Annotated in this window: 48 protein-coding genes, 4 tRNA genes, 3 rRNA genes and 1 riboswitch (2 of these 56 only partly in view); of the genes, 17 read left to right on the forward strand and 38 right to left on the reverse strand. The window is 55.5% G+C overall.

Going from position 1 to position 57671, the window contains the following annotated elements:
• The 3 genes from AC6I8T_RS19820 to AC6I8T_RS19830 form a co-directional block, all read left to right on the forward strand.
• On the forward strand, positions 1-803 hold the 3' portion of the coding sequence (locus tag AC6I8T_RS19820; protein WP_021184956.1) for an ABC transporter ATP-binding protein. 25 nt of this gene lie to the left of the window's left edge; 803 of the gene's 828 nt are visible here — the last part of the coding sequence; the start codon falls outside the window, past its left edge; it ends in the stop codon at positions 801-803.
• Between the two features lie 133 nt (positions 804-936).
• Entirely contained in the window at positions 937-1677 is a 741-nt protein-coding gene (locus AC6I8T_RS19825; protein ID WP_021184957.1) for an ABC transporter ATP-binding protein, read from the forward strand.
• The gene (locus AC6I8T_RS19830) at positions 1674-3185 is read left to right on the forward strand and encodes a serine hydrolase domain-containing protein (protein ID WP_497834253.1); all 1512 of its coding nucleotides are present in this window, start codon (positions 1674-1676) and stop codon (positions 3183-3185) included. Before AC6I8T_RS19825 ends, AC6I8T_RS19830 begins: the two co-directional genes overlap by 4 nt.
• Positions 3186-3253: 68 nt before the next feature.
• Here the strand turns inward: AC6I8T_RS19830 and AC6I8T_RS19835 are convergent, their stop codons facing one another.
• Both AC6I8T_RS19835 and AC6I8T_RS19840 read right to left on the reverse strand, forming a co-directional pair.
• Entirely contained in the window at positions 3254-4090 is an 837-nt protein-coding gene (locus AC6I8T_RS19835; RefSeq protein ID WP_497834254.1) for a fumarylacetoacetate hydrolase family protein, read from the reverse strand.
• An 83-nt stretch (positions 4091-4173) separates the two neighbouring features.
• The gene (locus tag AC6I8T_RS19840) at positions 4174-4995 is read right to left on the reverse strand and encodes a M55 family metallopeptidase (RefSeq protein WP_021184960.1); all 822 of its coding nucleotides are present in this window, start codon (positions 4993-4995) and stop codon (positions 4174-4176) included.
• Between the two features lie 148 nt (positions 4996-5143).
• Here AC6I8T_RS19840 and AC6I8T_RS19845 point away from each other — a divergent pair, with 148 nt between their 5' ends.
• Complete coding sequence (locus tag AC6I8T_RS19845; RefSeq protein ID WP_303465395.1) at positions 5144-6451, forward strand: IS4 family transposase; 1308 nt, start codon at positions 5144-5146, stop codon at positions 6449-6451.
• Positions 6452-6541: 90 nt separating this feature from the next.
• Here AC6I8T_RS19845 and AC6I8T_RS19850 read toward each other — a convergent pair whose 3' ends face one another.
• The 9 genes from AC6I8T_RS19850 to mntP all read right to left on the reverse strand — a co-directional run bounded on the left by AC6I8T_RS19850 (position 6542) and on the right by mntP (position 16016).
• A complete protein-coding gene (locus AC6I8T_RS19850; protein WP_208724373.1) occupies positions 6542-7588 on the reverse strand; it encodes a DmpA family aminopeptidase in 1047 nt (348 codons plus the stop codon).
• A gap of 2 nt (positions 7589-7590) precedes the next feature.
• Complete coding sequence (locus AC6I8T_RS19855; RefSeq protein ID WP_208724374.1) at positions 7591-8475, reverse strand: ABC transporter permease subunit; 885 nt, start codon at positions 8473-8475, stop codon at positions 7591-7593.
• Complete coding sequence (locus AC6I8T_RS19860) at positions 8475-9404, reverse strand: ABC transporter permease (RefSeq protein WP_021184963.1); 930 nt, start codon at positions 9402-9404, stop codon at positions 8475-8477. Before AC6I8T_RS19860 ends, AC6I8T_RS19855 begins: the two co-directional genes overlap by 1 nt.
• Before the next feature lie 145 nt (positions 9405-9549).
• On the reverse strand, positions 9550-11091 hold the full coding sequence (locus tag AC6I8T_RS19865; protein ID WP_021184964.1) for a glutathione ABC transporter substrate-binding protein: 1542 nt from the start codon (positions 11089-11091) through the stop codon (positions 9550-9552).
• Between the two features lie 20 nt (positions 11092-11111).
• On the reverse strand, positions 11112-12983 hold the full coding sequence (locus AC6I8T_RS19870) for an ABC transporter ATP-binding protein (RefSeq protein ID WP_497834255.1): 1872 nt from the start codon (positions 12981-12983) through the stop codon (positions 11112-11114).
• Between the two features lie 18 nt (positions 12984-13001).
• Entirely contained in the window at positions 13002-13967 is a 966-nt protein-coding gene (gene dgcA / locus AC6I8T_RS19875) for an N-acetyl-D-Glu racemase DgcA (RefSeq protein ID WP_021184966.1), read from the reverse strand.
• 1 nt (position 13968) lies between these two features.
• Complete coding sequence (gene dgcN, locus AC6I8T_RS19880; protein ID WP_021184967.1) at positions 13969-14976, reverse strand: N-acetyltransferase DgcN; 1008 nt, start codon at positions 14974-14976, stop codon at positions 13969-13971.
• Between the two features lie 252 nt (positions 14977-15228).
• The gene (locus AC6I8T_RS19885; RefSeq protein WP_497829719.1) at positions 15229-15525 is read right to left on the reverse strand and encodes a hypothetical protein; all 297 of its coding nucleotides are present in this window, start codon (positions 15523-15525) and stop codon (positions 15229-15231) included.
• Positions 15444-16016, reverse strand: a complete 573-nt coding sequence (gene mntP / locus AC6I8T_RS19890; RefSeq protein WP_208724378.1) for a manganese efflux pump MntP — start codon at positions 16014-16016, stop codon at positions 15444-15446. Before mntP ends, AC6I8T_RS19885 begins: the two co-directional genes overlap by 82 nt.
• 388 nt (positions 16017-16404) lie before the next feature.
• Between mntP and AC6I8T_RS19895 the strand changes: the two genes are divergently transcribed.
• Positions 16405-16647, forward strand: a complete 243-nt coding sequence (locus AC6I8T_RS19895) for a DUF1158 domain-containing protein (RefSeq protein ID WP_084877774.1) — start codon at positions 16405-16407, stop codon at positions 16645-16647.
• On the opposite strand, the gene AC6I8T_RS19900 is transcribed toward AC6I8T_RS19895, so the two are convergent.
• Together AC6I8T_RS19900 and pdxR are read right to left on the reverse strand one after the other, a co-directional pair.
• A complete protein-coding gene (locus AC6I8T_RS19900) occupies positions 16637-17281 on the reverse strand; it encodes an FMN-dependent NADH-azoreductase (RefSeq protein ID WP_497834256.1) in 645 nt (214 codons plus the stop codon). The two genes, AC6I8T_RS19895 and AC6I8T_RS19900, sit on opposite strands and share 11 nt — an antisense overlap.
• An 81-nt stretch (positions 17282-17362) precedes the next feature.
• Positions 17363-18805 carry a MocR-like pyridoxine biosynthesis transcription factor PdxR gene (gene pdxR, locus AC6I8T_RS19905; RefSeq protein WP_208724380.1) on the reverse strand — a complete coding sequence of 481 codons (1443 nt, stop codon included), beginning with the start codon at positions 18803-18805 and terminating at the stop codon, positions 17363-17365.
• A 64-nt stretch (positions 18806-18869) separates the two neighbouring features.
• Here pdxR and AC6I8T_RS19910 point away from each other — a divergent pair, with 64 nt between their 5' ends.
• Both AC6I8T_RS19910 and mqo read left to right on the forward strand, forming a co-directional pair.
• Positions 18870-19325 carry a carboxymuconolactone decarboxylase family protein gene (locus AC6I8T_RS19910; protein ID WP_021184972.1) on the forward strand — a complete coding sequence of 152 codons (456 nt, stop codon included), beginning with the start codon at positions 18870-18872 and terminating at the stop codon, positions 19323-19325.
• Positions 19326-19834: 509 nt separating this feature from the next.
• Positions 19835-21448 carry a malate dehydrogenase (quinone) gene (gene mqo / locus AC6I8T_RS19915; protein WP_021184973.1) on the forward strand — a complete coding sequence of 538 codons (1614 nt, stop codon included), beginning with the start codon at positions 19835-19837 and terminating at the stop codon, positions 21446-21448.
• A 40-nt stretch (positions 21449-21488) separates the two neighbouring features.
• On the opposite strand, the gene AC6I8T_RS19920 is transcribed toward mqo, so the two are convergent.
• Positions 21489-22076, reverse strand: a complete 588-nt coding sequence (locus AC6I8T_RS19920; protein WP_208724381.1) for a LysE family translocator — start codon at positions 22074-22076, stop codon at positions 21489-21491.
• Between the two features lie 135 nt (positions 22077-22211).
• Between AC6I8T_RS19920 and AC6I8T_RS19925 the strand changes: the two genes are divergently transcribed.
• The gene (locus AC6I8T_RS19925) at positions 22212-23702 is read left to right on the forward strand and encodes an aminotransferase-like domain-containing protein (RefSeq protein WP_021184974.1); all 1491 of its coding nucleotides are present in this window, start codon (positions 22212-22214) and stop codon (positions 23700-23702) included.
• Here AC6I8T_RS19925 and AC6I8T_RS19930 read toward each other — a convergent pair.
• Complete coding sequence (locus tag AC6I8T_RS19930) at positions 23669-24292, reverse strand: glutathione S-transferase family protein (RefSeq protein WP_497834257.1); 624 nt, start codon at positions 24290-24292, stop codon at positions 23669-23671. The two genes, AC6I8T_RS19925 and AC6I8T_RS19930, sit on opposite strands and share 34 nt — an antisense overlap.
• Before the next feature lie 113 nt (positions 24293-24405).
• Between AC6I8T_RS19930 and AC6I8T_RS19935 the strand changes: the two genes are divergently transcribed.
• A complete protein-coding gene (locus tag AC6I8T_RS19935) occupies positions 24406-25254 on the forward strand; it encodes a PhzF family phenazine biosynthesis protein (protein ID WP_208724382.1) in 849 nt (282 codons plus the stop codon).
• A gap of 83 nt (positions 25255-25337) precedes the next feature.
• On the opposite strand, the gene AC6I8T_RS19940 is transcribed toward AC6I8T_RS19935, so the two are convergent.
• Positions 25338-26096: an SDR family NAD(P)-dependent oxidoreductase gene (locus AC6I8T_RS19940; protein WP_208724383.1), complete on the reverse strand. Its 759-nt coding sequence runs from the start codon at positions 26094-26096 to the stop codon at positions 25338-25340.
• Between the two features lie 115 nt (positions 26097-26211).
• Between AC6I8T_RS19940 and AC6I8T_RS19945 the strand changes: the two genes are divergently transcribed.
• The 3 genes from AC6I8T_RS19945 (at position 26212) to AC6I8T_RS19955 (ending at position 29769) form a co-directional block, all read left to right on the forward strand.
• Entirely contained in the window at positions 26212-27111 is a 900-nt protein-coding gene (locus AC6I8T_RS19945) for a LysR family transcriptional regulator (protein WP_208724384.1), read from the forward strand.
• Positions 27112-27150: 39 nt separating this feature from the next.
• Positions 27151-28158 carry an inner membrane protein YhjD gene (gene yhjD / locus AC6I8T_RS19950; protein ID WP_021184978.1) on the forward strand — a complete coding sequence of 336 codons (1008 nt, stop codon included), beginning with the start codon at positions 27151-27153 and terminating at the stop codon, positions 28156-28158.
• A gap of 276 nt (positions 28159-28434) precedes the next feature.
• Entirely contained in the window at positions 28435-29769 is a 1335-nt protein-coding gene (locus tag AC6I8T_RS19955; protein WP_021184979.1) for an MFS transporter, read from the forward strand.
• Between the two features lie 294 nt (positions 29770-30063).
• Here AC6I8T_RS19955 and ilvC read toward each other — a convergent pair whose 3' ends face one another.
• Entirely contained in the window at positions 30064-31539 is a 1476-nt protein-coding gene (ilvC, locus tag AC6I8T_RS19960) for a ketol-acid reductoisomerase (RefSeq protein ID WP_021184980.1), read from the reverse strand.
• Positions 31540-31699: 160 nt separating this feature from the next.
• On the opposite strand from ilvC, the gene ilvY reads away from it, so the two are divergent.
• Positions 31700-32581 (forward strand): HTH-type transcriptional activator IlvY, encoded by an 882-nt coding sequence (gene ilvY / locus AC6I8T_RS19965; protein ID WP_013510959.1) that lies wholly within the window; start codon positions 31700-31702, stop codon positions 32579-32581.
• Here ilvY and ilvA read toward each other — a convergent pair whose 3' ends face one another.
• From ilvA to ilvL, 6 genes are all read right to left on the reverse strand, one after another.
• The gene (gene ilvA, locus AC6I8T_RS19970) at positions 32582-34129 is read right to left on the reverse strand and encodes a threonine ammonia-lyase, biosynthetic (protein WP_021184981.1); all 1548 of its coding nucleotides are present in this window, start codon (positions 34127-34129) and stop codon (positions 32582-32584) included.
• A 3-nt stretch (positions 34130-34132) separates the two neighbouring features.
• Positions 34133-35983, reverse strand: a complete 1851-nt coding sequence (gene ilvD / locus AC6I8T_RS19975; protein WP_021184982.1) for a dihydroxy-acid dehydratase — start codon at positions 35981-35983, stop codon at positions 34133-34135.
• Positions 35984-36043: 60 nt separating this feature from the next.
• Positions 36044-36973, reverse strand: coding sequence for a branched-chain-amino-acid transaminase (ilvE, locus tag AC6I8T_RS19980; protein ID WP_013510962.1), 930 nt, complete (start codon positions 36971-36973; stop codon positions 36044-36046).
• An 18-nt stretch (positions 36974-36991) separates the two neighbouring features.
• Positions 36992-37249 (reverse strand): acetolactate synthase 2 small subunit, encoded by a 258-nt coding sequence (ilvM, locus tag AC6I8T_RS19985; protein WP_013510963.1) that lies wholly within the window; start codon positions 37247-37249, stop codon positions 36992-36994.
• Entirely contained in the window at positions 37246-38892 is a 1647-nt protein-coding gene (ilvG, locus tag AC6I8T_RS19990) for an acetolactate synthase 2 catalytic subunit (RefSeq protein ID WP_208724385.1), read from the reverse strand. The genes ilvM and ilvG overlap by 4 nt, the downstream gene beginning before the upstream one ends.
• Positions 38893-39041: 149 nt before the next feature.
• Positions 39042-39140 carry an ilv operon leader peptide gene (gene ilvL / locus AC6I8T_RS19995; RefSeq protein WP_071783595.1) on the reverse strand — a complete coding sequence of 33 codons (99 nt, stop codon included), beginning with the start codon at positions 39138-39140 and terminating at the stop codon, positions 39042-39044.
• Between the two features lie 328 nt (positions 39141-39468).
• Between ilvL and AC6I8T_RS20000 the strand changes: the two genes are divergently transcribed.
• A complete protein-coding gene (locus AC6I8T_RS20000; RefSeq protein ID WP_497834258.1) occupies positions 39469-40989 on the forward strand; it encodes a YifB family Mg chelatase-like AAA ATPase in 1521 nt (506 codons plus the stop codon).
• A gap of 25 nt (positions 40990-41014) precedes the next feature.
• Here AC6I8T_RS20000 and AC6I8T_RS20005 read toward each other — a convergent pair whose 3' ends face one another.
• A complete protein-coding gene (locus AC6I8T_RS20005; protein ID WP_013510966.1) occupies positions 41015-41353 on the reverse strand; it encodes a MaoP family protein in 339 nt (112 codons plus the stop codon).
• A 121-nt stretch (positions 41354-41474) separates the two neighbouring features.
• Between AC6I8T_RS20005 and hdfR the strand changes: the two genes are divergently transcribed.
• Positions 41475-42296, forward strand: coding sequence for an HTH-type transcriptional regulator HdfR (gene hdfR, locus AC6I8T_RS20010; RefSeq protein WP_021184985.1), 822 nt, complete (start codon positions 41475-41477; stop codon positions 42294-42296).
• A 169-nt stretch (positions 42297-42465) separates the two neighbouring features.
• On the opposite strand, the gene AC6I8T_RS20015 is transcribed toward hdfR, so the two are convergent.
• The 9 genes from AC6I8T_RS20015 to btuB all read right to left on the reverse strand — a co-directional run bounded on the left by AC6I8T_RS20015 (position 42466) and on the right by btuB (position 50945).
• Positions 42466-42541 (reverse strand) — tRNA-Trp (locus AC6I8T_RS20015).
• A gap of 9 nt (positions 42542-42550) precedes the next feature.
• A tRNA-Asp gene (locus AC6I8T_RS20020) sits at positions 42551-42627 on the reverse strand.
• A 74-nt stretch (positions 42628-42701) separates the two neighbouring features.
• Positions 42702-42817 (reverse strand): 5S ribosomal RNA (gene rrf, locus AC6I8T_RS20025).
• A 105-nt stretch (positions 42818-42922) separates the two neighbouring features.
• Positions 42923-45824, reverse strand: a 23S ribosomal RNA gene (locus AC6I8T_RS20030).
• A gap of 202 nt (positions 45825-46026) precedes the next feature.
• Positions 46027-46102 (reverse strand) — tRNA-Ala (locus AC6I8T_RS20035).
• A gap of 108 nt (positions 46103-46210) precedes the next feature.
• Positions 46211-46287, reverse strand: a tRNA-Ile gene (locus AC6I8T_RS20040).
• A 74-nt stretch (positions 46288-46361) separates the two neighbouring features.
• Positions 46362-47903 (reverse strand): 16S ribosomal RNA (locus tag AC6I8T_RS20045).
• The 16S, 23S and 5S rRNA genes sit together here with 4 tRNA genes alongside, the layout of an rRNA operon.
• 368 nt (positions 47904-48271) lie before the next feature.
• Positions 48272-49126, reverse strand: coding sequence for a glutamate racemase (murI, locus tag AC6I8T_RS20050; protein ID WP_497834259.1), 855 nt, complete (start codon positions 49124-49126; stop codon positions 48272-48274).
• The gene (gene btuB, locus AC6I8T_RS20055) at positions 49071-50945 is read right to left on the reverse strand and encodes a TonB-dependent vitamin B12 receptor BtuB (RefSeq protein WP_208724388.1); all 1875 of its coding nucleotides are present in this window, start codon (positions 50943-50945) and stop codon (positions 49071-49073) included. Before btuB ends, murI begins: the two co-directional genes overlap by 56 nt.
• Positions 50946-51013: 68 nt before the next feature.
• A riboswitch (cobalamin riboswitch) is annotated at positions 51014-51191 on the reverse strand.
• A 115-nt stretch (positions 51192-51306) separates the two neighbouring features.
• On the opposite strand from btuB, the gene trmA reads away from it, so the two are divergent.
• Positions 51307-52410, forward strand: a complete 1104-nt coding sequence (trmA, locus tag AC6I8T_RS20060) for a tRNA (uridine(54)-C5)-methyltransferase TrmA (RefSeq protein ID WP_208724389.1) — start codon at positions 51307-51309, stop codon at positions 52408-52410.
• A 32-nt stretch (positions 52411-52442) separates the two neighbouring features.
• Here trmA and AC6I8T_RS20065 read toward each other — a convergent pair whose 3' ends face one another.
• Together AC6I8T_RS20065 and fabR are read right to left on the reverse strand one after the other, a co-directional pair.
• Positions 52443-52799: a YijD family membrane protein gene (locus tag AC6I8T_RS20065; protein WP_208716880.1), complete on the reverse strand. Its 357-nt coding sequence runs from the start codon at positions 52797-52799 to the stop codon at positions 52443-52445.
• Positions 52800-52817: 18 nt separating this feature from the next.
• Positions 52818-53462, reverse strand: coding sequence for an HTH-type transcriptional repressor FabR (fabR, locus tag AC6I8T_RS20070; RefSeq protein ID WP_208724390.1), 645 nt, complete (start codon positions 53460-53462; stop codon positions 52818-52820).
• A 193-nt stretch (positions 53463-53655) separates the two neighbouring features.
• Between fabR and sthA the strand changes: the two genes are divergently transcribed.
• On the forward strand, positions 53656-55056 hold the full coding sequence (gene sthA / locus AC6I8T_RS20075) for a Si-specific NAD(P)(+) transhydrogenase (RefSeq protein ID WP_013510973.1): 1401 nt from the start codon (positions 53656-53658) through the stop codon (positions 55054-55056).
• Here sthA and oxyR read toward each other — a convergent pair.
• The 3 genes from oxyR to AC6I8T_RS20090 all read right to left on the reverse strand — a co-directional run.
• On the reverse strand, positions 55039-55956 hold the full coding sequence (gene oxyR, locus AC6I8T_RS20080; protein ID WP_013510974.1) for a DNA-binding transcriptional regulator OxyR: 918 nt from the start codon (positions 55954-55956) through the stop codon (positions 55039-55041). The two genes, sthA and oxyR, sit on opposite strands and share 18 nt — an antisense overlap.
• Before the next feature lie 265 nt (positions 55957-56221).
• Positions 56222-57595, reverse strand: a complete 1374-nt coding sequence (gene argH / locus AC6I8T_RS20085; protein ID WP_208724391.1) for an argininosuccinate lyase — start codon at positions 57593-57595, stop codon at positions 56222-56224.
• A 73-nt stretch (positions 57596-57668) separates the two neighbouring features.
• Positions 57669-57671: the 3' portion of an argininosuccinate synthase gene (locus tag AC6I8T_RS20090; protein ID WP_415174985.1), read on the reverse strand. 1215 nt of this gene lie beyond the right edge of the window; only the last 3 of its 1218 coding nucleotides appear in the window; the start codon falls outside the window, past its right edge; the stop codon is at positions 57669-57671.

The raw sequence follows: 57671 nt of genomic DNA on the forward strand, positions 1-57671 counted from the left end.
GCATTGCCTTCCGCAATCGTGCTGAGACTTTTGAAGCAGTGCGTGGCGTCAGCTTTAGCGTTGGCCGCGAGAAGTTCGCCATTGTTGGCGAGAGCGGCTCCGGCAAATCGCTGACAGCGCGCAGCCTGATGCAATTGCTGCCGGGCAATGCCGAAGTCACGGCAGATGTGCTGCGTTTTGATGGTATCGATCTGCGCGGCGCCAGCGAAAAAGTGCTGCGCCAGATTCGCGGCAAACGCGTTGGTTTTATTTTGCAGGACCCGAAATATTCGCTGAATCCGGTGATGACCATCGGCCAGCAGATTGCCGAAGCCTGGCGCGAGCACAAAGGCGGCAGCAGAAAAGCGGCGATGCAGGCGGCGATTGAGTTGCTGGAACAGGTCAAAATCCGCGATCCCGAGACGGTGGCAAAACGCTATCCGCATGAAGTTTCTGGCGGCATGGGCCAGCGCGTGATGATCGCCATGATGCTGGCACCGGACCCGGAGCTGCTGATTGCTGACGAACCCACCAGCGCGCTGGATGCCACGGTGCAGGCCGAGATCCTGAAACTGATTGACGATCTGGTTTCTGCGCGCGGCATGGGGTTGATCCTGATCAGCCACGATCTGCCGCTGGTGTCGCATTTCTGCGATCGCGTGGCGGTGATGTACGCCGGACGGATCGTCGAATTGCTGGAAGCCGGGCAGCTACAACAGGCGCAGCATCCTTATACCCGCGGATTGCTGGCCTGCCTGCCATCGTTGCGCCATCCGCGCGAGCGGTTGCCGGTGTTGCAGCGCGATGCGGCGTGGCGGGATTAATAAGCGTTTCCGAAATTGCGCGATGAATCGCGCCGCCACGGTCTGGTGCGGCCTGTAGCGGCCTGTAGCGGCCTGTAGCGGCGCGATTTATCGCGCGAGTTGGATCGGATGATTAGCTAAACGAGCAAAACACATGATTCAAATCGATAATCTGCGCATCGCCTTTGGTGCGCACACCGTGGTGAAAGGCGTCAGCTTTGCCGTTGGTAACGGCGAAAGTTTTGGTCTGGTCGGCGAAAGCGGTTCCGGCAAATCCACCATCCTGCGGGCGCTGGCGGGCCTGAATGAACACTGGCAAGGCAGCATGACCTTCGGTGGTCAGGCGCTGAGTGCCAAACGCAGCCGGGCCTTTTTTCGTCAGGTGCAAATGGTGTTTCAGGACCCGTTCGGTTCGCTGCATCCACGCCAGACCATTGACCGTATCCTGCACGAACCGTTGCTGGTACATCAGCTCGATCGCGCCGAGCAACGCATCAGCCAGGCTCTGAGCGAAGTGGGCCTGCCTGCGGCGGTGCGGTTCCGTTATCCCCACCAGCTCTCCGGTGGGCAGCGTCAGCGTGTGGCGATTGCCCGCGCGTTGATTGCCGAGCCGGAAGTGCTGCTGCTGGATGAACCGACCTCCGCACTTGATGTGTCGGTGCAGGCGGAAATCCTTAATTTACTTAGTGATCTTCGCAGCGAACGCAAACTGACCTACATTATGGTGACACACAACCTCGCGGTGGTGACGCACCTGTGTCAGCGCATTGGCGTGATGCAACATGGCGAGATGGTGGAGCAACTAAGCGCCGATGACCTGCGCGCCCGCCGCATCCAGCATCCGCACACCGCGCAACTTTTTGATCTCAGCATGACGCTGGAGGAACCGGCATGACAGCCCACTGGCAACAGGCCGCAGATGTTGCAAACTCAATTGTGCAAAGCTGGCAACAACCCGGCGCACCCGGCGGGGCCATCGTGCTGTTCGATGCTCACCATATTCACTCTACCCACTGTGCCGGTTTGGCCGATCTGGCCCAACAAACGCCGTTCACCGCCGACAGCGTGGTGCGCTTTGCCTCCATCACCAAACATCTGTTTGCCGCACTGGTGACCGGGCCAGGCCGCCGCTATCTGCGACTGGAAGACACCCTGGCCCAGCATCTGCCGCAATTGACCGGCGCTAATGGTTCAGTAACCGTCGGCCAGGCGCTGGATATGAGCAGCGGTTTGCCGGATGTGCGTGAAACCCTGTCGCTGCTCGGTTTGTCGGTCTACAACGCCACCACCGCCGCCGACCTGTTGGCTTTCGTGGCGCGCGAAGGCGATCTCAGTTATCCGCCCGGTAGCGAGATTTCCTACACCAACACCGGTTATCGTCTGGTGGAAGAAGCGCTGAAAGCCAAAGGCGTGCTGTTCAACGACCTGTTGCAGCAATACGTCTGCGAACCGTTGGATATCAACCTGTTCGCCCCGGAAAGCTGGTTTGATATCGTCCCCGGCCTGGTGCCGGGTTACTGGAATAATGGGCAGCAGTGGCAGCTTTCAAGCGCCGGTCTGCATCTGTCGGCATCCGGCAGCGTGACCGGCAGCCTGCATGATTTGACGCGCTGGCTGCAAACACTGTTGGCAGACACCGGTCCCGGTGCAGGCGTGCTGCAACGGCTGAGTGCGCCGCGCAATCTCAACGATGGACGCACCAGCGGTTATGGCCTTGGCATCACCAGCTCGACGCTCGGTAGCCAGACGCTGTTTGGTCATGGCGGTTCCCATGCCGGTTATAAAAGTTACTTCCTGCTGCACCCGGAACTGAAGATTGGGGTAGCTCTGGTCGCCAACCGCGAAGATATCACCACCTCCGAAAGCGCACTGCGTATCCTGGCGGCGGCATTGGGCCGCACGTTGCCGGAGAAGGGGCACGATCTGACGCCCGGTTTGTATGTGGCACCGGATGCCGCCGACTGGCTGGAGATTAACGGCGTTACCGCCACCTGGCTCGGTGCCGGTGAAACCCTGTGGCGCGACGAGCGTCACGGCGACGCCGTCTCCCTTTCCAGTACCTTCCCCATGCAGTTACGCCACGACGGTGCGGCGATTGTTGGTGAAATCGGCCATGCCGCGCGCCGTTTTGTGCCGGTGCAGCCCGATAGCGCCAGCCTCGATAACCTGCAAGGACGCTGGTTTGCGCCGCAGTGGCGCAGTGAAATGGTGATTGAAGGGGATGCGCTGACGATGGGCATCGGCCCGGCGGCGATTCGTGCCACGCTGCAATCGCTGGGCGGCGATCGCGTGCTGGCTACCGCGCTGGATGGTCCGTGGGAAAAACGTTTTGTGTTGGCGCGCAGCGGCGATAGCGTGCGGCTGCTGCTGAACCGCAGCCGTGTGGTGACGTTTACGCGCTAAGCACCAAAACCCGCGCGATGAATCGCGCCGCTACAAATGATTGCACCCATCAGTAGCGGCGTGATTTATCACGCAATAGGGTGACGCAGGCGTCCGATTTTTTCGATCTCCACTTCAATCTCATCGCCGGGGAACATAAACAGCGGTGGCGTGCGCTTCTTACCCACGCCGCCCGGTGAACCGGTGATGATCACATCCCCTGCCGCCAGCGGGCTGAATGCCGAGATGTATTCGATGATCTTCGCTACCGGATGCACCATGCTGGCGGTGGTGTCGTTCTGTACTTCACGCTGATTCAGCCAGGTTTTAATCGCCAACTGCTGTGGATCGGGGATCTCATCCGCGGTGGTCATCCACGGGCCAAAACCCCCGGTTTGCGGCCAGTTTTTCCCGGCAGTGAACCAGGTGAACTGCATGTCACGCACGGTGGCATCCATAAAGCAGCTGTAACCGGCGACGTGGGCCAACGCTTCATCCGCTTTGACCTGATACGTCGGTTTGCCGATGATCACCGCCAGCTCGCCTTCATAGTCGAACTCCTGGGTAGTGACCGGTTTCAGCAGCGGCTGCTCATGAGCCGCCAACGAATCAGCAAAGCGCACAAATAAGGTCGGCGCTTCAAGCGTTTCAGCAAACTCTTTGCGTTTGTCGGCGTAATTCATCCCAACGCAAAACACCTTACCCGGATTCTCAATCACCGGCAGAAAACGGATAGCACTGAAGGGGTAATCGGCAGGCAGCGCGTGGAACGCTGCCAGGTCGCTCTGCGCACCACGTTGCAGCAGGGTTTTCAGGTCGGGACATTCGGCACCGAGGCGTTTGCCGATATCCACCACACCCTGTTCCTGCACGATTCCATAACTTTTTGTTGCCTGGTCAATAAGATAAAAACTGCAAAGCTGCATGACTGCCTCGTTGGAATAAAAAAATCGCGCGCAGGTTACCAAAAGCCGCACAGGAAAGCGGTACGACCTGCGCGCGATGTGGCTTAATTTTGCGTACTCGCCAGATATGAGAAGGCACTCAGCAGGCTGATCAGTGTCCCCATCTGCTCGGCACGATAGCCCACCGTTACCGCATCAATACGTGTTACACCGGGGATCAGGCTGAACAGATCGGCCAGCACCGGTTTGCTCGCCTGGAGCTGCATCTCATAAGGGGCGCTGAGGCGGGTGGTGCTGACCTGACTGGCACGCTGCACTGCCGCCGTCGCCGCCGCGCGAATGGCGTTTTGCGCCGCCTGCGGGCTGATGGATTCTGCGCAGGTATGGGAAATCGCGCGTTTTACGCAGACGTAGTCCACCGATGGATAATGCTCGCCCATCCAACCCTTGAGCTGATCGTCGCCGCTCACCAGCCACAGCGGTGTGCCCTGTTCGGCAGCCGCAGCGGCATAGATATCGCTCTCGCCCATCACTTTGCCGTTGATATGGATGCGCCAGAACGCGCGACCGTTAATGGTGTGCGCCAGCACGCCCGGCTCTCCTGCCGCGCTGTGATAACCGATAAAAAACAGGCCATCGAACGGTTGCTGCTCCAGCCCTTCGACCATCGACAAACCGCGAGGTTTGCCCTGCACCAGCCGGGCTCGCGCATCGATATTTTCTGCGCGCAGGTTGGTCATTTGCGCGTGGCTGTCAGCCACTACCACCTCGGTGGCACCACCGGCAAATGCCCCGTCAATGGCGGCGTTGACTTCCTGTTCCATCAATCCACGCGCCAGCTGATATTCCGCATGGCCGGGTGAACATTGTTCCGGGCGCATCACGCCCGCGATGCCTTCGATATCGGCGGAGATAAAGATTTTCATAGGGTGATGTTTGTTCCGTTAATCATGTTACAAGCCAAAACCGCGCGATAAATCGCGTAATGCCGATCAGTTAAGCATGAAATGATCGATTGAACGATCCTGTAGTTCTGCAAAAATCTGTAATCTCCCGGGGATTACGGATTTTTTTATGTTACTCAGCCAGGCTCTCGATACCGTCCTGAACTTTACGCCGAAAGAATTTTCTGCGCTTTCCGATCTGCTCTCACCCGAACTCATTGATGAATGTCTGGTTGATACCGGTGTCGTGACTCTGCGAAAACGCCGCCTCCCAATGGATATGATGGTCTGGGCTGTTACCGGCATGTCCCTGTTTCGTTCGCTTTCCATGAACCAGATTGTTTCTCATCTGGATATCGTGTTACCGGGTAAACGTCCTTTTGTCGCGCCCAGCGCCGTGGTGCAGGCGCGTCAGCGACTCGGTGAAGATGTTGTTCGTCTGGTTTTTGAGAAGTCCCGCCAGCTCTGGTTCGACAAAACACCCTTGTCGAACTGGAATGGTCTGACCCTGCTGGCCGTCGATGGCACGCTATGGCGTGCGCCCGATACGCCGGAAAACGATGCCGCTTTTGGACGAACGGCAAATATACACAGCCGCTCTGACTGGCCGCAGTTACGCATGGTCTGCCAGATGGAAGTGACCAGCCATCTGCTGTCAGGTGTGAGTTTTGGCAGTGTGACAGAAACCAGCGAAGTTGACCTTGCCGCCGGGCTGGTGAAACAGACTCCCGATAACTCACTGACTATACTGGATAAAGGCTTCTATGCGCTCGGCCTGCTGCACTACTGGCAGACATCCGGGACAGGGCGACACTGGATGCTTCCATTGCGTAAAGATGCAAAGTACCGGGTTCTGAAAAAGCTGGACAAAGGCCACGAGCTGGTAGAGTTCGACCTGTCGTGGCAGGCGCGCAAAAAATGGAAAGATGCGCCGGAGACACTGACGGCGCGGCTGATAAGCAAGCAGGTTAACGGGAAAACAGTACAAATCCTGACCTCGATGTGCGATGCGCGTCGTTATCCGAAGGCGGATATCGTTGAGCTTTACGGGTATCGCTGGGAAATCGAGCATGGCTTCCGGGAGATGAAACAGCATCTACTGAACAATGAACTGACGCTGAGAAGTAAAAAACCGGAGCTGGTGAGACAGGAGTTATGGGGCGTTGCACTGGCGTACAATCTCCTGCGCTTTATGATGGCGCAGATGGCTTACAGCCTGAAGAATGTGGAACCTTATCAGATGGGCTTTAAGCAGGCCGCGCTTTATCTGACGGGCCAGCTAAGCATCCTGCCCGCCGTAGCACCGGGAAAAATCCCGCGAATAATAAATGAAATAATGGAGATGGCAGGAAGCTTCGTGCTTCCGAAGCGAAGGCAGAGGCATTATCCACGGGCGGTAAAAAAGAGGCCGAAACGCTATGCGTTCCGGCATGACTGAGGCTTAACTGACAAGCATTACGCGATAAATCGCGACATTACGTGCGTTCATTCGTAGCGGCGCGATTTATCGCGCAAGAATACCGGGAAGTTATGGTTGCGCCAGTTTGTCTAAAACATCCGTCAATGCCGGGCGGTGGTGGCCGCGGAAGCCGGTAACGGCTTCGGCACTCAGCAACGCATCCAGCACCGCGTGTTCAGTGGCATCGGCGGCGGCAGCGAGCAAGGGTTCCAGCGCCGCATCATCCGGTGGCTGTGGTTGGCCCTGGGTGGAAAAGGCTACCGCGATATCGCCGGAACCATGACCCCAGTAGCTGCCAAGACGTCCCAGGCCGGCACCCGCGCGCTTTGCCACGCGCTTCAACTGACGAGCATCCAGCGGCGCATCGGTCGCCATAATGATGATGATGGAACCCGCATCGCGCTGTGGCGTCAGTTCCGGCAGCAACGGGGAGATCATCTCGCCGAGGCGCACGCCATCCAGCGTTAACGCCGTCAGTGCGCCAAAGTTCGCCAGCACCAGCACGCCCAGAGTGGCATTCAATGAAGGGATCAGACGCGAGGCGCTGCCAATGCCGCCTTTCAGGCTGAAGCAGCTCATACCGCGCCCGGCCCCCACGCTGCCACGGGGGAAATCGGGCTGCGCCTGGTGCAGGGCTTGCTGCGCCAGCGCTTCCGTCACCGCCAGCGCCTGGATGTCGTTCAGCCAGCCGTCGTTGCACTCCAGCGCCAGCGGATTAACCGTAGGCAAACTGCGGCCCAGCTCCGGGTTGCGGCTGATGGCATCACGCACCAGGGTGGTAAACAGCGTGCCGACTGCCAGGGTGTTGCTGAGCAGGATTGGTGTCTGCAATTCGCCCAGCTCCTCCACCTGTACCAGACCAACCGGCTTGGCAAAGCCGTTAAACACCGCTGCCGCGCAGGGCAGCGGTTGCTGGAACAGATTGTCGCCCGGCGGCACAATCGCGGTGACGCCGGTCTGGATCTCACCCTCGGCCAACGTGGCATGGCCGACGCGCACGCCGGGAACATCGCTGATCAGGTTGGTCGGCCCACAGGCGCTGCGCGGCTGACCGAGCTGGCGCGTTTCACGCCAGCGTTGCAGCAGCAGGTCGCGCTGCATCTGTTGAAAATCCATGTTTAACTCTTCAGTTTGGGATCAAGCGTATCGCGCAGGGCATCGCCCAGCAGGTTAAACGCCAGCACCGTGATAAAAATCGCCAGTCCAGGGAAGACGCTAACGTGCCACATGCCCGCCATCATCATGTTGCGGCTCATCGCGAGGATGTTGCCCCACTCCGGGACGTCCGGCTCCGGGCCAAGACCAATAAAACTCAGTCCGGCTGCGGTGAGAATACTGGTGCCGATGCGCATGGTGAAGTAGACAATCACGTTCGACAGCGTACCCGGCAGGATATGGCGCAGCAGGATCACCCGGTCCGGCGCACCGGCGCAGCGTACCGCTTCCACATAGGCGGCCTGCTTCAGCGATAAGGTCGACGCACGTACGATGCGGGCAAACACCGGTACGCTGAATACCGCCACCGCGATAATCACGTTATTCAGACCTGGCCCGAGAATGGCCACCACCGCAATCGCCAGCAGCATACCGGGGAAGGCGAACAGCACATCAGAACCACGCATGATCAGCATGTCGATCCAGCGACCATAGTAGCCCGCCAGCAAGCCAAGCATCACGCCCACCACCATGCCAAGCGTGACTGACACAACGCCAACATATAACGAGATACGTGCGCCAAAGATAATGCGACTGAACAGGTCACGACCGAGATCGTCGGTGCCCATCCAGTGCGCGGCAGACGGCGGTGACGACAGCGCCATCCAGTCTGGTGCCATCGGGTCCCACGGGGCCAGCCACGGGGCGAAAATCGCCACCAGTACCAGCAGCAACACAAAACCGCCCGATACCAGCGCCAGTGGATTGTGCACAAAGGCGTGGAGAAAATCGCGCCACGGCGAACGGATCGCCTCCTGCGTGTTGGCAGGCAGAGATTGCAGACTCATCACGGCTCCTGTCGCAGGCGAATTGCCGGGTTAACCACTGCGTACAGCAGATCCACCAGCAGGTTAATCACAATAAATTCAAAGACAAACAGCATAACCAGCGCCTGAATTACCGGCTGATCCTGCGCTTTGATCGATTCGATCAGCAGCCAGCCTAATCCCGGCCAGTTGAACACGCTTTCCACTACGATCGATCCACCCAGCAGAAAACCAAACTGCAAACCAAGCATGGTGATCACTGGGATCAGCGCATTGCGCATCACATGTTTCCAGGTGACCAGCCGATTACGTAACCCCTTCGCTTTGGCAGTACGCACGTAATCCTCCTGTGCCACTTCCAGGAACGCAGATCGGGTAAAGCGCGCCATCACCGCCGCCACCGAGGAGCCAAGGGTAATGGCGGGCAGGATGATATCGGTGGGCTTGTTGAAGCCGCTGACCGAGAACAAACCAAACGGCATGGCAACAAACTGAATCAGCAGCAGGCCCAGCCAGAAAGTCGGCATTGAGATACCGCCCACCGCGACGCTCATCAGCGTCCAGTCCTGCCATTTACCGCGTTTCAGTGCCGCCAGCACACCCAGAAACAGACCAAGAATCACCGACCAGGCAAAGCCCGCCAGTGCCAGCCACATGGTCGGCATAAAGCCTTTTTTGATCACTTCCAGCACCGGTTGTTGCGTGCGATAGGTGACGCCGAGATCGCCGCGAAACAGGCCGCCCAGCCAGTGCAGATATTGCTGCGGCAGCGGGTCATTCAGACCAAGATGCTGACGCGCGGCTTCCACCGCCGCCAGCGGTGCATCCGGCCCGGCGTAGATACGTGCCGGATCGCCCGGTAGCAGTTTGATGAAGCCGAATACCAGCAGCGAGACCACCAGCAGTACCGGGATCATCTCCAGCAGACGACGAATGATGTATGCGAACATGCGTTTCCTTTTTGTGATGGTGCGAGCGGTGGGGCCCTCACCCTAACCCTCTCCCGCCAGAGGGAGAGGGGACTGATCGAGCACCATCACTACCTCCCTCTCCCGTCTTGCGGGAGAGGGCCGGGGTGAGGGTCACAGCGATGTCTTACTTAAACGCCGCCTGGGTATACAGGAAGTTGCCATCTGGCAGCATCGACACGCCGCTCAGGTTGCTGCGTTTACCCACCAGGTTGTCTGGCGTACCGAGGAAGGCGACCGGGGCATCTTTCCACAGCAGCTTCTGCGCTTCGGCATACGCCACACCACGTTTCGCCGGGTCAGCGGTGGCCAGGCCACCGGCAATCGCTTTATCCACTGCCGGGTTGCTGTAGTACGACACGTTGTATGAGGTCGGCACCCAGGATTCGGTGGCGTACAGCGGGCGCAGTGCCCAATCCGCATCACCGGTAGAGGTGGACCAGCCGCCGTAGTAGAGGTCAAATTCCGCCTGCTTCGGATCCTTCACGCCCCACAGTTTGGCGTTGCGCGTCCCGGAATCCATTGGCGTCACGGTGACGCGAATGCCTGCGGTCGCGAGCTGCGCTTTCAGGAACTGCGCCGCACGCACGCTGGCAGTGGCGTTGGTGGTCCACAGCTTCAGATCCAGACCGTTCGGATAACCCGCCGCTTTCAGCAGCGCTTTGGCTTCATCCGGTGCGTAACGGTAGTTCGGGTCGCTCTGCTTCTGCCAGAACTGCACCCCTTCCGGGATGGCGGAGCTGGCTGGCTTGCCCATACCGGCAAACGCCACTTTCAGCCACAGATTGCGATCGATGGCGTAGTTGATCGCCTGACGCACGCGCAGATCCGCCAGCGGTTTGTGCTGGGTGTTGATCGCCATGTAGTACAGGTAAATGCTCGGATCGCGCTGGATCGCCAGCTTGCTGTCGTTCTGCACGGTGCTGATCAGATCGGACGGCAACGGCCAGATCGCATCCACCTGACCGGACTTGAGTGCGGCCACGCGCGTGGCATCTTCCGGGCTGGGTGAGAAGGTGACGTTATCGACTTTCGGCCAACCTTTCTGCCAGTAGCCATCGTATTTGGTCAGGTTGACTGCTTTCCCCGGCTGCCAGTCAACAAACTTAAACGGACCGGTACCCACCGGATGCAGACGCAGCTGCGCTTCGTCCGGGTACTGCTTGAGGATTGCCGGGCTCCACATCACCGCCGACGGATGCGCCAGGGTGTTGATAAAAGCACCAAACGACTGGTTCAGCTCAACTTTGACCTGATCCGGGGCCAGTACCGTGACTTTCGCGATCATCTTGTACAGGCTGTTGCGCTTCAGGCCTTTGGTCTGATCGGCGAGGCGTTCAAGGTTGGCTTTCACCGCTTCCGCATCGAACGGCGTGCCGTCCTGGAAGGTCACGCCTTTGCGCAGCGTCAGGGTGAATTCGGTGGCACTGTCGTTGCTGGTGTAGCCGGTCGCCAGCCAGGGTTGCAGCTTCATCTGGGCATCAAACTGGAACAGCCGTTCAAAGATACCGCTCTGCACCGAATAGCTGACGTTGTCCGAGGTATCGTGCGGATCAAGGCCAGTGATATCGGCATACATTGAGATGTGCAGATCCTGCGCCTGTGCGGCAGCCGCCAGGGAGAGGGTAAGTCCGAGAGCGAGCGAGGTGCGACGGAAAAACGGGTTCATAAAATCTCCTGGTATTGGGGTTAGCGCGAAACAATGCCGTCAGCGACCCAGTGCTGCGGAGCAACCTGGCGATAACGGGGTTTAATGACCGTTTCTCCCACCTTGCGTAGCGGCGAGGGGATCTCGCTGTCTTCGAAAGTTCGTTGTGGACGGTTCTGTGGATCTGCCACCGGCACCGAAGCCAGCAGCCGTTGGGTATAGGGATGTTGCGGGTTATTGAACACCGACTGGCGTGGCCCCAGCTCCACAATCTGGCCGAGGTACATCACCGCCACGCGGTTGGCGATACGCTCCACCACCGCCATGTCATGCGAGATAAAAATCCACGACACACCGGTTTGTTGTTGCAGATCCATCATCAGGTTCACCACCTGTGCCTGAATCGACACATCCAGCGCAGAGACCGCCTCGTCAGCGATAATTACTTTTGGTTTCAGCGCCATTGCACGGGCAATCGCGATGCGCTGACGCTGGCCGCCGGAAAACTCATGCGGATAACGGCGCGCATGTTCCGGCAGCAGGCCAACACTTTTCAGCAACGCTTCCACCTGCGGCGTCGCCTCCTCCAGTGACTTCACCACGCCATGCAGCAGCAGCGGCTCGGCAATGGTGAACCCCACGGTTAAGCGCGGATTGAGTGAGGCATAGGGGTCCTGAAATACCATCTGGATTTCACGCCTGAGCGGCTGAAACTGTGCCTCTTTCAGGTTGGCAATTTCGTTACCCTGGAAATGGATACTGTCGGCATCGCTGTTGATTAAACGCATCAACGCGCGACCGGTGGTGGATTTGCCACAGCCGCTCTCGCCAACAATCGCCAGGGTTTCTCCCGGCCACAGCGTGAAATCGATCTGCTCCACCGCATGTACCTGGTGAGTCAGCGCCGAGAAGATGCCGCTGCGAATCGGGTAATACACTTTCAGGCCACGGACATCGAGCAGCGGTTTGTCGTCATAACGCGCGGTGCGCTGTTCGGCATTATCGGCTGGCGCGGCACCGAGCAGCGGAAAGCGTTGCGGCCAGGCGTGTTCACGCATGTCACCGAGTTTCGGTACCGCCGCCAACAAGGCTTTGGTGTAAGGATGCTGCGGCGCATTGAAAATCTCCGCCACCGTGCCCTGTTCCACCACATCGCCGCGATACATCACCACCACACGGTCGGCGACTTCCGCCACCACGCCCATATCGTGGGTAATAAACAGCACCGCCATCTGTTTGGCGCGTTGCAGATCGCGCAGGATATGCAGAATGCGCGCCTGCACCGTAACGTCGAGCGCGGTCGTCGGCTCATCGGCGATCAACAATTGCGGGTCGCAGGCCAGCGCCTGCGCAATCATCACTCGCTGCCGCATCCCACCCGATAACGAGTGCGGGTAGCTTTTCATCACGCGATCGACATCGGCAATACGCACCTGGCGCAGCAGTTCGCGCGCACGCGCTTCGGCCTCGGCTTTGCCACAAATTTGCTGGTCGCGTAGCGCTTCCGTCAGCTGATCGCCGACGCGCAACACCGGGTTCAGTGAGGTCATCGGCTCCTGAAAAATCATCGACATTTCGCGGCCACGCAAAGTGCGGCGCTGGGTTTCGTTGAGTTTTTCCAGCTGATGCAGTTGACCGCGACGATCGCGGAACTGGATGCTGCCGCGATCGATACGGCCTGACGCCGCCAGCAACCCCATCACCGCCAGCGAGGTGACCGATTTACCCGATCCACTCTCGCCAACCACGGCGACGATTTCGCCCTGATGTATTTCGAAATTGATGCCTTTCAGCGCCTGGCTAACGCCGCTTCGGCCGCGAAAGCTGACGCTGAGGTCCTGAATAGCGAGTACCGGCGCAGTCGCGGAACCGGCAACGCTGGCGGCGTTGTGCATAAGTGAAGTGTCCGTCATCGTTGCTCCGCGTGCGGGTTATAGCCAGATTCGGCCCTGGGAATAGGAGAGGAATGGCGAGCTGTCTGCCGCCAGCCAAATCGGGCCATCCAGATCGACATGTTCTGCCGCAATCGCCACTGGCAGCGCCGCTTCCATCGCCAGCGATGAACCCAGCATGCAGCCGACCATCAGGCGCATATCCAGCTTTTGTGCTTCGGCCACCATCGCCAGCGCTTCGGTTAACCCGCCGCATTTATCCAGCTTGATGTTGATCATTTCGTAGCGATTGCGCAGTTGCGCGATGTCTTCCCGCGTGTGGCAACTCTCGTCAGCACACACCGGAATCGGATGGGTGAAACGCTGTAAATCCTGATCCTGACCGGCCGGTAGCGGTTGCTCGACCATCGCGATGTTGTACGGCAGCAGCGCGTTAAGCAGGCTGTGCAGATCCACACCAGACCAGGCTTCGTTGGCATCAATAATCAGCGTGGCGTACGGGGCCGCAGCGCGGATCGCCGCCACTTTTTCCAGAATGTCGTCACGATTAAGTTTGATTTTCAGCAGGATCGCGCCACGCGATACCGCATCGGCTGCCGCTTCCGCCATATTGGCGACGCTGTCCAGGCTGAGAGTTTCGGCGGTGATCACCGAAATTGGCTGCTCCTGCTGCGTCAGCTGCCAGATTGACTGTTTCGCCAGCGCAGCGTCGAGCCGCCACAGCGCGCAGTCCAGCGCGTTACGCGCTGAACCGGCATGCAGACGGGTTTGCAGATCGACACGGCTGAGGCCCGCTTCGATGTCAGCGCGCATCGCTTCCAGCTCGGCGTTGACGCTTTCTGGCGTTTCGTCGTAACGCGGCGTAGGTGTACATTCGCCGCGACCAATAAAGCCATTCTGCTCCAGGGTGACGCGAATCACCGTCACTGCGGTGCGCGTGCCACGCGAGATGGCAAACGGGCGCGCCAGCGGCAGCTCCAGCACTTCAATCTGCATGCGCCGCATCTTAGCCACGCTCCTTCAGCAGCGCCGCGATGTCACTGATACCAAAGCGCACCGGGTCGGTGGCAGGTACGCCAAACTCGGCACTGACCTCGGCGCAGTAGGCGCGCGCTTCTTCTTCGCTGTAGTTCGAGGTGTTGATAGCGAAACCGGCCAGTTGCACCGAGTCACTGGTGACGGTGGCGGCGCGCAGGTTAGCTTCCACGCAATCTTTCAGGCTGACCATCGGTTGATGCGGCAGATGGCGCATATGTGGGCGGCCCATCTCATGACACATCACCAGCCACTGCGGCTGCGCACCGTGGATCAGACCCATCGAAACACCGGCGTAGGACGGATGGAACAAGGAACCCTGGCCTTCAACGATGTCCCAATGATCGGCCTCGTTAGCCGGTGACAACGCTTCAACCGCACCCGCGATAAAGTCAGCAATCACCGCATCGATCGCGATACCGGCACCCGCAACCAGGATACCGGTCTGACCGGTGGCGCGGAAATCTGCGTTCAGGCCGATATCACGCATTGCGGCTTCCAGCGCCAGCGAGGTGTACATCTTGCCTACTGAGCAGTCGGTGCCGACTGTAAGTACACGCTTACCGGTACGTTTTTTGCCGCTGCCAACGTCCAGCTTCGGACGCATATGGCGGATATCAAACAGTTCAACGCCGAATTCCTGTGCCAGCGCCACCAGCTCAGGCTCATCCACCAAACGATGGTGCAGTCCGCTGGCAACATTCATACCGGCTTTGATGGCGTTGCGCACGGTATCCAGCCAGTGCTGCGGCAGGTAACCACCGGCGTTGGCGGTGCCGAGCACCAGGGTTTTCGCGCCACGCGCTTTGGCGGTGGCGATGTCGATCTCTTCCAGACCAAGGCTCACAGTGCAGCCAGGCAGTTTGATTTCGCCAACGCACTGCTCAGGACGCCAGACGTGGATGCCGCGCGCGGTTTTAGCCGCCAGTGGATCGGTTACGTCGCCAAGGAAAAGCAAATAAGGTTGCGGGATCAGCATGATGTTTCTCGTATCAGACAGGTGAAAAGGACCTGAGCTGACTATTCCATGCTGCTGGCGAGGGTGACGAATGCTTGTTTAGTGGCGGGGTATAACCTCAGGCTATAGCCAGATCTAAATCTGATGACTGAAGGGGTAAAACGACGTTTTCAGGGAGAAATTGGGGAGAGAATGCGCGGGAGAGATAAGAAAATCATTGATAATCACCGGTCGATCCCTGACCGCGATTATCGAGGGTTGCGTGCGGAGCGCTTAGTTTAAAGCACCCGGCGGTACGTGTTTGTAAGTTTCAACATAAGCACGAAACACGTATTTGAAGAACCGTTTCATAAAGCACCTGATTAAAAATAAGTTGAGAAATACTAAAAAAAGTATATCCCCAGCCTGTTTTTTAAGCAAGAAACTTTGAACCAGATCACAAAATTGCAGGTTTTTCGCATCTGCACAATCTGCCGATACGAAAGACCTTAACTGAACCAACCCAGATGTTCCACCAGAATGGTGGAACCGATACAAATCAGGACAACGCCTCCCAGCACTTCCGCCCATTTGCCCAATACCGGGCCAATAAAGCGTCCCACCATCACGCCGGTGGTCGCCATGACGGTGGTGGCTGCGCCGATGGTGATAGCGGTCATCACGATGTTCACCTGCAAAAACGCCAGGCCAACACCCACTGCCAGGGCATCCAGACTGGTGGCTACCGCGGTTAACGCCAGCACCATAAAACCGTGACGCTGCGGCGGATCACAGGGTTCACCGGCGGTCTGACTTAAGCCCGCCATCATCATACGGCCACCGAGCAGGGTCAGCAGGCCAAAGGCCAGCCAGTGATCCCATGCCATCACATAACGACTGGCCGCCAGGCCAATTGCCCAACCAATCAGCGGGGTGAGCATTTCAATCACACCGAAAATCAGACCGGTGCGCAGTGCCTCTTTAAAATCTGGACGATGCAGGGACGCGCCTTTGCCAAGTGCTGCGGCGAAAGCGTCCATTGACATACCTAAGGCCAGAATCAGGGTTGCGATAAATGTCATGATTTTTCAGTCGACGCGGAGCAAAAGGCGTATAAGCCTGGAGTTTGTCCGCATCTATTGTTCAGTAATGAAAAAGTGCGCGCAGTCTAGCACGCAAACTCACTAAAAAAAAGACAGTAAAATCAGGGCTTTAAGTATAGCAAAGGCTATAACTCTTAACTCTCGCTATTTCTGCTGCTAAGTCGATGGAATAGAAGAAAATTATTCAGCCTGTCGTCCCAGGGATTGCGCCGTGTGGGGCTTTGTGCGCTAATGCCCGCTCGATTTGATGCTATTGCACGAATTCGGGTAGCGGCGCGATTTATCGCGCTATTTTCACGGTTATTTAAAACCCGCGCGATAAATCGCGCCGCTACGCTATATGCGCGACTTGTTGTGGAATTTTGCGATGAAAAACCCGTTAGAAACCCTGATTATCCCTGGCGGCATTTTACTGCTGGGCTTTCTCTCCGCGCTGCTGCTGCCTGCGCCAGCCTTTAGCCTGGCGATGGCAAAGAGCCTGCAAACCCGCTTTCATTTGCAGGATCTGAATCAGCTTTACACCATTGTGTTTTGTCTGTGGTTTTTACTGCTGGGCGCGATTGAATTTTTCGTTATTCGCTTCGTCTGGCGACGCTGGTTCAGGCAGTAACCGCAGCATCGGCCCATAGCGTCACCACCGCATCCAGATCGCGATACGCCTGCGCCAGGCCCGCTTCCCGTGCGGCCTGGTCCGCAAATGCCAGCGGTTCTGCGTTGACAAACTGCGGCGCCTGGATGCCGATAAAGCCAAAGGCAGCACGCAGGGCGGGCGTTAAGGCGTCCATGTCAGCATAGGGCGAACCCGGTTGCAGGCTTGCCCCACGCGTGGTCAGAAACAGCGCTTTCTGGCGCGTCAGATTTCCAATCACATTTTGTTGTTCATCAAAGTGATACGTCAGATTGGTGCGAATAATGGCATCAATATAGGCTTTGAAGGCCGATGGCATACTCCAGTTGTACATCGGCATAGCGAACAGCAAGGCATCGGCATCGAGCAGTTGCGCACACAGGCGATCGGAATCTGCCAGCACCGCTTTCATACGTGGCGTGCGTTGGTCCTCCGGTGTGTAAGTCGCCTGGGCAAACTCCCCGCTGACATGGCTCACCGGATGCTGGTCCAGATCGAGATACTCCACCTGCAACGCAGGCAGCTGCGCCTGCAAACGCTCAACAAAATAACGACTTAACGCGCGAGAGTTGGATTTGGCACCTTTTGGGCTGGCATCAACATGTAACAGTTTCATCACTCAGATTCCTCATTCGTTGCAATGAGGCGTACCTTAATCCTCCCATTGGACCAGTAAAAGGCACAAGAATGCGGTTTTTTACTGGTCCATGCGTGGTTGATGCGCATCCACCAGCCATTTCAGCCGTTCGGCACAGCGCGCAAACCCTTCGCGCGGTAACTGGGTCACCCCCAGCAGGAAACCATATTGTCGCCCGGTTTCGTGTTGAAACCAGATGGAGAGCGGTGAAGGTGCCAGGCCATAGGCCAGCGCCTCACGGGCAATTTGCTGGTCTGGCGTGCCTGCGGGCAAACGGACAATCACTGCCAGACCGGCGCGTTGAACATCAGTAAAATGCGGGCGTAATGCCGCAACAATCCCCTCCAGCCGCTCATGATAGACCCGCTTCATACGCCGCAAATGGCGCAGGAAATGGCCCTCACGCAGGAATTCCGCTACCGCGTCATGCAGCAGCGCAGAGGAGGCGGGTGCCAGCAGTGCGCTGGTGTCGGCAAAGCGCGCCGCCAGACCGGGCGGCACCACGACAAATCCCAGCCGCAGGCTTGGGCTGAGGGTTTTACTGAAGGTGCCGACGTGGATCACTCGCCCGTCGTTATCCATCGCCGCCAGCGCCGGGGCGGCACGGCTGCCGAGTTGCAGTTCGCCGAGATAGTCATCTTCCACGATCCAGCGCTGTTGGGAGCTGGCCCAGGCCAGCAACGCCTGGCGGCGCGCCAGCGAGAGCGTTACCCCAAGCGGTGCCTGCTGTCCGGCCGTGACCAGGGCAAATGCAGCATCAGGCGCGCGCGCAATCCCCTCCTCCACCTGCAATCCCTCGACATCGACTGGAATGCCAACTGGCGTGACATGCATGTGCTGCAATGCCGCGCGTGCCAGCATAAAACCGGGTTCTTCCATCCATGCCTGTTGACCGTGTAAACCGAGCGCCAGCGCAATCAAACCCAGCGCGCCCGCGTAGCCATTGGTTACCAGGATCTGACTTGCCTGGCAATGAATCCCGCGCGCCACCGCCAGATAGCCCACCAGCGCCTGGCGCAGCGCAAGGCTGCCGCGCGGATCGGGATAACCGCGTGACTGGCTGGCCTGCTGGCGCGCCTGCCGTTGTACTACGCGCGTCCAGACTTTGGCCGGAAAAGCGTCGCTGGCGGGGACGCCCATTTGGAAAGTCAGCGGCGCCGTGTCGAAGTCATACACCATGTCAAGCAGAGCGGACCCTGTCGCAGCCACCGCCGCGCGCGGCGGCTGGCTTAACGCCGCTGCCGCCACAAAGGTGCCTGCCGCCCCTTTTGCCACCAACAATTGGCTATCCACCAACATGTCATAAGCGCGACGCACCGTGCCGCGCGCCACGCCCAGCTGCACTGCCAGATCACGGCATGATGGCAAGCGCGCACCGGCCACCAGTTGCCCTTCGGCAATCGCCATGCTGAGTTGCTGATGCAGCTGTTCACTCAACCCCCGCGTATCGCTGCGATCCAATGTCAGGGCGAATGGGCCACTGCTTTTGTCATTTTTTGGCACTTTTGTTGCTCCATACGGCAGTGAACAATGCAGATGAAAACCTTAACTGATTGAGGAACGAAAGATGAGCCAACGTATCGATTTTTACAGCGCCGCGCCCGGTGCGATGAAAGCCCTGGGTGGCGTTTATAGCTATCTGACACAAACCGACCTGTCGCACAGCCTGCTGGAGCTGGTATTTCTGCGCGTTTCGCAGATTAACGGCTGTGCTTACTGCATCGATATGCACACCCAGGCACTGCACAAAGCCGACATGCCGTGGCACAAAATTGTGTTAACCCAGGTATGGCATGAATCAGGCACGCTGTTTGATGCCCGCGAACAGGCAGCGCTGGCATGGGCCGAGAGCCTGACGCTGATTGCCAGCCAGGGTGCGCCCGAGGCGTTGTTTGCGCAAGTGAAAGCAGTGTTCAGCGATAAGGAGATTGTGGATCTCAACGTGGCAATCGGTTTGATGAATACCTATAACCGGCTGGCGATCAGTCTGAAAAAGTTACCTGATAGTGCACCGCGTGATTGAAATTTCTTCTGACGGGCGCGGTAGCTCGCGCCTGAACAAGTCATCACACAAATGTAACATTATTTTTACACAACCAGGCGAAATATCGCGCAACATAAAAATCGCATAAAAAATCAATTTTCTTTAAATTCAATATTATCATAATGTTAACATTAACCCTTTGGTGTTAACCCCGTAAAAATCCGCACAAAAACATCACAATGTCGCAACATAGACATTGCCGTAACCGTCTGATTAAGGGATAAAAATCCCTTATGACAAGCGGGTTCCGCCGATTAATTCTTATGCTGAATCATTTCTGCCTTTAAAAAATAAACAAACGTTTAATTCCGATACGAGAATGTTATATTCGAATGACTATGCATAACGTGCAGTTAACCGTTAGCACCCCCACGACTTAACCTGAGTCTTAACCTTTGAGAAACGGCGCGACGCGCTCGAAAGAAGCGTGGCTGTTTCGCCTGCGAACCTGTTGAACTTCAGGTCAACAGAAGAGGAGATGTCGCCTCATGAGCAAAACTGCGGTAAATCTGGCGCTGGCAGTAAGCGCCGCTGGCATGGAAAGCGCAAACCTTCAGGAACGAAAAGACGTTGATGTGCTGTTAATTGGCGCTGGCGTCATGAGCGCTACTTTAGGAACCTGGTTGCAAGACCTGGAGCCGGATTGGTCTATTGAGATGGTCGAACGCCTGGCAACGGTAGCGGAAGAGTCATCCAATGGCTGGAACAATGCCGGTACCGGTCACGCTGCGCTGGCGGAGCTGAACTACACGCCGCAGAAGGCGGATGGCGGCATCGATATTTCTAAAGCGGTGGCGATTAACGAATCGTTCCAGATTTCCCGTCAGTTCTGGGCGTATCACGTTCAGAAAGGCAATCTGCGCAATCCGAAAAGCTTTATCCACAGTACGCCGCACATGAGCTTCGTCTGGGGCGACGACAACGTCGAATTCCTGCGCAAACGTTTCCAGGCGCTGCAAAAAAGCACCCTGTTCCGTGGCATGGAATACTCAGAAGAACGCGATCAAATCACGCAGTGGATTCCGCTGGTGATGAATGGTCGCGACAAAAAACAGAAAGTGGCTGCCACCTGGACCGAAATGGGCACCGACGTGAACTTCGGTGAAGTGACGCGCCAGCTGATCGCCGCCCTGGAGAAGAAAGCCAATTTCCGCCTGCGGATGCGCCAGGAAGTGCGTGATATCAAGCGCCTGAGTGATGGTCGCTGGCAGGTTAGCCTGTTTAATCCCGACAGTGGCGAAAGCCGTGTGCTCAACGCCCGTCAGCTGTTTATCGGCGCAGGCGGCGCGGCACTGCCGCTGCTGCAAAAATCGGGCATCCCGGAAGTGAAAGGCTATGCCGGTTTCCCGGTGGGCGGCTCGTTCCTGGTGACAGAGAACCCGGACGTGGTGCAGCAGCATATGGCGAAGGTGTATGGCAAAGCCTCTGTCGGCGCACCACCGATGTCCGTGCCGCACGTTGATACCCGCGTGCTGGATGGCAAGCAGGTGCTGCTGTTTGGTCCCTTCGCCACCTTCTCCACCAAATTCCTCAAGCAAGGTTCGCTGCTGGATATGTTCGGCGCGATGAATGGCAGCAACCTGATGCCAATGATGCAGGTTGGGCTGAAAAACTTCGATCTGGTGAAATATCTGGTTGATCAGGTGCTGCAAAGCGACAGCGATCGTATGGACGCCCTGCGCGCCTATGTACCGCAGGCGAAGCAGGAAGACTGGCGTCTGGTGACGGCAGGTCAACGCGTGCAGATCATCAAGAATGATGAGAAAGACGGCGGCGTGTTGCGTCTTGGCACCGAAGTGGTCACCTCACAAGATGGCACGATTTCGGCGCTGCTGGGCGCATCACCGGGGGCATCGACTGCCGCACCGATTATGCTGGAGCTGATGGCGAAGGCCTTCCCGGAGCAGATGCGTTCGCCTGAGTGGCAGACCAAAATCCGCACGGTTATTCCATCCTGGGGCCGTAAACTCAACGGTGACGTGGCACTGACCGAGAAAGTATTGGCAGAAACCAGTCGCGTGCTGCAACTCGATTACGCACCGGTGACACCGATGGCCGCGAACGACGAAGGCCGCGAAACCGCGCACGTCGTCGGCAAGTAAATACCTGTAACGGCGCGGTTGATCGCGCCGTTTCGTATTCTTACACCAACTGCAACGCGTCGTACAACATCCACCCGGTCGTCACCACCAGCGACAACGCCATCAGGCTGTTGAAGGCCTGGCGCTTCCACGCAATTTGCAGGTGGTTGCGCAAGCGATCTCCCAGCGCCGCCCAGATCAAAATGCACGGCAGGTTCAGCAGCGCAAATCCCACCACGATCGCCGCCACCCCATTGCTGTTGGCATACATCAACGCCACGTTACTCGCCATTAACCAGGCTTTGGGATTGACCGCCTGAAACAAGGCACCACTCAGGATGGTCATCGGCTGAACGCTGTCTCGTGCCTCGGGCGCTCCCGCACGAAAAATCTTCCACGACAGCCAAAGCAGGTAGCCACATCCCACCAGCGTTAACGGCAGGCGAATCGCGCTCATCCAGTGCAGCAGCACCTCCAGCGCTACCCCCGCCAGTACCACCTGCATCGCACAGCCCAGCATAATGCCGAACACCATCGGCAACGTACGCTTAAAGCCAAAATTCACCCCGGAAGTGGCAAGCAGCAGGTTGTTCGGGCCGGGGGTGATCGACATAACGGTGACATAACTGAAGAAAGAGGGATCGAGCATGATGCAGTTCCTGATTGATCAACATGACTTCATGCTAATCGTCACAACGCAATGGAAACAGAGACACAAAATGACTATTGTTATGGTTACAGTTTGCCAAATTGATAATTGTACCCATCAAATGCGGAGGCTTTTGTGTCCCTTCCTCTTTCATCCGGCCAGACGCTATATCAGCAGCTCGCCGACAGCTTTGCGGAATCTATCCACCAGGGAACACTGAAGCCCGGTAAACGCCTGCCCGCCATACGTCGGGTAGCGCAATCCCATCAGGTGAGTATCAATACGGTACTCAATGCCTGGCAAATTCTGGAAGATCGCGGCCTGATCGAAGCACGTCCTCAGTCCGGGTATTATGTACGCAGCGTGTTACCTGCGCTGACACGTCCGGTACAGAAAATGCGCGCGAAGGTGGATGACCCGAGTACACAAAAGCTGGAGCTGATTGAGCAGGTGTTTGCCGCGCAGAATAACCCGGACTACACCAATATCTCGCTGGCCTGCCCACAAGATGCTGAATTGTATCCGTCAGCCCGTCTGAGCCGGATAACCGCCAGCGTTTTACGCCGTAACCCGCAAATAGTTGGTCGTTACGCGCTTCCGCCGGGTAGTGAGCGCTTACGGGAGGAGATTGCACGCCGCAGTCTGCATACCGGGATAAACCTTACCGCGCAGGACATCACCCTCACTCACGGCTGCATGGAAGCACTACAACTGGCGCTGCGCGCGGTCACCAAACCCGGAGACTGTGTCGGGCTGGAATCCCCCACCTACTTCTTTCTCTTCCCACTGCTGGCTTCACTGGGGCTGAAAGCGCTGGAGATTCCCACCGATCCACAGCAGGGATTATCGCTGGATGCCCTGGAGATGCTGCTCCAGGAACAGCGTATTCAGGCGCTGATCGCCATGCCCGGCGCGCAGAACCCACTCGGCTACGTGATGCCGCTGGCGAATAAGAAACGTCTGGCGAAGTTAGTAAATACTTACCATCTTCCATTGATTGAAGACGGTCTGTACGACGAATTGCAGTTTGACTGGCCGTTGTCACCGCCGGTTAAAGCCTTCGACAACGATGGCTGGGTGATTTACTGCACCAGCTTTACCAAAACCGTCGCACCCGATTTTCGCATCGGCTGGACCGCCGCCGGGCGTTTTCACGAAAAAATTGCGCGGCTGAAGGCGGTGTCGTCGATGTCGGAGTCACGCCTGCTGAGCGAAGTGCTGGCGGAGTTTCTCGCCAGCGGTGGCTACGATCACCACCTGCGCACCCTGCGTCGCCGCTATGCTGCCAATCTTGATGCAGCGCGTGGCATTATCGCCCGCCATTTCCCGCAGGGAACGCGCGCTACCCTGCCGCGCGGTGGCTTTGTGTTTTGGGTCGAACTGCCGGGAAAAGTGGATACCGTGGAGATGTTTCATCGGTTGTTGCAGGAGCAAATTTGCGTCACGCCGGGTGCGCTGTACTCACTGAGTGAGCGCTACACCCATGCGCTGCGCCTCTCCTGCTGCTATCCGTTCGATGCGCGTTATACCTGGGCACTGGAGCGCACTGGCGCACTGGCCTGCGAATTAAGCGGCCTGCCGCCAGGACAGGATCAAGGCGTGCCGTTACGGCCCCAGGTGGTGTAACCCTCGCGCTCGGTCAGGCGTTCGTAATAGGTGCGTACCGCTGGCAGGTCGGCATGTTCCAGCGGAGTTTCAAACCAGCGGTTCACCGCCAGACCGACCGGGATATCCGCCAGAGTGAAGTTACGACCTGCTACGTAGCGCCCGGTTTTTTCCAACTGCTGGTTGAGAATACCCATAGTGTGATTCCAGCCTTTGCAGGCTGCCGCCAGCAGACGTTCATCCTGGTGGGCGGGTGAATTGCGCACCAGCGACATAAACGCGTAGCGCCATGAGGTGTTAAGTTCAGTGGCTTGCCAGTCAGTCCATTGATCGATCGGTGCACGGGCGCGCGGGTTTTCCGGGTAGAGCCACTCGCCGCCGTAACTGGTGGCAAGATAGCGCAGAATGGCATTGGACTCCCACATGACGAAATCGTCTTCGATAATCACCGGGATCATGGCATTGGGGTTAAGCGCCAAAAATTCGGCAGAGTGCAGGGATTTGTTTTCATCGCCCCAGACTTCGTGCTCGTAAGGAATATCCAGCTCGGCACATAGCCACAAAACTTTGCGCACGTTAATTGATGATGTGCGGCCAAGAATTTTTAACATAGCGAACTCCGGTTGCATAATTGTTAATCTATTCATAGCCCTAATGATTACCTTTAGCAATCAACATCATGTAAATCAGGATTTCAGACCACCTCAACGAGGAAGGAGTGACAATGAAGGTCGCGTTTAAACAAGTGGATGTCTTTACCTCATCAGCCTTTCGCGGCAATCCGCTGGCGGTGATTATGGATGCACAGGGATTGAGCGATGCGCAATTGGCTGCGATTGCGCGCTGGACCAATTTGTCGGAAACCACCTTTGTGCTGCCACCGGAGGATGCAGCAGCGGATTATCGGGTGCGCATCTTTACCCCCGGTGGTGAGCTGCCGTTTGCCGGGCATCCGACGCTTGGCACCGCGCATGCGCTGCTTGAGGCGGGCTGGCCGCTGAAGATGCCGGGCAAAATCGTGCAGGAGTGTGGCGTTGGCCTGGTGGACGTCAGGATCAGCACTGACGGAGCGCTGGCTTTCGCCGCCCCGGCAGCCACCCTGACTCCCTTCAGCGATGCGCTGATCGGCAGCGCCATTAATAGCGACGCCCTGGATGAAAGCCAGTCGCCTACGGTGGTGGATATGGGGATCCGCTGGCTGCTGTTACCGATGACCAGCGCCGCAGCAGTGCGGGAGATTAAGGCCAACGCCAGTGATCTGCTGCGCTTGCAGAAACACGCCAAGGTGAATGGCATCGCCCCATTTGGCCCGCTACCACAAGGTGAAAGCGAACAATATGAATTGCGCGCGCTGTTTATAGAGAACGGCAGCCTGGTGGAAGATCCGGTGACCGGCAGCGCCAATGCCTGCCTGGCGCGCTATTTGGCGTCACAGGGCGATACCCGCGACTACCGCGCCCGTCAGGGCAGCGTGGTTCAGCGTGACGGACGCATTCAGGTCAGTTTCACGCCAGAGGCCATCTGGATTGGCGGCCAGACAGTGACGGTGATCGACGGCACCATCGAACGATAAGGCACCGATGCACATTGCGCGATAAATCGCGCCGCTACGGTATCTGCACATATTTGTAGCGGCGCAATTTATTGCGCGATTGATTACAGTGCTTGCCCGCCGGACGCTTCGATACGCTGGGCGGTGATCCAGCCAGTTTCATCGCTCAGAATTGCGCTGACCGCGTCGCCGATATCATCCGGCAGTCCCACGCGGCCCAGTGCCGTCAGCGAGGCAATGGTGTCATTGATTTCTTTGGTGTCGCGTACGCGGCCACCGCCAAAATCCGTCTCAATCGCCCCTGGTGCCAGGATGTTGACGCGGATACGCCGTTCGCCCAATTCCTTCGCCTGGTAGCGCGTCAACACTTCCATCGCCCCTTTCATGGAGGCATAGGTGCTGGACCCTGGATAAGTGATACGCGTCAGGCCGCTGGAGATATTGAGGATACGACCACCATCAATAATCACCGGCAGCAGCTTCTGGGTAAGGAAGTACGGCCCTTTGAAATGCACGTTGACCAGTGCATCAAACTCGTCCTCGGTGGTTTCGCTGAACAGCTTGTAGTGACCGTGACCGGCGTTGTTCACTAAATAGTCAAAGTTGTCTCGCTGCCACACCTTTTGCAGCGTCTCTTTAACCTGACTGACAAAGCCATCAAACTGACGCGTATCGCCGACATCCAGCAACAGCGCGGCAGCACGCGCACCCAGCGCTTCAATTTCCTTCACCACTGCCTCAGCTTCTTCTGCATGGCTGCGGTAAGTAAAAATAATATCGGTGCCTTTTGCGGCCAGTTTTAGCGCGGCATTCTTGCCTAAACCGCGATTGCCGCCAGTAATCAACGCAATTTTGTGACTCATGATTCGCTCCTGTTGCAAAATTGAACACGTTTCAAGGATATTCTCTGAGGTTTGATCTATAAACTGGTTGTAATGCGCTGCACTGTTTCACTAACAACAACAATCGGTGAACAACATGGATAAAATTCACGCAATGCAGGTTTTTGTGCGGGTGGCAGAAATGGGCAGTTTTACCCGCGCGGCAGAGAGCCTTGGTTTGCCAAAAGGCAGCGTATCGCGCCAGTTACAGGCGCTGGAAAATCAAATGGGTACACGGCTGCTGCATCGCACTACGCGCCGTGTCCATCTCACCCAGGATGGGCTGGTTTATTACGATCGCTGCCTCGATTTGTTGTCGATGCTGGATGATATGGACAGCCTGTTTCAACACGATCCGGCGACGCTGAGCGGCAAATTGCGCGTGGATATGTCGGTAGCGATGGCGACCGGTTTTATCCTGCCGCGGTTGCCGGAGTTTTTGCAGCACTATCCCGGCATTGAGATTGAGCTTAGCAGCAGCGATCGCCAGGTGGATGTGATCCGTGAGGGATTTGACTGCGTGATACGCGTGGGGGAGCTGAAAGATTCCGGCCTGATCGCGCGTAAAATCGGAACCCATGCCTTGATTAACTGCGCCAGCCCCGATTACCTTTCCCGCTTCGGTATGCCGGTGCGCCTGGAAGATTTATCGCAACATGCGATGGTGCACTATACCCAGCAGTTGGGCCAGCCATCGCCTGGCTTTGAATATTTTGATGGCAAGCAGACGCATTTCGTGCAAACCGGCGGCGTGGTAACCGTCAACAGCACCGAAACCTATCGTGCGGCGTGTATTGCCGGGCTGGGGATTATTCAGGTGCCGGCGATTGGCGTGCAGCCATTGCTGGAGTCCGGGCAACTGGTGGAAGTGCTGCATCATTTTCCGGCTAAACCGATGCCGATTTCGCTGCTCTATCCGCATCGACGCAATGTTGCACGCCGGGTGCGGGTGTTTATGGAGTGGTTAAGCCAGGTCTTGCAGGAGTACGTCACTTAGCAGGCTATAATTTTAATTTCGCTGTGAACAGGATGATGAATGTCTATGACGGACGAAAAAAATCAGGAAAAAGCGGCCGGGCAAAAGCCGCTCATTGATCTGAAAACCGGTAATCAGCATGTGGACCGCTCGATTGTGCATGTCTCACGCTTCGCGACCTGGTTTCAGGCCATCCCGGCGGTAGCCCATTTTTTGCGCGCGCTGGAGCGGTTCAATGATCGTCTCGGCAGCCAGTTTGGTGCCGCCATTACCTACTTCTCGTTTCTCTCATTGATACCGATTTTGATGGTCTCCTTTGCGGCGGTCGGTTTTGTGCTGGCGTCGAATCAGGATTTACTCACGGAGTTGATCAACAAAATCGTCAACAGTATCAGCGATCCTAACCTTGCCAATACCCTGAAAAACACCGTCAATACGGCGATTCAACAGCGTGCTACCGTCGGCCTGACCGGCCTGCTGCTGGCGCTGTATTCAGGCATTAACTGGATGGGTAACCTGCGCGAAGCGATTCGCGCGCAATCGCGTGATGTGTGGGAACGGAAACCTGATGATCAGGAAAAATTCTGGAAGCGATACATTCGTGATTTTATCTCACTCACCGGTCTGATGCTGGCGCTGGTCATCACCTTGTCGCTGACCTCGGTGGCTGGGGCAGCGCAGGCCGCGATTGTGCAGGCGCTGGGGCTGGATCATATTGAGTGGTTACGCCCGGCGATGACCATCATTACCCTGAGTATCTCTATCTTTGCTAACTATTTACTCTTCCTGTGGATTTTCTGGATTTTGCCGCGCCACAAGCCGCGTAAGAAAGCGCTGTTTCGCGGTACGCTGCTGGCGGCTGTTGGCTTTGAGGTGATTAAGTTTGTCATGACCATTACCTTGCCGAAACTGGCGACCTCCCCCTCCGGTGCGGCATTTGGTTCGGTATTAGGTCTGATGGCATTTTTCTACTTCTTTGCGCGTCTCACGCTGTTCTGCGCCGCCTGGATCGCCACCGCCAGATATAAAGATGATAAAGAGATGCCACAACCCCACCAGCAACATTAGTTACATTTGCCGCAACAGCCAAAAATGTTCCCCATTGGCTGTTTTTGCGGCAAAACCCAGCAGGAATCGCTAAAGGGTCACTTTTATTTGGCCCTTTTGCAGAGATTCCCGCCAAAAAAGCCGCCGTTCCCCTTCCCATCCGCCGCCGATTGCATGAACTCAGAAATTATCCTCTTTTTCGCCGAAAAAGCCTGTTGTGACGCGGTTTTTCGCCATTGAATGACGCAAAACAGGTGCGTAAGATTCTTTGTTTCAATTTACAATTAAGAAACAGTTATGCAAGCCTCCATCACAGAACCACTCGACAAAAAACACGACGATGCGCCAGTCAATTCACGCGGCAAAGTGGTCGTAGCGTCTCTTGTCGGCACCGCGATTGAATTCTTCGATTTCTATATTTACGCCACTGCGGCGGTGATTGTTTTCCCGCATATCTTCTTCCCACAGGGTGATGCCACAGTCGCGACGCTACAGTCGCTGGCGACGTTTGCCATCGCCTTCGTCGCGCGTCCAATTGGTTCAGCGGTGTTTGGTCACTTTGGTGACCGCGTGGGCCGTAAAGCCACCCTGGTGGCTTCCCTGTTGACCATGGGGGTATCGACCGTACTGATCGGCCTGCTGCCTGGTTATCAAACCATTGGTGTGGCTGCACCGCTGCTGCTGGCGCTGGCACGTTTTGGTCAGGGTCTGGGCCTCGGGGGCGAATGGGGAGGTGCTGCGTTGCTGGCAACCGAAAATGCCCCGGCGAAAAAGCGTGCGCTGTACGGATCGTTCCCGCAGCTTGGCGCACCGATTGGCTTCTTCTTCGCTAACGGTACCTTCCTGCTGCTCTCCTGGCTGCTGACTGACGAGCAGTTTATGCAATGGGGCTGGCGTGTACCTTTTATCCTCTCCGCCGTACTGGTGATTATCGGTTTGTATGTTCGCGTATCGCTGCATGAAAGCCCGGTATTCGCAAAAGTGCAGAAAGAGAAGAAGCAGGTACGCGTACCGATTGGCACCCTGCTGAGCAAACATCTTGTGGCGACCATTCTCGGCACCTTTATCATGCTCGCCACCTATACGCTGTTCTACATCATGACCGTCTATTCCATGAGCTACGGCACGGCGCCAGCGCCGGTCGGCCTGGGTTATTCACGTAACAGCTTCCTGTGGATGCTGATGGTGGCGGTGATTGGTTTTGGTGTGATGGTGCCGATTGCTGGCCTGCTGGCTGACCGTTTCGGTCGCCGTAAAACCATGATCACCATTACCCTGATGATTATCGCGTTCGCCTTTATGTTCCCGGCGCTGCTTGGTTCGGGTTCGCAGGTGCTGGTGATGGGCTTCCTGCTGCTCGGCCTGAGCATTATGGGCCTGACGTTTGGCCCGATGGGTGCGTTGCTGCCAGAGCTGTTCCCGACTGAAGTGCGTTATACCGGTGCTTCGTTCTCCTATAACCTGTCGTCGATTCTGGGGGCATCCGTTGCACCTTATATCGCGACCTGGCTGAACGCGAACTACGGTTTGCAGGCGGTGGGTTTTTATCTGGCTTCGATGGCGGCATTGACCTTGATTGCGTTGATTGCCTGCAAAGAGACACGTAATCAGACGCTGTATGAAGCGGTGTGATGCGTTGAAGTGTTAAATGCGAAACCCGGCTCAGGCCGGGTTTTTTATTGGGTGGGGTTAGGTGCGTGCTGTTACCCTCACCCCGGCCCTCTCCCATGAGGGAGAGGGAGGTGTGCCATATGCTCGATCAGTTCCCTCTCCCATGAGGGAGAGGGAGGTGTGCCATATGCTCGATCAGTTCCCTCTCCCGCTTGCGGGAGAGGGTTAGGGTGAGGGTAACAACACGCAGCTTAACCCAAAAAAAACCCCGGCAAGCCGGGGTTTTTCGTTGCTGAAAACTGTGTCGCGAACGGATTAACCCGCTACGGCGATACGTTTCATGTCGGTCATGTAGCCACGCAGTTTGCGGCCAACCGCTTCGATCGGGTGCTGACGAATCGCTTCGTTCACGTCACGCAGCTGCGCGTTGTCTACCTGAGTGCCTTCCACTGCTTTGCCCAGGTCGCCCGGTTGCAGGGTGGTCATGAACTCTTTCAGCAGCGGTACAGCCGCGAAGGAGAACAGGTAGTTACCGTATTCTGCGGTATCCGAGATAACCACGTTCATTTCATACAGGCGCTTACGTGCAATGGTGTTAGCGATCAGCGGCAGCTCGTGCAGTGATTCATAGTAAGCAGACTCTTCAATGATGCCCGCGTCGATCATGGTTTCGAATGCCAGCTCAACGCCCGCTTTCACCATTGCAACCATCAGAACGCCTTTGTCGTAGTATTCCTGCTCTTCGATTTTACCTTCGAACTGCGGTGCGGTTTCGAACGCGGTTTTACCGGTCTCTTCACGCCAGGTCAGCAGGTTTTTGTCGTCGTTGGCCCAGTCAGCCATCATGCCGGAGGAGAATTCACCAGAGATGATGTCATCCATGTGCTTCTGGAACAGCGGAGCCATGATGCCTTTCAGCTGCTCAGACAGCGCGTAAGCACGCAGTTTAGCCGGGTTAGACAGACGATCCATCATCAGGGTGATGCCGCCGAACTTCAGGGATTCGGTGATGGTTTCCCAGCCGAACTGAATCAGTTTTTCAACGTAAGCCGCATCGTGGCCTTCTGCCACCAGCTTGTCGAAGCACAGCAGAGAACCGGCCTGCAACATACCGCACAGGATGGTCTGCTCACCCATCAGGTCAGATTTCACTTCCGCAACGAAAGAGGATTCCAGCACACCCGCACGGTCACCACCGGTCGCAGAGGCCCAGGCTTTAGCAATCGCCAGGCCTTCGCCTTTCGGATCGTTTTCCGGGTGAACTGCGATCAGGGTCGGCACACCGAAGCCACGCTTGTACTCTTCGCGCACTTCAGTACCCGGGCACTTCGGCGCCACCATGACCACGGTGATGTCTTTACGGATGGTTTCGCCCACTTCAACGATGTTGAAACCGTGTGAGTAGCCCAGCGCTGCGCCGTCTTTCATCAGCGGCTGTACCGCCTGAACTACAGCAGAGTGCTGCTTGTCTGGCGTCAGGTTAACCACCAGGTCAGCCTGCGGGATCAGCTCTTCGTAAGTACCCACTTTGAAGCCGTTATCGGTCGCTTTGCGGAAAGAAGCACGCTTCTCAGCGATCGCTTCGGCACGCAGGGCGTAAGCAATATCCAGACCGGAATCACGCATGTTCAGACCCTGGTTCAGGCCCTGAGCACCACAGCCAACGATGACGACTTTTTTCCCTTTCAGGAAGCTGGCGCCATCCGCGAATTCATCGCGCGCCATGAAACGACATTTGCCTAACTGCGCTAACTGGTTGCGCAGGTTCAAAGTGTTGAAGTAGTTAGCCATGGGTACTCCGGTTTGATGTTGTGTTTGCTTTGTTCAGTAACGACGCTGTTATCAGTGTCGCGAATGACCCCATCATATGACAGGAAATCTGTTGCTTAAATTGATATATTTACAAGGTCACATTGCAGGATTTGCAATATTACTTTGAGGTTACCCGCGCATGGATTTACGAGACCTGAAACTCTTCCTCCATCTGGCCGAGAGCTGCCACTTTGGCCGCACAGCACGCGCCATGCATGTCAGCCCATCTACCCTGTCGCGCCAAATCCAGCGCCTTGAGGAGGATGTCGGCCACGCGCTGTTTCTGCGTGATAACCGGACCGTGACACTCACCGAGGCCGGTGAACGGTTGCGTCAGTTTGCCCAGCAAACCCTGCTGCAATATCAACAACTGCGTCATGTGATGGACCTGAACGGCCCCTCGCTCAGTGGCGAGTTACGTCTGTTTTGTTCGGTCACGGCAGCCTATAGCCATTTGCCACCGATTCTCGACCGCTTTCGCGCCGAACATCCGCAGGTGGAGATCAAGCTCACCACCGGCGATGCCGCCGATGCGATTGAGATGGTGCAGTCTGGTGAGGCCGACCTGGCGATTGCCGGTCGCCCTGAATCGCTGCCCGCCAGCATAGATTTTACGCCACTTGGGCTGATTCCGCTGGTCCTGATCGCCCCGGCGTTGCCCTGCCCGGTGCGGAATCAGGCGACCCAGGACGAGCCTGACTGGTCGCTGATTCCGTTTATCCTGCCGGAACAAGGGCCTGCACGCCGGGGGATCGACCTGTGGTTTCGCCGCCGCCGCATTCCCAATCCGCTGATTTATGCCACGGTGTCGGGCCATGAGGCGATTGTGTCGATGGTGGCGCTGGGATGTGGCATTGCGCTGCTGCCGGACGTGGTACTGGAAAACAGCCCGGAACCGGTACGTAATCGCGTGTTGGTGCTGGAGAACGTCGAGTCGGTCGCGCCGCTCGAGCTGGGCGTTTGCGTACAAAAAAAGCGGCTCGGAGAGCCGCTTATCAATGCCTTCTGGAACCTGCTGTAGTTACTGACCGGCGAGGAAGAAGCGGAACGCCGGGTTATTGGCTTCGTCGTGGAAGTCATAACCCAGCGCCGTGAGATGCTCCTCAAAGCGCGGCTCATCATCACCCAGTTCAAACGCCGCCAGCACACGACCGTAATCGGTGCCGTGGCTGCGATAGTGGAACAACGAGATATTCCAGTGCGTACCGAGCGTTTGCAGGAACTTCAGCAACGCACCGGGTGCTTCCGGGAACTCGAAGCTGAACAGGCGCTCACGCAACGGTTTGGATGGACGACCACCGACCATGTAACGGACGTGCAGCTTGGCCATCTCATCGTCGGAGAGGTCCACCACGTTATAACCACCCTGCGTGAGCTGGCTGATGATTTCGCTACGTTCCTCCAGCCCGCGCGTCAAGCGCACGCCAACGAAGATGCAGGCGTTGTCGGCATCGGCGTAACGATAGTTGAACTCAGTGACGGAACGACCGCCCAGCGTCTGGCAGAACTTCAGGAAGCTGCCTTGTTGCTCAGGGATGGTGACCGCCAGCAACGCTTCACGCTGCTCGCCCAGTTCGCAGCGCTCGGAGACGTAGCGCAGACCGTGGAAGTTGACGTTGGCCCCCGACAGCACATGCGCCAGACGTTCGCCCTTGATGTTGTGCTGCTGGATGTATTTTTTCATCCCGGCCAGCGCCAGCGCCCCGGAAGGCTCCGCCACCGCACGCACATCCTCGAACAGATCTTTCATCGCGGCGCAAATAGCATCGCTGTCCACGGTGATGATGTCGTCCAGATACTCCTGGCACAGGCGGAAGGTTTCGTCGCCGATACGCTTCACCGCCACACCTTCAGCAAACAAACCGACACGCGCCAGATCAACCGGATGACCGGCATCCAGCGCCGCTTTCAGGCAGGCTGAATCTTCTGACTCAACGGCAATCACTTTAATCTGCGGCATCAGTTGCTTGATCAGCACCGCCACACCCGCCGCCAGACCACCGCCACCGACCGGTACGAAAACGCGATCGAGATGCGCATCCTGCTGCAACAGTTCCATCGCCAGCGTGCCCTGCCCGGCGATCACCGCCGGATGATCAAACGGGTGAACGAAGGTGTAACCTTGCTGCTCCGCCAGCTCAATCGCCTTGGCTTTTGCCTCGTCGAAGTTGGCACCAAACAGGTAAGCCTCACCGCCAAATGCGCGCACCGCATCAACCTTGATATCTGCCGTGGCCAGCGGCATCACAATCAGTGATTTGATGCCTAAGGTACTGGCTGAGAGGGCCACGCCCTGCGCGTGGTTGCCAGCGGATGCTGTCACCACGCCGCGCGCTTTCTGCTCCTCAGTCAGCCCGGCAATCATCGCGTAAGCCCCGCGCAGCTTGAAGCTGTGCACCGGCTGACGATCTTCACGCTTCACCAGAATGGTGTTGCCAAGACGCGATGAAATTTTTTCCATTTTCTGTAACGGCGTGACCTGTGCAATTTCGTACACCGGTGAACGCAATACCGCGCGCAAATACTCCGCGCCGCAAGGCGCCGCGGGTAGCGGTTGAGACTCAGCCATCTGTTAGCCTCCCAGCTTAGACTTATCGCGCACCGCGCCTTTGTCAGCGCTGGTCGCGAGTGATGCATAAGCACGCAGGGCGAAGGAAACCTGACGCTCACGGCCATGCGGCGTATACGCTGCATCACCACGGGCTTCTTCCTCTTCACGACGTGCGTGCAGTTCGTTTTCCGGCACCGCCAGCTTGATGCCACGGTTCGGGATGTCGATTTCGATGATGTCGCCGTCTTTCACCAGCGCGATGGTGCCGCCGTTGGCCGCTTCCGGTGAAGCGTGGCCGATAGACAGACCGGAGGTACCGCCTGAGAAACGACCATCGGTGATCAGCGCACAGCTTTTGCCGAGGCCCATCGATTTCAGGTAGGTGGTCGGATAGAGCATTTCCTGCATGCCCGGTCCACCTTTCGGCCCTTCGTAGCGAATCACCACAACATCGCCCGCGACCACTTTACCGCCGAGAATCGCTTCAACCGCATCGTCCTGGCTTTCGTAAACTTTGGCCGGGCCTTTGAAGGTGAGGATCTCTTTGTCCACACCAGCGGTTTTCACGATACAGCCATCTTCTGCCAGGTTGCCGTACAGCACCGCCAGACCACCGTCTTGCGAGAAAGCGAATTCACGGGTGCGGATACAACCTTCCTGACGGTCGTCATCCAGCGTGTCCCAACGGCAATCCTGCGAGAACGCCTGAGTGGTGCGAATACCGGCCGGACCGGCGCGGAACATCTTTTTCACCGCTTCGTCTTTGGTCAGCATGATGTCGTACTGATCCAGGGTTTCACGCAAGTTCAGACCCAGCACGTTGCGCACGTCAGTGTGCAACAGGCCAGCGCGATCCAGTTCACCGAGGATGCCGATTACGCCACCCGCGCGGTGCACATCTTCCATATGATATTTCTGGGTGCTCGGGGCCACCTTACACAGATGCGGCACTTTGCGTGACAGACGGTCGATATCAGAAATGTTGAAGTCGATTTCGCCTTCCTGCGCGGCGGCCAGCAGGTGCAGTACGGTGTTGGTGGAGCCGCCCATCGCGATATCCAGCGTCATGGCGTTCTCAAACGCGGCTTTGCTCGCGATATTACGCGGCAGTACGCGGGCATCATCCTGCTCGTAATATTGTTTGGTCAGGTTAACGATGCGCTTACCGGCATTGATAAACAGGTCCTTACGATCAGCATGGGTCGCCAACAGCGAACCGTTACCTGGCTGTGACAGACCCAGCGCTTCGGTCAGGCAGTTCATCGAGTTGGCGGTGAACATACCAGAACAGGAACCACAGGTCGGGCAGGCGGAACGTTCAATCTGCTCGCTATCGGCATCGCTGACGTTCGGGTTCGCACCCTGAATCATCGCATCCACCAGATCCAGCTTGATGATTTTGTCAGACAGCTTGGTTTTACCCGCTTCCATCGGGCCACCGGAAACGAAGATCACCGGAATGTTGAGGCGCAGCGAGGCCATCAGCATTCCCGGGGTGATCTTGTCGCAGTTGGAGATGCAGACCATCGCATCGGCACAGTGGGCGTTGACCATGTACTCGACGGAGTCAGCGATCAACTCGCGCGAAGGCAGTGAATACAGCATGCCGCCATGACCCATGGCGATACCGTCATCCACCGCAATGGTGTTGAACTCTTTAGCCACACCGCCAGCCGCTTCGATTTGTTCAGCGACCAGTTTGCCGAGATCGCGCAGGTGGACGTGGCCAGGCACGAATTGGGTGAATGAGTTGACCACGGCGATAATCGGCTTACCGAAATCGGCGTCGGTCATTCCTGTCGCGCGCCACAAGGCACGGGCACCCGCCATGTTACGGCCATGGGTGGTGGTGGCGGAACGGTACTTAGGCATGCTCTATTTACTCCAGTAAGGATAATGTCGCGGACGCTACTGCGTCCGCGAAAAAACGTGTTATGGGTTAACCTGGTCCAGCCAGCCCCATTTGTCTTCAGTTTCGCCAGTGAACAGGCCAAAGAATGCCTGCTGAATGCGTTTGGTCACCGGACCACATTTGCCTGCGCCCACCTGGATTCCGTCAACGCTGCGAACCGGAGTGATTTCCGCCGCAGTACCAGACATGAACACTTCGTCAGCCAGGTACAGTGATTCGCGTGACAGCACCTGCTCGCGAACTTCGATACCCATGTCTTTTGCCAGTTTGATGATGGCGTCACGGGTGATGCCCGGCAACGCAGAAGAAGTGAACGGCGGCGTGAACAGAATGCCATCTTTCACTTCGAACAAGTTTTCACCAGCACCTTCTGAAATATAGCCGTTGGTGTCGAGAGCGATACCTTCCTGATAGCCGTGGCGACGAGCTTCGCTACCCACCAGCAGAGAAGAAAGGTAGTTACCACCGGCTTTCGCTGCGGTCGGCAGGGTGTTCGGGGCTACGCGGTTCCATGAAGAAACCATCGCGTCGATGCCCTGCTCCAGCGCTTCAGCACCCAGGTAAGCACCCCAAGGGAACGCAGCGATGATCACATCGGTGGTGTAGCCATCTGGCGGGTTCACACCCAGGCCCACGTCGCCTACGAAGGCCAGAGGACGGATGTAAGCGCTTTTCAGTTTGTTGACGCGCAGCACTTCACGGCAGGCTTCCATCAGCTCATCTACGCTGGCTTTGATCGGGAAGCGGTAGATTTTGGCGGAGTCGTGCAGACGCTGCATGTGTTCACGATGACGGAACACCACCGGGCCTTTGTGTGAGTCGTAGCAACGCACGCCTTCAAACACCGAAGTACCGTAATGCAACGCGTGAGACATGACGCTGACCTTGGCGTCTTCCCACTTAACCATCTCCCCATTGAACCAAATAAAGTCTGCTTTCTTCGTACTCATTGTTATTTCCTTTCGCGACTAGGCACGGATTTGTTGTGTTGTCTGTTGTTGGATCTGGACGCAAGCGACATCCATCAGTTTGCTTAACTGCGAAGACAGTAAATCGACAGAGCGCTGGCTGGCAACGGTCATTTCGATATTAATATTTTCGGCATTCGCGGCTGATGCCATGTTCATGGTGCACACCTGGAAACCACGGTGGCGCACGACGCGCAAAATGCGCTCCAATATTTCAGGGCGGAAGCGCGCTTCGATAGACAATTGATGCTGGTTCATACGGTTTTCTCCATCATGTTTGCGTTGCTGGCACCAGGCGGTACCAAAGGCCAGACGTTTTCATGCTCATCAATCGCAACATGCAGGAAGTATGGACCTTCACTGTTCAGCAGAGCATCAAGGGCGGCGTCGACCTGATCTTTACGGCTAATGCGCTGGCCGGGGATATCAAAAGCGCTGGCCAGCGTGAGGAAATCGGGGTTATCAGTAAGGATGGTTTCGCTGTAGCGACCATCAAAGAACAGCTGCTGCCACTGGCGTACCATGCCGAGGCGCTGGTTATCCAGCAGCAGGATTTTAACCGGCAGTTTGCCGCGTTTAATGGTACCCAGCTCCTGAATGTTCATCATGATTGAGCCATCACCGGATACGCAGATGACGGTATCGTTCGGACGGGCCACCTGGGCACCTACCGCAGCCGGCAGGCCAAAGCCCATAGTGCCAAGGCCGCTGGAGGTAATAAAGTTTTCCGGCGCGCTGAATGACATATGCTGCGCTGCCCACATCTGATGCTGACCCACGTCAGTGGTCACCACTGCGCTGTCGGCTTTACGATCGGACAACTGCTTCAGCAGCAGCGGGGCATAGATTGCTTCGCCTGGATGATCGTAACGCCAGTTGAATTCGGCCTTCAGCGCTTTAACTTCGGTGCGCCATGCATCGATTTGCAGCGGCATGCTCAGCGCGGGCAGCACCTGATTCAAATCACCCTGCAACGAGACGTGCGCACGGCGCAGCTTGTTCAGTTCGGCGGGGTCGATATCAATATGGATAACGCTGGCGTGTGGCGCGAAGGTGTCCAGCTTACCGGTAACGCGGTCGTCAAAACGCGCACCAACCGCGATCAGCAAATCGCACTCCTGGACCGCCAGGTTAGCCGCTTTGGTGCCGTGCATCCCCAGCATGCCGAGATAAAGATCGCTGTTGGCATCCGCGCTACCCAAACCTTTCAGCGTGGCGACCATCGGGATGCCGGTATCGATCGCCATCGCACGTAACGCAGGGACTGCCTGCGCCATACCCACGCCACCACCGATATAAAGCATCGGTTTTTTCGCCTGCGCCATCAGGGCGCGCGCTTCCGCGATATGCTGCGGTGAATGGCTCAACGCCTCTTCAACCGGCAGCAGGTGCGGCGTGAGATCGCCATGAGCGATTTGGATGTCTTTCGGGATATCAACCAGTACCGGACCTGGGCGGCCAGACTGGGCGATGGCGAAGGCTTCAGCCATGACTGAAGGTAAATCATCAAGGGATTCAACGAGGAAGCTATGCTTGGTGCAGGCCAGTGACAAGCCGAGAACGTCAATTTCCTGGAACGCATCGGTGCCGATAAACGGAGAAGCAACCTGGCCGGTAATGGCAACCACCGGGATGGAGTCCATCATTGCATCGGCTAAGCCGGTGATCAGGTTAGTTGCGCCAGGGCCAGAGGTGGCAATACAGACGCCGGTCTTGCCAGTAGAGCGAGCATAACCAATCGCCGCCATCACTGCACCTTGCTCATGCCGACACAGTAGGTGTTCCACGCCGCCATCGTAGAGCGCATCGTACACTGGCATGATGGCACCGCCAGGATAACCAAACACTGTATCAACACCCTGCGCGCGTAAAGCCTGAACTACCCACTGTGCACCTGTCATGGTTATTCTCCTGTATCCCTGCGGGAACAACAGAATTTTATGCTACTGTTCATTATCTGTTCCTCGATGATTCGCTGATATTTTACCTGGTCGAAAAAAAACCCCCGGACCTTGCGGTGCGGGGGTTTTTCGAATTCCAGGCTTGATTTTTAAGCCTTTCTTTCTCCAAGCGTAGCCCCGCACGGTGGGATAATAATCACCACCACGCTAATCACGACTAGGCTAATCACTTGTAGAAGGGCTTTCATGTGTTGTTCGTTTTTTCGATTGTTCGAAGTAATACCTACAGAGTTACCATAGTTATCCGGGCATTGACAATAATTTTCATCAGAAATTTTTATGACGCAACGGCACGAAAGTGGTTATCACCTTGTAAGTAAACGGTTATTTGTATTTGTGATAAATATTCATTACGACCGCGTCGTAACATTCAATTTCGTTCTGAGAACCAGCATCCAAAATACGTGAACAGGCAGAAATTCGCAGCGAAATGATGGAACCCTGCGCGTAATTCTGATCATCCCGATTAGGCCTTCCTTATAAAGCCCTGCAAGATAGAACCAACAAGGAGTGGTTATGTCTTTATCAAGGGTTTTGACACGCGCGGCGCTGGGTGTGCAGGCACCGCTGGTAACGGTGGAAGTGCATATTAGCAACGGCCTGCCTGCCTTAACGCTGGTGGGTTTACCAGAAACCACGGTAAAAGAAGCGCGTGAGCGGGTGCGCAGCGCTATCATCAACAGCGGATTTACCTTTCCGGCAAAGCGCATCACCATCAATCTCGCCCCTGCAGATCTCCCTAAAGAAGGTGGGCGCTACGACCTGCCGATCGCCATTGCGATTCTCGCCGCCTCAGAGCAGCTTCCTGACGCGAAACTCGGGCAATATGAATTCCTGGGTGAATTAGCACTGAACGGGGCGCTGTATGGCGTTCAGGCTGCCATTCCTGCGGCTATGGCCGCCCTCCAGGCGGGTAGACAAATGGTACTCTCTGAACAGAATCAACAGGATGTAGGTTTAATTCAGCAAGGCACAACCCTGATTGGTAAACATCTGCTGGAGATTTGCGCCTTTCTGCATAATCAGACGGAGTTACCCATTGCTCGTTATCAGCCTGACAGCATCGACAACGACAGCCAGGATCTGAGCGATATTATTGGGCAGGAACAAGGACGACGGGCATTGGAGATTACCGCCGCAGGCGGTCACAATTTGCTGCTGCTGGGTCCGCCGGGAACCGGGAAAACCATGCTGGCCACACGCTTGCCCGGCATTATGCCCCCGTTGAATGACCAGGAGGCACTGGAGTGTGCGGCTATCGCCAGCCTGGTCAGTAGCGGCAACCTTCAACAACAATGGCGTAAACGCCCCTTCCGCGCACCACATCATAGCGCTTCGCTGTATGCATTGATTGGCGGCGGTTCCTTACCCCGTCCGGGTGAAATTTCGCTGGCGCACAATGGTGTCCTTTTTCTGGATGAGTTACCTGAGTTCGAACGTCGGGTACTGGATGCGCTACGCGAGCCGATTGAGTCCGGTGAGATTGCCATCTCTCGCACCCGCGCCAAAGTTACCTATCCAGCGCGTTTTCAGTTAATTGGCGCAATGAACCCCAGCCCAACTGGCCATTATCAGGGAAACCATAACCGATGTACTCCACAGCAGGTATTGCGCTATCTGAGCCGTCTTTCCGGCCCTTTTCTTGACCGTTTTGATCTCTCCCTCGAAGTGCCGCTGTTACCCAGCGGTACACTTAGCCAGAAACAGCAGCGCAGTGAGAGTAGCGCAGAGGTGCTACAACGTGTGGTTGCGGCACGGCAACGTCAAATCAACCGCAGTGGGAAAGTGAACGCATATCTTTCGAATGCAGAAATACAGCGCTGGTGTGAGCTGGTTGAAGAAGATGCAAAGTGGCTTGAAGAGGTGCTGAATTCACTTGGCCTGTCAGTGCGTGCCTGGCAACGTATTCTGAAGGTGGCGAGAACGATAGCCGATTTGGCAGGAGAGGCGCGAATTACCCGGCATCATATTCAGGAAGCGGTAGGGTATCGCAGTATTGATCGCTTGATGATTTTTCTACACAAAAGTCTGGAGTAAAAAAACGGGGCCAATGCCCCGTTTCTTAATCTTCGCTGTCGCTGTAATCTTCGACGCTGTCCATTTGCGGCTTACCGCCGGAGAGCGTGTGAAAACGCTTAGGACGCTTGATACGTGCGGTATATTTCGACCATACACGCTCCGCTTCCGTTTGCGGCTCACGAATACCACGACATACTTCAATAAATAAACGTTCTTCTTCCGTCACTGGCTCACGCTTTGCCAGGTCCAGTTCATTAAAGGCAAAACCGTGGCGCTCAAGAAGCGTAGCTTCTTTAATGGTGAAATCACCATGACGCGAAAAACCACGAGGGTAATGCTTGTTATCAAAGAAACGATTCGTTGTTGCGAAGCTATCCGCCATTTTACACGCTCCTGATTCTCATATGGCCGTGCTATTTATGGCGCGGAGTATTAGATAGGCTTGACAGAGTGTAAAACAAAACATTTAAATCAATACGACAAACATTTTTTGGGAGAATGCTGTGGATACGGAATTACTGAAAACTTTCCTCGAAGTGAGCAGAACTCGCCATTTCGGGCGTGCTGCTGAAGCGCTTTACCTCACGCAATCTGCCGTTAGTTTTCGCATTCGCCAACTGGAAAACCAGCTGGGCGTTAACCTTTTTACGCGCCATCGTAATAACATTCGGCTGACTTCTGCGGGCGAGCGCTTATTACCTTACGCAGAAAGCCTGATGAGTACCTGGCTGATGGCAAAAAAGGAAGTCTCCCATACACAGCAGCATCATGAGCTTTCTATCGGGGCCAGCGCATCGCTGTGGGAGGCTTATCTAACCCCCTGGTTACAATCGCTTTATGAGAACAGAGAAAGCCTTCATCTTGAAGCGCGTATTGCGCAACGGCATTTGCTGGTGAAGCAGTTACATGAGCGGCAGCTTGATCTTTTAATCACCACCGAAGCGCCAAAGATGGATGAATTGACCAGCCAGCAAATTGGCCACATTTCACTCGCATTATTTCGTGCGCGTAAAACTGAGAAGCGTGAAAAATATGATTACATCAAACTGGAATGGGGAGCAGATTTTCACCAACATGAAAACTATCTGTCCAGTGATGACGTTCCGGTATTAACGACAACATCGGCGCATGTTACCCGAGAATTGCTGCATACGACTGGTGCTTGCGCGTTTTTGCCTGATTTTTGGCATAGCATTTACAGCGATCTGATGGTTATTCCTGATACGCCTGTCGCTGTCAGACCACTATATGCGGTCTGGCTACAAAATAGTGATCAGCAGGCGCATATTCGCCAGTTGCTCAAATATCCGGTATTAACACATTGATGTAATAAAATCAGAAGGGTTTGAGTGGATATTGGTGAAGCTCAATTCCCTCCATCACTAAACGATCTGAGCATTTTGTGCTGGAGAAAAGTATCCAGGAGAGGGTAGTGAAAATATGCAGGTTATTTTAGGCAAAAAAAATCCTTTGCCTAAGCAAAGGATTGTTTTCTGGCAGGGGCGGAGGGACTCGAACCCCCAACACCCGGTTTTGGAGACCGGTGCTCTACCAATTGAACTACGCCCCTAAATGAGGGTGGCGGTGCGGACGGGACTCGAACCCGCGACCCCCGGCGTGACAGGCCGGTATTCTAACCGACTGAACTACCGCACCACCGAATACTGCATTACCAGCGGGGTCTCGCTGATAACCGGTGTTACCTTTTCAGGTAAATACCTTAAATTGATGCCTGGCAGTTCCCTACTCTCGCATGGGGAGACCCCACACTACCATCGGCGCTACGGCGTTTCACTTCTGAGTTCGGCATGGGGTCAGGTGGGACCACCGCGCTACAGCCGCCAGGCAAATTCTGTTTATCCGCACCGCCCTCGCAGGCCATACGAATCAATCCGTTCGAACAATGCTGAAAATTCTCGCGTCTCTCAACTCAAAACGCCTCTGGCGTTGTAAGGTTAAGCCTCACGGGTCATTAGTACCGGTTAGCTCAATGCATCGCTGCACTTACACATCCGGCCTATCAACGTCGTCGTCTTCAACGTCCCTTCAGGACTCTCAAGGAGTCAGGGAGAACTCATCTCGGGGCAAGTTTCGTGCTTAGATGCTTTCAGCACTTATCTTTTCCGCACTTAGCTACCGGGCAATGCCATTGGCATGACAACCCGAACACCAGTGGTGCGTTCACTCCGGTCCTCTCGTACTAGGAGCAACCCCCCTCAATTCTCCAGCGCCCACGGCAGATAGGGACCGAACTGTCTCACGACGTTCTAAACCCAGCTCGCGTACCACTTTAAACGGCGAACAGCCGTACCCTTGGGACCTACTTCAGCCCCAGGATGTGATGAGCCGACATCGAGGTGCCAAACACCGCCGTCGATATGAACTCTTGGGCGGTATCAGCCTGTTATCCCCGGAGTACCTTTTATCCGTTGAGCGATGGCCCTTCCATTCAGAACCACCGGATCACTATGACCTGCTTTCGCACCTGCTCGAGCCGTCACTCTCGCAGTCAAGCTGGCTTATGCCATTGCACTAACCTCCTGATGTCCGACCAGGATTAGCCAACCTTCGTGCTCCTCCGTTACACTTTGGGAGGAGACCGCCCCAGTCAAACTACCCACCAGACACTGTCCGCAGCCCGGATTACGGGCCTACGTTAGAACATCAAACATTAAAGGGTGGTATTTCAAGGTTGGCTCCATGCAGACTGGCGTCCACACTTCAAAGCCTCCCACCTATCCTACACATCAAGGCTCAATGTTCAGTGTCAAGCTATAGTAAAGGTTCACGGGGTCTTTCCGTCTTGCCGCGGGTACACTGCATCTTCACAGCGATTTCAATTTCACTGAGTCTCGGGTGGAGACAGCCTGGCCATCATTACGCCATTCGTGCAGGTCGGAACTTACCCGACAAGGAATTTCGCTACCTTAGGACCGTTATAGTTACGGCCGCCGTTTACCGGGGCTTCGATCAAGAGCTTCTCCTTACGGATAACCCCATCAATTAACCTTCCGGCACCGGGCAGGCGTCACACCGTATACGTCCACTTTCGTGTTTGCACAGTGCTGTGTTTTTAATAAACAGTTGCAGCCAGCTGGTATCTTCGACTGGCTTCAGCTCCGGGAGCAAGTCCCTTCACCTAATGCCAGCGTGCCTTCTCCCGAAGTTACGGCACCATTTTGCCTAGTTCCTTCACCCGAGTTCTCTCAAGCGCCTTGGTATTCTCTACCTGACCACCTGTGTCGGTTTGGGGTACGATTTCGTGTTACCTGGAGCTTAGAGGCTTTTCCTGGAAGCAGGGCATCAGTTACTTCACCACCGTAGTGGCTCGTCATCACGCCTCAGCCTTAAAGCATTCCGGATTTGCCTGGAATGCAAGCCTACACGCTTAAACCGGGACAACCGTCGCCCGGATAACCTAGCCTTCTCCGTCCCCCCTTCGCAGTAACACCAAGTACAGGAATATTAACCTGTTTCCCATCGACTACGCTTTTCAGCCTCGCCTTAGGGGTCGACTCACCCTGCCCCGATTAACGTTGGACAGGAACCCTTGGTCTTCCGGCGAGCGGGCTTTTCACCCGCTTTATCGTTACTTATGTCAGCATTCGCACTTCTGATACCTCCAGCAGACCTCACAGTCCACCTTCAGCGGCTTACAGAACGCTCCCCTACCCAACAACACATAGTGTCGCTGCCGCAGCTTCGGTGCATGGTTTAGCCCCGTTACATCTTCCGCGCAGGCCGACTCGACCAGTGAGCTATTACGCTTTCTTTAAATGATGGCTGCTTCTAAGCCAACATCCTGGCTGTCTGGGCCTTCCCACATCGTTTCCCACTTAACCATGACTTTGGGACCTTAGCTGGCGGTCTGGGTTGTTTCCCTCTTCACGACGGACGTTAGCACCCGCCGTGTGTCTCCCGTGATAACATTCTCCGGTATTCGTAGTTTGCATCGGGTTGGTAAGCCGGGATGGCCCCCTAGCCGAAACAGTGCTCTACCCCCGGAGATGAGTTCACGAGGCGCTACCTAAATAGCTTTCGGGGAGAACCAGCTATCTCCCGGTTTGATTGGCCTTTCACCCCCAGCCACAAGTCATCCGCTAATTTTTCAACATTAGTCGGTTCGGTCCTCCAGTTAGTGTTACCCAACCTTCAACCTGCCCATGGCTAGATCACCGGGTTTCGGGTCTATACCCTGCAACTTAACGCCCAATTAAGACTCGGTTTCCCTGCGGCTCCCCTATACGGTTAACCTTGCTACAGAATATAAGTCGCTGACCCATTATACAAAAGGTACGCAGTCACACCCGAAGGTGCTCCCACTGCTTGTACGTACACGGTTTCAGGTTCTGTTTCACTCCCCTCGCCGGGGTTCTTTTCGCCTTTCCCTCACGGTACTGGTTCACTATCGGTCAGTCAGGAGTATTTAGCCTTGGAGGATGGTCCCCCCATATTCAGACAGGATACCACGTGTCCCGCCCTACTCATCGGACTCACAATCTGTGCATTTTCATGTACGGGGCTGTCACCCTGTATCGCGCGACTTTCCAGACGCTTCCATTAACACACAAACTGATTCAGGTCCTGGGCTGTTCCCCGTTCGCTCGCCGCTACTGGGGGAATCTCGGTTGATTTCTTTTCCTCGGGGTACTTAGATGTTTCAGTTCCCCCGGTTCGCCTCGTTAACCTATGTATTCAGTTAACGATAGTGCATAAATGCACTGGGTTTCCCCATTCGGACATCGTCGGCTGTTGCGGTTCATATCACCTTACCGACGCTTTTCGCAGATTAGCACGTCCTTCATCGCCTCTGACTGCCAGGGCATCCACCGTGTACGCTTAGTCGCTTAACCTCACAACCCACAGACGTTTTCACGCATGCAGACTGCAAGCATTTGAGAGACTCGAACACATCGCTTTCATTTCTTATTACGGAGAAATGAAACAACGTGTCGTTTCAAATTTTCAGCTTGTTCCGGATTGTTAAAGAGCAATAACTTCGCAATGCACTCGAAAATGCATTCGGAAGTTTTTTTATCAACGTGGGGTCGTTGATGGTGGAGCTAAGCGGGATCGAACCGCTGACCTCCTGCGTGCAAGGCAGGCGCTCTCCCAGCTGAGCTATAGCCCCAATGATTCGCAAAACCCTTCACCCAATTCTTTCGAGTTCAAGGCGTGACGACGCGAAGCATACATCAGGTATGCGGGTCGTTGTCACAACGCAGAAGTCGGGAGAATTTGGTAGGCCTGAGTGGACTTGAACCACCGACCTCACCCTTATCAGGGGTGCGCTCTAACCACCTGAGCTACAAGCCTGCCGAGGGTTTTACTGCTTCTTTAAATTTCATCAGACAATCTGTGTGAGCACTTCGAAGGAAAGTATCTTCAGGTAAGGAGGTGATCCAACCGCAGGTTCCCCTACGGTTACCTTGTTACGACTTCACCCCAGTCATGAATCACAAAGTGGTAAGCGCCCTCCCGAAGGTTAAGCTACCTACTTCTTTTGCAACCCACTCCCATGGTGTGACGGGCGGTGTGTACAAGGCCCGGGAACGTATTCACCGTAGCATTCTGATCTACGATTACTAGCGATTCCGACTTCATGGAGTCGAGTTGCAGACTCCAATCCGGACTACGACGCACTTTATGAGGTCCGCTTGCTCTCGCGAGGTCGCTTCTCTTTGTATGCGCCATTGTAGCACGTGTGTAGCCCTGGCCGTAAGGGCCATGATGACTTGACGTCATCCCCACCTTCCTCCGGTTTATCACCGGCAGTCTCCTTTGAGTTCCCGACCGAATCGCTGGCAACAAAGGATAAGGGTTGCGCTCGTTGCGGGACTTAACCCAACATTTCACAACACGAGCTGACGACAGCCATGCAGCACCTGTCTCACGGTTCCCGAAGGCACTAAGGCATCTCTGCCAAATTCCGTGGATGTCAAGGCCAGGTAAGGTTCTTCGCGTTGCATCGAATTAAACCACATGCTCCACCGCTTGTGCGGGCCCCCGTCAATTCATTTGAGTTTTAACCTTGCGGCCGTACTCCCCAGGCGGTCGACTTAACGCGTTAGCTCCGGAAGCCACGCCTCAAGGGCACAACCTCCAAGTCGACATCGTTTACAGCGTGGACTACCAGGGTATCTAATCCTGTTTGCTCCCCACGCTTTCGCACCTGAGCGTCAGTCTTTGTCCAGGGGGCCGCCTTCGCCACCGGTATTCCTCCAGATCTCTACGCATTTCACCGCTACACCTGGAATTCTACCCCCCTCTACAAGACTCTAGCCTGCCAGTTTCGAATGCAGTTCCCAGGTTAAGCCCGGGGATTTCACATCCGACTTGACAGACCGCCTGCGTGCGCTTTACGCCCAGTAATTCCGATTAACGCTTGCACCCTCCGTATTACCGCGGCTGCTGGCACGGAGTTAGCCGGTGCTTCTTCTGCGGGTAACGTCAATGATGATGCGTATTAAACATCATCCCTTCCTCCCCGCTGAAAGTACTTTACAACCCGAAGGCCTTCTTCATACACGCGGCATGGCTGCATCAGGCTTGCGCCCATTGTGCAATATTCCCCACTGCTGCCTCCCGTAGGAGTCTGGACCGTGTCTCAGTTCCAGTGTGGCTGGTCATCCTCTCAGACCAGCTAGGGATCGTCGCCTAGGTGAGCCGTTACCCCACCTACTAGCTAATCCCATCTGGGTTCATCCGATGGTGTGAGGCCCGAAGGTCCCCCACTTTGGTCTTGCGACGTTATGCGGTATTAGCTACCGTTTCCAGTAGTTATCCCCCTCCATCGGGCAGATCCCCAGACATTACTCACCCGTCCGCCACTCGTCACCCAAGGAGCAAGCTCCTCTGTGCTACCGTTCGACTTGCATGTGTTAGGCCTGCCGCCAGCGTTCAATCTGAGCCATGATCAAACTCTTCAATTTAAAGTTTGATGCTCAAAGAATTAAACTTCGTAATGAATTACGTGTTCACTCTTGAGACTTGATATTTTTTAAGTCCGTAGACTTTTGATATCAATCCTGCGAGTGCCCACACAGATTGTCTGATAAATTGTTAAAGAGCAGTGCCACATTTCTCGTGTGGCGCGGGTTGCGTATATTACGCTTTCCGCGTTTTCAGTCAAGCATTTATTTTTGCTTTTCTGAAGGTTGCCACTTAAGGCGACCGCACCAACACATCGCTTCGTAAGCCGTTGTTCCGTGTCAGTGGAGGCGCATTATAGGGAGTTCTTTGAGGCTGACAAGCGCTAAATGCAAATTAATTTCTGAGTGCTGTTTTTTTCAACGAAACATCACAAAAGCGCCAGTTTTTCCATCAATGGGAAGCCATAACGTTGCAGAACCGGTGATAATTGCAGCACTTCTTCATTCATCTGCGTACAAAATGCCATGTTAGGCGCATCAGAAAGCGCAACAGGTGCCGCATGCTCCAACAACCAGGCGGTACGACGCGCAATTGCCGCGCCGGAATCCACCAGCCGCGTCCCTTCCGGCAACACCAACTGCAACTCGTCACGCAGCAGAGGAAAATGAGTACAGCCTAACACTACCGTATCGGGCGGCTCTTTCATCCGCAGCCAGGGTTGCACCACACGACGTACATCCTCCAGCAGCACCTCTTCACCGTGCAGCTTTGCCTCGGCCAGCTCTACCAATTCTGCCGAGCCCAGCATCTTGATTTGGCATTCGCGAGCGAATTGCGCCACCAGTTCGTGTGTATAAGGACGTTTTACCGTACCGCGTGTCGCCAGCAAACCCACTACCCCATTACGCGTTAAGCGTGCGGCAGGTTTAATGGCGGGCACCACCCCGACCACCGGGAAGTCAAACTTTGCACGCAGGGCTGGCAAAGAAACTGTACTGGCCGAGTTACAGGCAATCACCACCAGCGCCAGTGGAAAGCGCCGCGTAATCGCCTCAACGATCGCCACAACGCGATCGACAATATAGGTTTCGGTTTTTTCACCGTAAGGAAAACCTTCATTGTCGAAGGCGTAGAGATAATGGAGATTCGGCAGCAATTGCCGAATCTCCTCATAGACGGAGAGCCCACCGACGCCAGAGTCAAAAACCAGCACGGTGGGACGCAGATCAGAAGCTGTAGCTGGCGCTGAGGTAGTACTCCGTTCCTGGAGTTTGGTAGCCATACACTGTCTCGTAGTCTTTATCGAACAGGTTGGCAATTCTACCACGAACGGTGAGCTGAGAGGTGACCGGATACGATACCGCCAGATCCCATAAACTTACGCCGCCCAATTTAATGCGCTGTGCCGTATAGGAGTGGTTGTAATCGTTGTCGTAACGCTCACCGAGGTAGTGATAGGTGATGGACCAGTCGAAATTGAAGACCGTCCAGTCGAGCTGGTATTTCACCTGCTGCTTAGCACGACGCAACAATTGCTGATTGGTCTCGGCATCACGCGCGTCAACATAGTCATAAGAAACGGTATGACTCAGTGGACCGGTATCGAAAGACGCCGTGGCTTCCACACCTTTAATACGCGCTTTATCGATGTTGTAGTAAACATAGGTGTTCGGATCGCTATCAATCAGGTTATCGATGTCATTGCGATAGCCCGACACACGCCAGTTGACCGGCCCGGTTAAACCTTCAAAACCACTTTCCCACTGCTTGCTTTCTTCCGGCTTCAGATTTGGGTTGCCATAAGTCTGGCTATAAAGCTGGGCCAGATTCGGCGCTTTATAGGCGGTCGCGTAAGAGGCAAACACGCGATAACCATCAACAAACTCCCAGGCGGCGCTGCTCTGCCAGGTGTTATGCCAGCCAAAGGCATTGTTGTCATCTCCGCGCACGGCGCCTTCCAGCGTCACGCTACCAAACTGCTGTTGAGCGGTGGCGTATATACCGGTGTTACGTTGTTCCTGGCCTTCAACGGTAGAATTGGTGCCTGGTTCTGAGGTTTGTTTCTGCCAGTCAACACCGCCACTCACCGTACCATGCCCCACCTGTACCGAGTTGCCCCATTGCAGGTTGTATTGCTGGACATCATTCAGCGACGCCGTGGCGTCATATTTGCCAAGCTGTGGGCTGTAGTTGTAATCCTTGGTATGACTGTAGCTGGCAATCAGCTGCGATGAATAGATACCCTGGTTGAAGCGCAGTCCGGTATCCCAGGTCTGGCTGTAGAGCTGGCGGGTATCGACAAAGGTGTTGGGTTCCACATAAGTGGGATAGCCATCATAAGCGGTGCGGTTGTCAAAACCATAACCGCGTACGAAACCGCTGAACTGATCGCTAAACTGATGCTCCAGCGAACCGTACAGCGTTTTGCTCATGAAACCGTCGCGGTCTTTCTGCGCCGGATCGCCATAGATGTCGGGCAGGTTTGCCACCACATCGTAGCCTTTGGTGTAGGTATAGTTGCCCGCCAGCGTCAGCTTAGTCGCATCGCCCAGTTGCTGCTGGGTAGAGCCATCGTAGCTCTGGTAGCCTTTCGACCCAACGCCTGCGGTCAGCGTGGTACCGTTTTTATCACGACCCGTGATGATGTTCACCACACCACCAATCGCGTCAGAACCATACACCGCCGAACGCGCGCCACGAATATATTCGATGCGTTGTACCAGCGAGAGTGGAATCTGGCTGAGATCGGACGATCCGGAAATGCCTGCCTGATTCAAACGAATACCGTCAATCAGAATCAGGACGTGGCTGGAGTTGGTGCCACGAATAAACATGGAGCTGCTTTGGCCCATGCCACCGTTTTGCGCAATATCCACGCCAGGCAGGCGACGCATCACATCCGTGAGGCTTTTTGCCTGCCAGCGGTCAATGTCTTCGCGGGTAACAACTGTCGTGGGCGCCAGCACGGAAGAAACTGGCTGTGAAAAACGATTAGCGGTAACGATTTGCGTATCATCATCCTGCTGGGCATAGCCAAATTGCGCCCAGAGGGACACCGCCGTTGCACTGAAGGCAAACAGCGAAGCATGTGTTTTTTTCATTGTTATAGCATCCAAAAGACAAAGCAGGATGCCGCAGGCATACGATCGATAGCACGCGATGACCGTACGAATTGCGACGTCACACCGGCAGGTCTTCGGGCTGAGAATCATTAATGGTGAAGACTTCCCATCCCGCAGGACAGTGTCTGCATCAGCAATCACCACGACATTCTTTACCGCTGCGCGTCAGCTCCAGATTCACACTGGATTCCCTTTTAACTCAAGGAGGCCGGCCGTCGCAGTCTACGGACAAGAAGGCCAGAAATCCAGACTTCCAGCCATCTTCTTTTGCACAAGGCTGGACAACAGCAATCGAATGCCTACAATCGCCCGGCAAGCAGGCTTATTACCAGGATTGAAGATGACACCCGAACAGCTCCCGATTGAACAATATGACGCGCAACTGGCAGAAAAAGTCAGCCGTTTACAGGCGATGATGGCACCGTTTGCTGCGCCAGAGGTGGAGGTGTTCCGTTCACCGGTCAGTCACTACCGTATGCGAGCCGAATTCCGCATCTGGCATGATGGCGACGATCTGTATCACATCATCTTTGATCAGCAGACCAAACAGCGTATTCGCGTCGATCAATTTCCGGCCGCCAGCGAGTTGATCAACCAACTGATGCCCAAAATGATCAACGCTGCCCGTGATAACCGTGCACTGCGCCATAAATTGTTTCAGATCGATTACCTGTCGACCCTCAGCAATCAGATCGTTATTTCCCTGCTCTACCACCGCAAACTGGAAGAGGAGTGGCAACTGGCAGCCAGCGCATTACGTGACGCCCTGCGCGCCGAAGGTTTTGATGTGCAGTTGATTGGGCGCGCGACCAAAACCAAAATTTGTCTCGATCGCGATTACATCGATGAGCGTCTGCCGGTGGCGGGCAAAGAACTGATTTATCGTCAGGTGGAGAACAGTTTTACCCAGCCGAATGCCGCGATGAATATTCAGATGCTGGAGTGGGCGCTGGACGTGACGCAAAACGCGCGCGGAGACCTGCTGGAGCTGTATTGCGGCAACGGTAATTTCTCCCTGGCGCTGGCGCGTAATTTCCGTCGTGTATTAGCCACCGAAATTGCCAAACCCTCGGTAGCCGCCGCGCAGTTCAACATCGCCGCTAACCACATTGATAACGTGCAAATCATCCGTATGGCCGCCGAGGAATTTACTCAGGCAATGAACGGCGTGCGTAGCTTTAACCGACTGGAAGGCATTGACCTACAAAGTTATCAATGTGAAACCATTTTCGTCGACCCTCCGCGTAGCGGGCTGGATGCCGAAACGGTCAAGATGGTGCAGGCTTATCCACGTATCCTCTATATATCCTGCAATCCACAAACGCTATGCGATAACCTCGCCACGCTGGCAGAAACCCATGAGGTTGCACGTCTCGCGTTGTTTGATCAGTTCCCCTATACCCATCATATGGAAAGCGGCGTACTTTTGACGCGCAAAGCCTAATAAAAAACGGGAACCCTGAGGTTCCCGTTTTTTTAATTCTTGTTCTTCGGTCGCTTAAAGCGCGTCGCAATCCAGAACACCAGCGCGACCATCAGGATGGTCGGGATAAAGTTGGAGCCAATATCCGGGTACTCCGCTCGCACCAGCGCGCTGTAGACCAGAATCCCCAACAGGAAAAACGCCGCCGCCAGTGACGGCATGCCGTCCGGCATATTACGGTTCAGGTAACGCTGATGCAGACACCAGGCCGCCAGGCCAAGGGCGATCAGCGGAAAAATTGAAAATGGTACAAATGCACTGAACAGCACCGAAAAGGAGCCGTTGATGGCCAAACCGGTGATAAAAGCCAGTAAAAGCGTTCCTTTATCGCGGGGGTTTTGCTCAATCATTTCATTATCCTTATCACATTACTCTTCGGGTTTTTCCAGTGTTACCGCCAGCCGTTCCTGCTCCCGGCGATACCAGTAATAAGCACCTTTGGCGATCATCCGCAGCTGTAGCACCAGACGGTCTTCCAGCTTGCGACGCTGTTCAATATCCACATCCAGCGCTTCCGCACCGGCGCTGAACACGATGGTGACCATCGCTTCGGCCTGTGCTTCGGTGAAGCTACGCGGCATGCGGTTTTCCAGCTCAAGGTAATCCGCCAGTTCGGCAATAAAGTGTTGAATTTCACGCGCTACAGCAGCACGAAACGCCGCCGACGTTCCGGAGCGCTCGCGTAATAAGAGACGAAAAGCGTTGGGATTGTTCCCGATAAACTCCATAAAAGTTGCAACAGAAGTTTTAATAATGCTTCCGCCTTTGGCAATGCGCTGGCGTGCCTGACGCATCAGCTGACGCAGCATCAGGCCACTTTCGTCAACCATCGTCAAACCCAGTTCATCCACATCCCGGAAATGACGGTAAAATGAGGTGGGCGCAATACCGGCTTCACGCGCAACTTCACGCAAACTCAGGCTGGCAAAACTCCTTTCTGCACTTAGCTGACTGAAGGCGGCTTCAATCAGTGTACGTCTTGTACGTTCTTTTTGTTGCGCTCTGACGCCCATTCTCTCTGCCTTGTGAGTAATCAGGCAGGCACTATAACAAACTTTTCAGCGTACAGCGGCGCAAAGTTTGTGACCGCCTGTTAACCTCACGCTTTGTCAAAAGTGGGCAAAAATCACTGATAGAATTCAGAAGTGCGCGGCGAGATGTTAGAATCTCGTTGTAAAAATGTATAGAAACATAGGACGTACTGGTATGCAAAAGTCTTACGATTACGATGCCATTGTGATTGGCTCCGGTCCGGGCGGTGAAGGTGCGGCCATGGGGCTGGTGAAGCAGGGAGCGCGCATCGCAGTGATCGAACGCTACCATAACATCGGCGGCGGTTGTACTCACTGGGGCACCATCCCTTCCAAAGCGTTACGCCATGCTGTCAGCCGTATTATCGAGTTCAATCAAAATCCCCTCTACAGTGATCATACCCGGCTTCTGCGTTCCTCCTTTGCGGATATCCTCAATCACACGGAAAACGTCATCAGCCAACAAACCGCAATGCGGCAGGGCTTTTATGAACGTAACCGCTGTGAGCTGTATCAGGGCGATGCGCATTTTGTTGATGCCAACACCATCGAAGTAGAGCAGCCAGATGGCACCCGCGAGCGCCTGACCGCAGAGAAATTTGTTATCGCCTGTGGTTCGCGCCCTTATCATCCGGCTGACGTCGATTTCACCCATCCACGTATTTATGACTCCGATTCGATTCTTAATCTGCACCATGAACCGGGCCACGTCATTATCTATGGTGCCGGGGTGATCGGCTGTGAATACGCCTCAATCTTCCGTGGGCTGAACGTCAAGGTTGACCTGATCAACACCCGTGATCGTCTGTTGGCGTTCCTTGATCAGGAGATGTCAGATTCGCTGTCTTACCACTTCTGGAACAGCGGCGTGGTGATTCGTCACAACGAGGAGTTTGAGAAGATTGAGGGTGTGAATGATGGCGTCATCATGCATCTTAAATCCGGCAAAAAAGTGAAAGCGGATTGCCTGCTTTACGCCAACGGCCGCACTGGTAATACCGATTCACTGGCGCTGGAAAATGTCGGTCTTGAGGCGGATGGTCGCGGTCTGCTGAAGGTCAACAGCATGTACCAGACGGCACAGCCTCATATCTATGCGGTCGGCGACGTGATTGGTTATCCCAGCCTTGCCTCCGCCGCCTATGACCAGGGACGTATCGCTGCCCAGGCCATCATGAAAGGTGAAGCGACGGCGCACCTGATTGAAGACATTCCTACCGGGATTTACACCATTCCGGAGATCAGTTCAGTCGGCAAAACTGAGCAGCAGCTGACGGCAATGAAAGTGCCTTATGAAGTGGGACGTGCGCAGTTTAAACATCTGGCGCGCGCGCAGATTGTCGGCATGAATGTGGGAAGTTTGAAGATTCTGTTCCATCGTGAAACCAAAGAAATCTTGGGAATTCATTGCTTTGGTGAACGTGCGGCAGAGATCATCCATATCGGCCAGGCCATCATGGAGCAGAAAAATGGCGGTAACACGATTGAATATTTCGTGAATACCACCTTTAACTACCCCACGATGGCCGAAGCCTATCGCGTAGCCGCGTTAAATGGCTTAAACCGCCTGTTTTAACGTGTTATCGAGATAAGCCTGCATATGGGTTTTAATTGCTTCTGCCAGCTGCTCATAGCGGCTGCGCAGAGGCGATCCCGGACGATACACCAGCGCGATGGTGCGCTGTGGTACCGGCTTGTAACAAGGCAGATAGCAAACGCCATCACGCACGCGCTGATTTGGCACCGCCAGCGACGGCAGTAAGGTGATTCCGCTCCCTGCGGCGACCATATTGCGCAGCGTTTCCAGGCTGGTAGCACGGAAATGAGTGTCTTCATCCGCACCGGCTTCAAAGCAGAAACCCATCGCCTGATCGCGCAGGCAGTGACCATCTTCCAGCATCAGCAGCTTTTCACCCGCCAGATCTGACATAGGAACACGGTCGCGATCGTGCCACGGATGATCCTCGTAGATCGCCAGTTTCATCGGTTCATCAAACAGCGGCACCTCAATAAAGGCTTCGCTCTCCTTCACCAACGCCAGAATCGCACAGTCAAGCTTGCCGCTGTCGAGTTGCGCCAGCAACTGCTGCGTCTGAGCTTCGTGCAGATACATCTCCAGCTTGGGGAAAGTCTGATGCAGCATCGGGATGATGTGCGGCAGCAGATAAGGGCCAGTGGTGGGGATAAGGCCAATATGCAGTGGCCCGGACATAGTTTCGCCCTGCTGGCTCGCCATCTCCTTCAGCACCTTGACTTCACGCAGCACGGTGCGAGCCTGGTCTACCAGCAGCAGCCCTGCCTGGGTAAACAAAACCTTGCGGCTGGTGCGTTCCAGCAACATAACGCCTAATTCATCTTCCAGCTTACGAATTTGTCCGCTCAACGTTGGCTGACTGACATGACAGGCATCCGCTGCACGGCGGAAATGACGATGCTCCGCAAGCGAAACCAGATACTCCAGATCACGAATGTTCATTGATATCCTCCGAACCACGATAGCCCGTGGCGATAGATAGAATAGCAATGAACGATTAGCCCTATCAAGCCACTGACAGGAATAATAAGTGCCATCAGAAGCAATATGAAAAAAGGCTGAAAGAGTACGGAGTAACACCTGCAATCAGTCTGACAAATCACTGAGCTGGCTGGAGTGCCTGCCCTTTGATGATGTGCCTATAACAAGATGAAATTCCGAAGCTAGAGGTTGGCGGGCTATATCATAGCCCGCTTTTTTTATTGGCTTACTTCAGACGCTGCTGCGCTTCCTGAATCGCCAGAGCTACCTGCTGCGGTGCCACGCCGCCACGGGCGTTACGCTTATCCAGGCAGGATTGCAGTGACAGGATCGGATAGACATCCTCTTCAATCGTCGCGCTGAATTGCTTCAGTTGCGCCAGGCTTAACGCTTCCAGCGCCACGCCCTGCTTAATCGCTTCCACCACCGCTTCGCCGACAATATGGTGCGCTTCGCGGAACGGTACGCCTTTGGCGACCAGATAATCCGCCAGTTCGGTAGAGTTGGCATAGCCCTGCTCCGCCGCTTCCTGACAACGTGGACGTTTCACCTGAATACCGTCCAGCACCAGCACTGACATATGCAGGCAATCCAGCCAGGTGTCGAGCGCGTCAAACAGCCCTTCTTTGTCTTCCTGCATATCTTTGTTGTACGCCAGCGGCAAGCCTTTCAGCGTCATCATCATACCGGTCAGCGCGCCTTGTACACGGCCACATTTGCCACGGATCAGTTCCAGCGCATCGGGGTTTTTCTTCTGTGGCATCAAAGAAGAACCGGAAGTGACTTTATCCGACAACTCGACAAACCCAGCTTCGCCGGTGTTGAAGAAGATCATGTCTTCAGCAAAGCGCGACAGATGCACCATACCGATAGAGGCATCAGACAGCAGTTCCAGCACATGATCACGGTCAGATACCGTGTCGAGGCTGTTGCGCGTGGCGGAGGCGAAACCCAACCAGCCCGCCAGTTGCTGACGATCGATCTCGTATGCAGTCCCGGCCAATGCGCCGCAGCCAAGCGGGCTGACGTCAAGGCGCTTCAGCGTATCCTGCAAACGGCTTTCATCACGCGCCAGCATTTCGACATAGGCGAGGCACCAGTGCGCAAAGGTCACCGGCTGGGCGCGTTGCAGATGGGTATAACCCGGCATCACTGCATCCTGATTGGCTTCGGCGGTGGCAACCAGCGCTTTTTGCAGCTCGCGAGTGGCATCCAACAGCACTGCAACCTGCTCTTTGCACCACAGTTTCAGATCGGTGGCGACCTGGTCGTTACGGCTACGACCGGTATGCAGTTTTTTACCCAGTGCGCCGACTTTGTCGATCAGCTTGCCTTCGACCCAGCTATGAATGTCTTCGGCATCGCTTTGCAGAATCTGCTCAGGATTGGCACGCACTTCGGCCAGCAACGCGTTCAGCGCCGCCTCCAACTGCTGCTGCTCGTCGCTGCTCAGAACATTAACCGTCACCAGCGCTTTTGACCAGGCGACGGAACCGATGATGTCCTGCTCCGCCAGGCGATAATCGAAACGCAGCGAATCATTGAATTGTTTGAAGCGTTGGTCTGCTGCCTGGGTAAAGCGTCCACCCCAAAGTGCCATCTGAATACTCCTGAATACGGTTAAACAAAGGGCGGCCCGTAGCCGCCCTTGAAACTATGTCGTTGGTGCGGAATTA

The sequence above is a fragment of the Pantoea sp. X-Soil-OKNW-556 genome (assembly GCF_059730695.1).

Bases quoted from the DNA above. Each gene is read 5' to 3' on its own strand.
- AC6I8T_RS19920 (WP_208724381.1), bottom strand. From the start codon at position 22,076: ATGCTCGATCCCTCTTTCTTCAGTTATGTCACCGTTATGTCGATCACC.
- dgcA (WP_021184966.1), bottom strand. From the start codon at position 13,967: ATGCGGCGCATGCAGATTGAAGTGCTGGAGCTGCCGCTGGCGCGCCCG.
- AC6I8T_RS19900 (WP_497834256.1), bottom strand. From the start codon at position 17,281: ATGAAACTGTTACATGTTGATGCCAGCCCAAAAGGTGCCAAATCCAAC.
- sthA (WP_013510973.1), top strand. From the start codon at position 53,656: ATGCAAAAGTCTTACGATTACGATGCCATTGTGATTGGCTCCGGTCCG.
- mqo (WP_021184973.1), top strand. From the start codon at position 19,835: ATGAGCAAAACTGCGGTAAATCTGGCGCTGGCAGTAAGCGCCGCTGGC.
- AC6I8T_RS19885 (WP_497829719.1), bottom strand. From the start codon at position 15,525: ATGGGCGGAAGTGCTGGGAGGCGTTGTCCTGATTTGTATCGGTTCCAC.
- AC6I8T_RS19940 (WP_208724383.1), bottom strand. From the start codon at position 26,096: ATGAGTCACAAAATTGCGTTGATTACTGGCGGCAATCGCGGTTTAGGC.
- ilvM (WP_013510963.1), bottom strand. From the start codon at position 37,249: ATGAACCAGCATCAATTGTCTATCGAAGCGCGCTTCCGCCCTGAAATA.
- trmA (WP_208724389.1), top strand. From the start codon at position 51,307: ATGACACCCGAACAGCTCCCGATTGAACAATATGACGCGCAACTGGCA.
- AC6I8T_RS19935 (WP_208724382.1), top strand. From the start codon at position 24,406: ATGAAGGTCGCGTTTAAACAAGTGGATGTCTTTACCTCATCAGCCTTT.
- AC6I8T_RS20065 (WP_208716880.1), bottom strand. From the start codon at position 52,799: ATGATTGAGCAAAACCCCCGCGATAAAGGAACGCTTTTACTGGCTTTT.
- AC6I8T_RS19845 (WP_303465395.1), top strand. From the start codon at position 5,144: ATGTTACTCAGCCAGGCTCTCGATACCGTCCTGAACTTTACGCCGAAA.
- yhjD (WP_021184978.1), top strand. From the start codon at position 27,151: ATGTCTATGACGGACGAAAAAAATCAGGAAAAAGCGGCCGGGCAAAAG.
- ilvY (WP_013510959.1), top strand. From the start codon at position 31,700: ATGGATTTACGAGACCTGAAACTCTTCCTCCATCTGGCCGAGAGCTGC.
- AC6I8T_RS19945 (WP_208724384.1), top strand. From the start codon at position 26,212: ATGGATAAAATTCACGCAATGCAGGTTTTTGTGCGGGTGGCAGAAATG.
- AC6I8T_RS19955 (WP_021184979.1), top strand. From the start codon at position 28,435: ATGCAAGCCTCCATCACAGAACCACTCGACAAAAAACACGACGATGCG.
- AC6I8T_RS19865 (WP_021184964.1), bottom strand. From the start codon at position 11,091: ATGAACCCGTTTTTCCGTCGCACCTCGCTCGCTCTCGGACTTACCCTC.
- fabR (WP_208724390.1), bottom strand. From the start codon at position 53,462: ATGGGCGTCAGAGCGCAACAAAAAGAACGTACAAGACGTACACTGATT.
- ilvD (WP_021184982.1), bottom strand. From the start codon at position 35,983: ATGCCTAAGTACCGTTCCGCCACCACCACCCATGGCCGTAACATGGCG.
- AC6I8T_RS19895 (WP_084877774.1), top strand. From the start codon at position 16,405: ATGAAAAACCCGTTAGAAACCCTGATTATCCCTGGCGGCATTTTACTG.
- AC6I8T_RS19850 (WP_208724373.1), bottom strand. From the start codon at position 7,588: ATGGATTTTCAACAGATGCAGCGCGACCTGCTGCTGCAACGCTGGCGT.
- AC6I8T_RS19910 (WP_021184972.1), top strand. From the start codon at position 18,870: ATGAGCCAACGTATCGATTTTTACAGCGCCGCGCCCGGTGCGATGAAA.
- AC6I8T_RS19870 (WP_497834255.1), bottom strand. From the start codon at position 12,983: ATGACGGACACTTCACTTATGCACAACGCCGCCAGCGTTGCCGGTTCC.
- AC6I8T_RS19855 (WP_208724374.1), bottom strand. From the start codon at position 8,475: ATGAGTCTGCAATCTCTGCCTGCCAACACGCAGGAGGCGATCCGTTCG.
- AC6I8T_RS19860 (WP_021184963.1), bottom strand. From the start codon at position 9,404: ATGTTCGCATACATCATTCGTCGTCTGCTGGAGATGATCCCGGTACTG.
- mntP (WP_208724378.1), bottom strand. From the start codon at position 16,016: ATGACATTTATCGCAACCCTGATTCTGGCCTTAGGTATGTCAATGGAC.
- murI (WP_497834259.1), bottom strand. From the start codon at position 49,126: ATGGCTACCAAACTCCAGGAACGGAGTACTACCTCAGCGCCAGCTACA.
- AC6I8T_RS19830 (WP_497834253.1), top strand. From the start codon at position 1,674: ATGACAGCCCACTGGCAACAGGCCGCAGATGTTGCAAACTCAATTGTG.
- AC6I8T_RS19825 (WP_021184957.1), top strand. From the start codon at position 937: ATGATTCAAATCGATAATCTGCGCATCGCCTTTGGTGCGCACACCGTG.
- AC6I8T_RS19835 (WP_497834254.1), bottom strand. From the start codon at position 4,090: ATGCAGCTTTGCAGTTTTTATCTTATTGACCAGGCAACAAAAAGTTAT.
- ilvL (WP_071783595.1), bottom strand. From the start codon at position 39,140: ATGAAAGCCCTTCTACAAGTGATTAGCCTAGTCGTGATTAGCGTGGTG.
- AC6I8T_RS19930 (WP_497834257.1), bottom strand. From the start codon at position 24,292: ATGTTAAAAATTCTTGGCCGCACATCATCAATTAACGTGCGCAAAGTT.
- oxyR (WP_013510974.1), bottom strand. From the start codon at position 55,956: ATGAACATTCGTGATCTGGAGTATCTGGTTTCGCTTGCGGAGCATCGT.
- argH (WP_208724391.1), bottom strand. From the start codon at position 57,595: ATGGCACTTTGGGGTGGACGCTTTACCCAGGCAGCAGACCAACGCTTC.
- dgcN (WP_021184967.1), bottom strand. From the start codon at position 14,976: ATGCTGATCCCGCAACCTTATTTGCTTTTCCTTGGCGACGTAACCGAT.
- AC6I8T_RS20005 (WP_013510966.1), bottom strand. From the start codon at position 41,353: ATGGCGGATAGCTTCGCAACAACGAATCGTTTCTTTGATAACAAGCAT.
- AC6I8T_RS19840 (WP_021184960.1), bottom strand. From the start codon at position 4,995: ATGAAAATCTTTATCTCCGCCGATATCGAAGGCATCGCGGGCGTGATG.
- AC6I8T_RS20000 (WP_497834258.1), top strand. From the start codon at position 39,469: ATGTCTTTATCAAGGGTTTTGACACGCGCGGCGCTGGGTGTGCAGGCA.
- ilvA (WP_021184981.1), bottom strand. From the start codon at position 34,129: ATGGCTGAGTCTCAACCGCTACCCGCGGCGCCTTGCGGCGCGGAGTAT.
- btuB (WP_208724388.1), bottom strand. From the start codon at position 50,945: ATGAAAAAAACACATGCTTCGCTGTTTGCCTTCAGTGCAACGGCGGTG.
- ilvC (WP_021184980.1), bottom strand. From the start codon at position 31,539: ATGGCTAACTACTTCAACACTTTGAACCTGCGCAACCAGTTAGCGCAG.
- ilvE (WP_013510962.1), bottom strand. From the start codon at position 36,973: ATGAGTACGAAGAAAGCAGACTTTATTTGGTTCAATGGGGAGATGGTT.
- ilvG (WP_208724385.1), bottom strand. From the start codon at position 38,892: ATGACAGGTGCACAGTGGGTAGTTCAGGCTTTACGCGCGCAGGGTGTT.